Genomic DNA, 45943 nt, shown 5'->3' with positions numbered 1-45943 from the left:
TTCGCCAAGAAGCTCAACTCGGCGGTCTTCCCCGGCCAGCAGGGTGGCCCGCTCATGCATGTGATCGCGGCGAAGGCTGCCGCGTTCAAGATCGCCGCTACCGAGGAGTTCGCCGACCGTCAGGTCCGTACTCTGTCGGGTGCCCGGATCCTCGCCGAGCGGTTGACCGGTGCTGACGTCAAGGACAAGGGTGTTTCCGTCCTCACCGGCGGCACCGACGTGCATCTGGTCCTGGTCGATCTGCGTAATTCCGAGCTCGATGGTCAGCAGGCCGAGGATGTTCTCCACGAGGTCGGTATCACCGTGAACCGCAACGCGGTCCCCTTCGACCCGCGTCCCCCGATGGTGACTTCGGGCCTGCGTATCGGCACGGCGGCTTTGGCTACTCGTGGTTTCGGTGATACCGAGTTCACCGAGGTCGCCGACATCATCGCCGCCACCTTGGCCGGCACCTCCGACACAGAGACCCTGCGCACCCGAGTCGCCAAGCTGGCTCAGAGTGTCCCGCTCTACCAGGGCCTCGAGAACTGGACGTTGAGCTGACCCGGCTCGGGCCCAGGAGATCAAAGATGAGCGAAACCGGTTCAGCAAGAACGAAATGCGACGGGACTACCGATGCCACCCGGCACTCGGTGGCGCAGATCCTGCGCACCCATGCGGGCAGCGGCGTGCCGTTCTCCGTGGAATTCAACCCGCCGCGTGACGCGGTCGGCGAGGCTCGGCTCTGGCGGGCGGTTCGTGAATTCGAGCGTATGCATCCGGCATTCGTGTCGATGACCTACGGCGCGGGCGGCTCCACCAAGGAGCGGACCGTGCGCATCACCGGCGAGCTGGCGAAGGAGACCACCCTGCTGCCGGTAGCCCACCTGACCGCGGTCGGCCACAGCGTCGCCGAACTGCGCTCGCTGGTCGGCTCCTACGCCGACTCCGGGATCCGCAACCTGCTGGTCCTGCGCGGCGACCCGCCGGGCGATCCGCTGGGGGAGTGGACCAGACACCCCGAGGGGGTCGGGTACGCCTACGAATTGGTTCGCATAGTGCGCGACCTGGGCGATTTCCATGTCGGTGTGGCGTCGTTCCCGCAGGGCCATCACCGCTCGCCGGATCTCGATCACGACACCCGTCACCTCGCCGCGAAACTGCGTGCGGGCGCGGAGTACTCGATCACCCAGATGTTCTTCGACGTCGAGCACTACCTGCGGCTGCGCGACCGCGTGATCGCGCTGGACCCGATCGAGGGCAGCAAGCCGATCATCCCCGAGCTGATGCCGATCACCTCACTGCGCACGGTGAACCGGGCCGTGGAACTGTGTGGTCGACCACTGCCGGAGCGGGTCATGGCGAGGCTGCGCAAGGCCGCGGGCGACGGCCAGGAAGAGAACCGCGCGGCCGTGCGCGCCGAGGGAATCGAGATCGCCACCGAGATGGCCCAACGCCTGATCGATGAGGGCGCACCCTGCCTGCACTTCATCACGCTGAACTTCGCCAAGGCGACCAGCGAAGTGCTGACCAACCTCGGGTACGGCGTCACGGCGGCACCGAAGCCGCGCTGACGCACCACCGGACCGCCCACTCGGTGCCCTTCGCGAGCGTGCGGGCGGCTCCGGCGCTCCTGGCCGATCAGGGCGCGTGCCCGGTGCGATCCTGGTCGGCCGGGGTGTAGGGGATATTGGCCGCGCGGTTCTGGTCGACGCGGATCGCCCTGCCCAGTTGCGGGAACGCGCGCTGGGCGCAGGCGGGGCGTTCGCAGATCTTGCAGCCCGCGCCGATCGGCACCGCGGTGGTCTCGTCGTGGATCGGTAGCCCATGGGAGTAGACGAGCTTCTCGGCGTAGGCGAGGTCGCAACCGAGGCCGATGGCGAAATCCCTTTTCGGAGAGAGATATCCCGGTGTGCTCTCATCGGTCGTTCGGGCCAGCCACAGGTATTTGCGGCCGTCGGGCATCTCGGCGATCTGGGTGCGGATGCGGCCAGGGGTGGTGAAGGCCTCGTGCACCACCCACAGTGGGCAATTTCCGCCGACGCGGGAGAAATGGAAGGCGGTGGCGGACTGGCGTTTCGAGATATTTCCCGCGCGGTCGGTGCGCACGAAGAAGAACGGGACTCCGCGCTGATTCGGGCGCTGCAATGTCGAGAGCCGGTGGCAGACGGTTTCGAAGCCGACCTCGAACATCGACGACAACAGATCGATGTCGTAGTGCAGTTCTTCGGCGGCGTCGCGAAACCGCGTGTACGGCAGGATCAATGCGCCGGCGAAGTAGTTGGCCAGACCGACCCGGAGCAGGTCACGGGAGCCGGCCGGCATCGTCTCCACCGACGCTGTGAGTGTGTCGATGGTGTCGGCGTGGGTGAGGAACGCCAACTGGGTGGCGAGCTGGAAGGCACGCTGACCCGGTGAGAGTCTGCGAGCGAGAACGATCTGGCGGGCTTCGGGGTCGTAGATGCGTTTGGGCCCGGGATCGGTGGGGTTGTCGGACCGGATGGTGACGGTGATGTCGTGTCGGTGGTGCAGCAGCCGGGTCAGCTGCAGATCCAGCCCGCCGATGCTGAGCCGGTTCTGGGTGAACAGTGCTTCGGCGGCCTGGTCGAGTTCGGGGATGTGGTTGCGGCGGTCGTAGAAGAAGTCGCGGACGTCTTCATATGGCATCGCGGTCCCCGGTTCGACGGTCGAGCCCTCGATATCGGCGGAGAACTGTTCCATCTGCTGGGTGGCACCGCGCAGGCGACGATGCAGGCTCACCAGCAGCCGCGCCGCGCCGGGGACGCGCGTGAGCAGATCGTCGAGTTCGGCGTTGGTGACCGAAGCCGCGTCGGGGTCGTCGGCGAAGACGTCCTGCAGATCGGCCAGCAGCCGGGCGTCGGTATCGGCCGCGAAGAAACCCATGTCCAGGTCGAAGGTGGCGTTGAGCCGCAGCAGGACCGGGACGGTCAACGGCCGCTGGTCGTTCTCGAGCTGGTTGACGTAGCTCACCGATAACCCGAGCGCCTTCGCCATCCCCGATTGAGACAGGCCACGAAGCTCACGCAGCGTCCGCAGCCGTGCGCCCGCGTACATCTTCTGCATACCGGCAAATGTATCAGCAGCCCTTTTCACAACTTACGCAAATTTGCTGAATTTCATCCACAACATTTGGCATTTGCGGTGTATTTCGCGGTAAACGACCCGTGTGTAACGTGCGAAAGAAGCAGTCGAAATTCACCGCTCCTGGAGGCCGCACTCGTGAAGAACCATCTCGTCCGTACGCACCGTTCCGCTGAGGACTTCCCGCGAGAAGAACACCTCGCGTGGCGGATCGCCGAGGTAGCCACCGATGCGGTGCCGGTGGCCGCGGAGGCCGAGGAGATGATCGTCAACCGGATCATCGACAACGCGTCGGTGGCCGCGGCCTCGATCACCCGCCGCCCGGTGGCCAACGCACGCGCCCAGGCACTGGCACACCAGTACGGCCCCGGCGCCGCCGTGTTCGGTGTGCCCGGCCGGTTCTCCCCGGAATGGGCGGCGTGGGCCAACGGTGTCGCGGTGCGCGAACTGGACTTCCACGACACATTCCTCGCCGCCGAATACTCACACCCCGGTGACAACATCCCGTCGATCCTCGCGGTCGCTCAGCACACCGGCCGCAATGGCGCCGACCTGATCCGCGGCCTCGCGACCGGTTACGAGATCCAGGTGGACCTGGTGCGCGCGATCTGCCTGCACGAACACAAGATCGACCACGTCGCCCACCTCGGCCCCTCGGCCGCCGCGGGCATCGGCACCCTCTTGAGCCTGGACACCGAGACGATCTACCAGGCGATCGGACAGGCCCTGCACACCACGACCGCCACCCGTCAGTCGCGCAAGGGCGAGATCTCGAGCTGGAAGGCCTACGCACCTGCCTTCGCCGGGAAGATGGCCGTCGAAGCGGTCGACCGCGCTCTGCGCGGTGAAGGCGCCCCCTCGCCGATCTGGGAGGGCGAGGACGGGGTCGTCGCCTGGCTGCTCGGCGGACCGAAGGCGGAGTACACGGTGCCGCTGCCCGGCCCCGGCGAGCCCAAGCGCGGCATCCTCGACACCTACACCAAGGAACACTCGGCCGAGTACCAGAGCCAGGCCCCGATCGACCTGGCCCGCCGAATGCGTGACCGTGTCGGCGATCTCGACCAGATCGCGACGATTGTGCTGCACACCAGCCACCACACCCATTACGTCATCGGCACCGGATCCAACGATCCGCAGAAGTTCGACCCCACGGCCTCGCGGGAAACCCTCGACCACTCGGTGATGTACATCTTCGCCGTCGCCCTGCAGGACGGCACCTGGCACCACGAGCGTTCCTACGCCCCCGAGCGCGCCCAGCGCCCCGACACCGTCGAGCTGTGGCGCAAGATCTCCACCGCCGAGGACCCGGAGTGGACCCGCCGCTACCACTCCACCGACCCGAACGAGAAGGCTTTCGGCGCCCGCGCCGAGATCACCTTGAAGAGCGGCGAAGTGATCGTCGACGAGCTCGCCGTCGCCGACGCGCACCCCCTGGGCGCTCGCCCGTTCGCTCGCGAGCAGTACATCGCGAAGTTCCGCACCCTGGCCGAAGGCGTCGTCGACCCGGCCGAGCAGGATCGTTTCCTCGACGTCGCCCAGCGCACCCCCGAACTGACAGCCGAGGAACTCGGGCAGCTGAACTTCACCGTTTCCGATGCTGTGCTGGCCCGTACGCCGAAGCTCGCGAAGGGTCTGTTCTGATGACCGGTCTGCTGGCTTCGTCGACCTCGGCCGCCGACAAGCGCGTCGCGTTCAGGACCGGACTGGCCTCGGAGCGCATCCAGCGCTTTCCCGGCGCGTTCAATCCGCTGGTGGCCAAGCTGATCCAGGAGATCGGCTTCGAGGGTGTCTATGTCTCGGGTGCGGTGGTCTCGGCCGACCTCGCCCTGCCCGATATCGGTCTCACCACGCTGACCGAGGTGGCCGGGCGCGGTGAGCAGATCGCCAGGGTCACCGAGCTGCCGGTGCTCATCGACGCCGACACCGGTTTCGGTGAGCCGATGAGCGCGGCGCGCACGGTCACCTTCCTCGAGGACGCGGGCATCGCGGGCGCGCACTTCGAGGACCAGGTGAACCCGAAGCGGTGCGGGCATCTGGACGGCAAAGCAGTGGTCCCCGTCGGCGAGATGGTGCGCAGGTTGCGCGCGGCGGTCTCGGCACGACGCGACCCGAACTTCGTGATCTGCGCGCGCACCGACGCCGCGGGTATCGAGGGGATCGACGCGGCGATCGACCGAGCGAAAGCCTATGCAGAGGCAGGCGCGGACCTGATCTTCACCGAAGCGCTGTCCGAGGCAGCCGAATTCGAGAAGTTCCGGGCGGCGGTGGCGACTCCGCTGCTGGCGAACATGACCGAGTTCGGCAAGTCCGAACTGATTCCCGCCCGGACGCTGGAATCGATCGGCTACAACGCCGTCATCTATCCGGTCTCCACGCTGCGCTTGGCCATGTTCGCCGCCGAGGCCGGTCTGCGCGAGATCTACGAGCAGGGCACCCAGTCCGGTCTGCTCGACCGGATGCAGCACCGCAGTCGCCTCTACGAGCTGCTGCAGTACGAGCGCTACAACGAATTCGATTCCGACATCTTCAATTTCGCGCTGGGAAGTGATCAGTGATGACGGATATCGCCGTTCCGACCATCTACAAGGGCCTCGCCGGTGTCGTCGTCGATACGACCTCGATCTCGAAAGTGGTGCCGGAGACCAACTCGCTGACCTATCGCGGCTATGCCGTGCAGGACCTGGCCGCGCACTGCTCCTTCGAGGAGGTGGCCTACCTGCTCTGGCGTGGTGAGCTGCCCGATCACATCGAGCTGGAACGGTTCTGCCAGCAGGAGCGGGCCGCCCGCCGCGCGGATCGGTCGCTGCTGTCGCTGGTGTCGAAGATGCCCGACAACTGCCATCCGATGGATATCGTCCGCACCGCGATCAGCTACCTCGGCGCCGAGGACCCCGCCGAGGACGACAACTCCGCGAAAGCCAACCGGGCCAAGGCTCTTCGGATGCTCGCGGTGCTGCCGACGATCGTGGCCGCCGATCATCGTCGCCGTCAGGGTCTCGACCCGATTCCGCCGCACTCGCACCTGGGGTACGCGGAGAACTTCCTGAACATGTGTTTCGGCACCGTCCCGTCGCGGGAGCTGGTGAAGGCGTTCGAGGTTTCACTGATCCTCTACGCCGAGCACAGTTTCAACGCCTCCACCTTCGCGGCCAGGGTCGTCACCTCGACCCTGTCCGATATCTACAGCGCGGTCACCGCCGCTATCGGAGCGTTGAAGGGCCCGCTGCACGGCGGCGCCAACGAAGCGGTCATGCACGACATGCTCGAGATCGGCGATCCCGCCCTTGCCGAGGCATGGTTGCGCAACAAGCTGGACAACAAGGACAAGGTGATGGGCTTCGGCCACCGGGTCTACAAGAACGGTGATTCCCGGGTACCCACGATGAAGAAGGCGTTCGTCGACATCGCCGCCGCGACCGACGGCGGCAAGTGGGTCCAGATGTACGAGATCCTCGAACGCACCATGAACGAGGCCACCGGCATCAAGCCCAATCTCGACTTCCCGACCGGTCCCGCCTACTACCTGCTCGGATTCGATATCGAGGTGTTCACGCCGATCTTCGTGATGAGCCGGATCACCGGCTGGACCGCTCACATCATCGAACAGGGCGAGTCCAACGCGCTGATCCGGCCACTGAGCGAGTACGTCGGGGTGCCGCAACGGTCGGTCGTCGCCTGACCCACAGCTAGTCCCTCGTCGGCGGTCCGCACCACTGTGCGGGCCGCCGTCTCGTTCCGGCGCACCACCCCGCGCCCTGACTCGACAAGGTCGATCGAGCAGATGTTTTCCCAAGTCCTGGTAGCCAATCGCGGCGAGATCGCCATCCGCGCCTTCCGAGCCGCGTACGAACTCGGTGCAGGGACGGTCGCGGTGTTTCCGCACGAAGACCGCAATTCTCCGCACCGGCACAAGGCCGATCAGGCCTATCAGATCGGCGAGGTAGGTCATCCGGTTCGCGCGTATCTGTCGATCGAGGCGATCATCGAGGCGGCCAAGAGTGCGGGCGCCGACGCGATCTATCCGGGTTACGGGTTTCTGTCGGAGAACCCTGAACTGGCCGCGGCTTGTGCTGCCGAGGGCATCACGTTCATCGGTCCGACCGCCGAGATCTTGGAGATGGCGGGTAATAAGGCGACGGCGATCGAGGCGGCGCGCGGGGCTGGGCTGCCGGTGCTGAAGTCGAGTGCGCCCTCGGCCGATATCGATGAATTACTTTCTGCTTCAGCGGAGTTCGAATATCCGATCTTCGTCAAGGCTGTTGCCGGTGGTGGCGGTCGTGGCATGCGCCGGGTCGCTACGCCTGCGCAGTTGCGTGAGTCGATCGAGGCGGCGTCGCGTGAGGCGGAGTCGGCGTTCGGTGATCCGACGGTGTTCCTCGAGCAGGCGGTGGTGAATCCGCGCCACATCGAGGTGCAGATTTTGGCTGATCAGCACGGCAATGTGATGCATTTGTTCGAGCGGGATTGTTCGCTGCAGCGTCGTCATCAGAAGGTGATCGAGCTCGCGCCCGCCCCGAATCTGTCTCCTGAACTGCGCGAACGGATCTGCGCCGACGCGGTGGCGTTCGCGCGCCAGATCGGCTATATCAACGCGGGCACTGTGGAGTTCCTGCTCGACGAGCGCGGCAACCACGTGTTCATCGAGATGAACCCGCGTATCCAGGTGGAGCACACGGTCACCGAGGAGATCACCGATGTCGACTTGGTGCAGTCGCAGTTGCGGATCGCGGCGGGGGAGTCGCTGGCGGATCTGGGTTTGAGTCAGGAGACGGTGCAGATCCGTGGCGCCGCATTGCAGTGCCGTATCACTACCGAGGACCCGGCCAATGGGTTCCGTCCCGATACCGGCCGCATCACCGCCTACCGCTCGCCCGGCGGCGCTGGTGTCCGCCTGGATGGTGGCGCCAATGTCGGCGCGGAGGTCAGCGCCCACTTCGATTCCATGCTGGTCAAACTCACCTGTCGTGGCCGTGACTTCCCGGCGGCGATCGCTCGCGCCCGCCGCGCGGTGACCGAGTTCCGTATTCGCGGCCTGTCCACCAATATTCCGTTCCTGCAAGCGGTCCTGGACGATCCCGATTTCCAGGCGGGCCGGGCTACCACCTCGTTCATCGACGAGCGCCCCGAACTGCTGACCCGTCACACCTCGGCCGACCGCGCCTCCAAGATTCTCGAGTACCTCGCCGACGTCACCGTCAACCAGCCCTACGGACCCCGGCCCGCCACGGTCTACCCGCACGACAAACTGCCCGCCCTCGACCTGACCGTGGCGCCTGTGCCCGGTTCGCGGCAGCGCTTGCTCGAGCTGGGCCCGGAGGGTTTCGCCCGTGCTTTGCGCGAGCAGAAGGCTCTGGCGGTCACCGACACCACCTTCCGTGACGCGCACCAGTCGCTGCTGGCGACGCGGGTACGGACGAGTGGTCTGCTCGCAGTCGCCGGCCATGTCGCGCGACTGACCCCCGAGCTGCTCTCGATCGAGGCGTGGGGCGGGGCAACCTACGATGTGGCGCTGCGGTTCCTGTTCGAGGACCCGTGGGAGCGCCTCGCCGCGCTGCGGGAGGCCGTGCCGAACATCAACCTGCAGATGCTGCTGCGCGGCCGCAACACCGTCGGCTACACCCCGTACCCGGAAAAGGTCACGCGCGCTTTCGTTTCCGAGGCCGCCACGACCGGCATCGACATCTTCCGCGTTTTCGACGCGCTCAACAACGTCGACCAGATGCGCCCGGCCATCGACGCCGTACGCGAAACCGGTACTGCCCTGGCCGAAGTCGCCCTGTCCTACACCGGTGACCTGTCCGACCCGCGCGAGAATCTGTACACCCTCGACTACTACCTGAAGCTGGCCGAACAGATCGTCGACGCGGGCGCGCATGTCCTCGCGGTCAAGGACATGGCCGGTCTGCTGCGTGCCCCCGCAGCCGCGAAACTCGTTACCGCACTGCGCAGTAACTTCGATCTGCCGGTGCACGTGCACACCCACGACACCCCCGGCGGCCAGCTGGCCACCTACTTGGCCGCCTGGCAGGCCGGTGCCGACGCGGTCGACGGCGCGTCCGCGCCTATGGCGGGCAATACGTCGCAACCCGCGCTGTCGGCCATCGTGGCCGCGGCCGCACACACCGAACGCGACACCGGTCTGAACCTGCGCAACGTCTGCGATCTGGAGCCGTACTGGGAGGCGCTGCGCAAGGTCTACGCGCCGTTCGAGTCGGGCCTGCCCGCGCCGACCGGTCGTGTGTACACCCACGAGATCCCGGGTGGTCAGCTGTCGAACCTGCGTCAGCAGGCGATCGCGCTCGGCTTGGGCGACCGGTTCGAAGAGGTCGAGGCCTCCTACGCGGCCGCCGACCGCCTGCTCGGTCGTTTGATCAAAGTGACCCCGTCGTCCAAAGTGGTCGGTGATCTGGCCCTGGCGTTGGTGGGCACGGGGGTGTCGGTGAAGGACTTCGCCGCCGATCCTGGCCGCTACGACATCCCCGACTCGGTCATCGGCTTCCTGCGCGGCGAACTCGGCGAACCCGCCGGTGGCTGGCCCGAACCGTTCCGTGGCAAGGCACTGGCCGGACGGTCCGAGCCTAAGCCGGAAAAACCGCTGAGCCCGACCGACAGTGAGGCGCTCGACGGCACCTCCACGCAACGGCGCGCAGCGCTGAACCGGCTGCTGTTTCCCGGCCCGACCGCCGAATTCCTCGCCCACCGCGACCGATACGGCGATGTCTCCCGGCTGTCGGCCAACCAGTTCTTCTACGGTCTGCGCCCCGACGAAGAACACAACGTGGTCCTCGAGAAGGGCGTCACCTTGCTCATCCGGCTCGAGGCCATCTCCGAACCCGACGAACGAGGGATGCGGACAGTGCTGTGCCTGCTCAACGGCCAGCTCCGGCAAGTGGCAGTCCGCGATCGGTCGGTCGCCGATCAGGTCGCCGCCGCCGAGAAGGCCGACCCGGCGGATCCCGGACAGCTCGGCGCACCGTTCTCCGGTGTGGTCACACTCGCCGTCGGAGTGGGCGACCCGGTCGCGGCGGGCGACACCGTCGCCACGATCGAGGCGATGAAGATGGAGGCGACGATCACCGCTCCGCGCGCCGGGGTGATCGACTGGGTCGCGATCAAGCAGGTGCAACAGGTCGACGGCGGTGACCTGCTGCTGGTCGTCGCTGCGGGTTAGTCCGGCACCTGGTCACGGGAACGAAAAGTACGTGCACACCCGGCCTCTGGCTGGACTGAACCGATCTGGAAAACCTGACAAGAGCTGTCAGCGGGCGGTGACATCCTGTCTTCCATGGCGACATGGCAGCAGTTCGCGAACGAGGCACCCGAGTTGGCCGCCCAGGTGAGGTCCCGGTTCGAGGCGCACAAAACACACGTGCTGGCCACACTGCGCCGCGATGGCGCCCCGCGAGTGAGCGGATCGGAGGTGGAGTTCATCGGACCGGACCTGATGTTCGGTTCCATGCCCGACGCCATGAAGGCAGCCGACCTGCGCCGCGACGGGCGGTGCGCCATCCACGCCCATCCCGGCGACGGTGACGCCAAGGTTATGGGCCTCGCAGTCGAGATCACCGGACCGGCCAAGGCCGCCTTCGGATCGCCACCCGGTGTCCACGACTTCCGACTCGACCTCACCGGTGCGGTACTCACCTACGTCGACCCGGCAACAGAGCTGCTCGTAATTCACCACTGGCATCCCGGCACCGGTGTAAAAGTCACCCGGAGACGCTGATCGGCAGACTATGTCTTCGGTCGGTTTCACCTCGGAGAAGCCGTCAGCATGATGTGGACAGGCCAACTGGAGGCAACCTCGGCAATAGGTGTGCTGGTCGCGAGGGCAATCGACCTCCCGTGCTGGGTTGCGGCATCGATCGGCCGGAAACCGTGGACGTGCCCCTACCTGCGGTGGGAAGCTCGAAGGAGCCGGGGCCCTAACCAGAGGGAGCGTGCGACATGGTGGAACGGACGAACGGGGCGCAGCGACCGGAGAGCATCCGGAACGTGGCGTTGGTTGGCAGCAGCGGTGCGGGGAAGACGACGCTGGTGGAGGCGCTGGCGTTGGCGACCGGGACGGTGAACCGGGCTGGCCGGGTGGAGGACGGGACCTCGCTGTCGGACTACGACGAGGTCGAACGGCGACAGCACAGATCTGTGCAGCTGTCGGTGGTCCCGGTGATGTGGGGCGGGGTGAAGATCAATCTGATCGATACGCCGGGATGCCCGGATTTCGTCGGCGAACTGCGGGCCGGGTTGCGGGCGGCGGACGCGGCCCTTTTCCTTGTGTCGGCGGCCGACGGAGTGGAGGGTGTGGCGGGAGCGACGCGGGAGCTGTGGGCCGAATGCGCGCAGGTGGGGATGCCGCGGGCGATCGTGATGACACATCTGGACACGGCGCGGGCGGAGTACGAGGAACTCGTGCAGACCTGTCAGGCGCTGCTGACCGACGGAGCGAGCGATACCGTGCTGCCCCTGCACCTGCCGGTCTACGGGCAGAAGAGCCCCGACGGGCACCGGCCCGCGATCGGACTGCTGGAACTGCTCGAGCGACGGGTCGCCGACTATCGCAGCGGGAAACGGGTGCGCACCGAACCTTCCGCGGAACAGCTCGCGGAGATCGACCCGGCCCGCGATCGGTTGATCGAGGCGATCATCGCCGAGAGCGAAGACGAAACGCTGATGGACCGGTACCTCGACGGCGAACCCGTCGAACTCGACACCCTGGTCGACGACCTGGAACGAGCCGTGGCGCGCGGAAGCTTCCATCCGGTGCTGTTCGCGGCACCGGCGGCCGAGGAAGCGGAACAGGGCCTCGGCACGCTCGAACTGCTGGAGCTGGTCACGGCCGGGTTCCCGACACCGATCGAACACCCGCTGTCGGCCGTGCCGCGCGGCAACGGCGCCACGCCCACCGCACTGCGCTGCGATCCGGCGGGGGACCTCGCCGCGGAGGTCATCCGAACCTCGTCCGACCCGTATGTGGGGCGGGTATCGCTGGTGCGGGTGTTCTCCGGCACGCTGCACAGCGAGGACACCGTCCACGTCTGCGGACCCGAACACGATGCCGACGACCGGGTCGGCGGGGTCACCGCGCCGTTGGGGAAACAACAGCGGCCACTGACCGAGGCCGTCGCAGGCGATATCGCGTTCGTGAGCAAACTCGGCCACGCGGAAACCGGCGACACCCTCTCCGGCACCGGGCAACCCCTGCTGATCGAGCCGTGGCAGCTGCCGGAACCCCTGCTGCCCGTGGCTATCCGGGCGCAGGGGAAGGCCGATGAGGACAAGCTCTCGCAGAGCCTGACCCGGCTCGTCGCCGAGGATCCGACCCTGCGGCTGGAAAACAACGAACACACCCATCAGCTGGTGCTGTGGTGTCTGGGGGAAGCCCACCGGGATGTCGCGCTGGAACGGTTGCGCGGGCGGTTCGGGGTGCGGGTGGACGTGGAACCGTATCGGGTGGCGTTACGGGAGACGCTCGCCGCGGCGGCCGAGGGGCGCGGCAGGCTGGTGAAGCAGTCCGGCGGGCACGGGCAGTACGCGGTGTGCCAGATCGAGGTGGAACCGCTGCCGACGGGGACGGGATTCGAGTTCGTCGACCGGGTGGTCGGTGGGGTGGTGCCGCGGCAGTTCATCGGATCGGTGGAGAAAGGGGCAAGGGCGCAGGCCGCGCGCGGGGTCACTCCCGGATATCCGCTGGTGGATGTGCGGGTGACACTGGTGGAGGGGAAAGCGCACTCGGTGGACTCCTCCGACGCCGCCTTCCAGACCGCGGGTGCCCTCGCCCTCCGCGACGCGGCGGACGTGTCAGGGACCCTGCTGCTCGAACCGGTTGCCGCGGTGCGGGTCACAGTCCCCGACGACCATCTGGGCGCCGTCCTCAGTGACCTGTCCACCCGGCGCGGCCGCATTCTCGGCACCGAACCGGCCGAGACCGGCCGCACCCAGATCCGGGCCGAGGTACCCGAACTCGAACTGAGCAGGTATGTCATCGACCTGCGATCGCTCACCCACGGGGCGGGGTCGTTCGCCCGCGGGTATCTGCGGCACGAGCCGATGCCGACCGCCGTCGCCGAGCGGGCACGCAAGGAAAGCGCCGTGGCGTCGGCCTGAATCGCCGCGCCGAGCGTGGAAACGGGGTGGCTACGATCCGGATCTGACCGCCGAACAGGCACGTGTACCGGCGGACCCGGTCGGCAGGCGATCCGCTGCCGACCCTGGCAGGGTTTCGGCAGCTGGCCCGCTGTGGATACCTTCCATCACCGCGATCGTTCGCAGTGATGGCCGGAGCAGCGGTACGGTCCGGTGTGGTAGCGACTTGCATCGGGTGGGTTCGCAAGGGTCACAAGGTTTTGTAGGTGGTGATGGCGAGCAGGATCAGAGTGAGGGTGCTGCCGAATCCGATACCGGCGGCGCAGGCGGTGGCCGCGAGGGTGGCGCCGTCGGTGTGGGCGAGCAGGCCAGCGGTGAGGGCGACGAGGGTGGCCGCCAGCACGGCTGTGGTGAGTAGCAGGGCCTTGGTGATGGTGGGCATGAGTGTGTCGTTCTCCGTATTCGGCCGGGGGTTGTCGGTCGAGAACAGCAAGCCCGACCGAGCCCGACCTCGTCCAGTGAGCTCCATCGCAACACGCGTTGAAAGGCCATGTCAGCGGGGTTTTCTCGATTTTGCTGAGCATCGAGGGTCTGCTCTGAGTCGGCCGAGTCGGAAAGGGATCAGACCGTGACGGACAGCCAGCCCGCAGGCCGGAAGTACACGCGGACGAGTTACATCCAGGCGTTCTTCACACTCCAACTCGAGGCGAAATCTCCCCATCCCCAGGATGTCTCATCCTGGATTTCGAGCATGAGGAACCGGAGGATCTCGGCCAACACGATCGCGGAATGGCTCAAACCCGATCCGGTGATTCCGCGTGATTCCGAGAAGTTCCTGCTGGTGCTGGAATGCCTGCATGCGATGGCGGGCAAACCATGGCCGCTGCCGCCCGAGGCGCTCGAACGGTGGAAGCAACGTCGCGCCGACGCCTACGCCGAAGCTCGCACTACGTCGCCGAAATCCGAACATGTTCGGGCATTCGACACCGGCGCGACCCGTTCCGGAGACGAGGCCGCGCTCTCCTCGGTCAGCGTGTCACCTGGCGAAGAACCCCGGGACGTTGTGGTCGTGGGGAAGATCCCCGCTGAGCCTGTCCATTTCGTGGCGCGTGAGCAATTGCGCATGCTCGCACAGAGCGCGGCCACGTCACCGGTGTCGGTGGTGGTGACCGGGATGCGGGGCGTTGGCAAGACGCAACTGGCCGCCGCCTACGCGCGAGAGGCCATGGATTCGGGTGTTGGACTGGTGGGCTGGGTCGACGCGGAAACCGATGGCACCCTGCTGGAAGGGTTGGCGGCCATCGCATCCCGGTTGGGGGTGGCCGATCCCGAGGGCGACTCCCAGCGCTCCGCGCATCGACTGCGAGATCACCTCGTCACCCGCCGCGAGCCCGGAGTTCTGGTGTTCGACAACGCCACCAACCCCGACCGGATCGGTGAGTTCGTTCCGGTCCGTGGCGGCACCCGTGTCGTCATCACCAGTACCGACCACTCGTTCACCACTCTGGGCACGCTGGTCGATCTCGAGGTCTACACCCGCGCGGAGTCGATAGCCTTCCTGCGCAATGCCACCGGTCTCGCCGACGACTACGGCGCCGACCGCATCGCCCAGCAACTCGGGGACCTGCCGTTGGCTCTGACGCAAGCCGCCGCCACCATCGTCATCCGCCGACTGGACTACACCCGCTATGAGGCACTGCTCGACCAGCCACTGCCCGCGGCGCTGACCCGCCTGGCCGGCTCACCGCACCCGCACCGGGTCGACAAGGCGATCCTGCTGTCACTCGAGACCACCGAAGCCACCAGCGGCGATGCGGAACTCGACACCGCGGTCCGGGACCTCCTCGAACTGATTGCGATGCTGTCTCCGGCAGGCGTGTGGGTGGAGATCCTGCCCGACGGGACAGGCCGCCTGCACGAAGCGTTGGCCCGCTGCGAGTGGGGCTCACTTCTGACACGCTCGACCACCGGTGACGCCGTGCTGATGCACCGCCTCATCTCCCGGGTGCTGCGCGAACGTGCCTCCACCGAACAAGCACCCACGTACCAGCATCCGGCAGCGGTGGCCGAAACCGGGCTTGTGCGGTTGGCGAACAACGCCCTGACGGTTCTTGACAACCACTCCTTCGACACGAGTCAGTCCTGGAACTACCGTGACGTCGGCGCACACCTGATCGATCACCTCGACTCGATCTGGAACAGCCGTGCCCACGCAACAAGCACCACCCTTGCCCAGAAGTTGGCTCTTGCTCGAATCTGGGCCGGGCGCCACCTGATCGAAGCGGCCGACACCACTCGCGCGATCTCCTATACCTACCAATGCCTCGCCGACGCGGCCCTGACACTGGGCACCAGCCACCACTACACTGTCGCCTCCCGCTTCAACCTCGCCCTCGCCTATTTCGCGGCAGGCCGCGTCGAAGAAGCTGTCCCGGTATTCGAGCTGACGCTCACCGACGCCGAGCGGGTTCTCGGACTCGACCACCCGGACACTTTGCTGGCCCGCAAAGACCTCGCCGAGGGGTACGCCGGGATGGGCTGGATCGACAAAGCAATCCCGCTCTTCGAACAGACCCTCGCCGATACCGAGCGGGTTCTGGGGCTCGACCCCCTCACGCTCGCGGTGGGCAATCAACTCGCCAACACCTACCAAATTGCGGGCCGGATGACACAGGCGATAGCGCTGCACGAACAGACCCTCGCCGACCGCGCCCGGATCCTAGGCTCTGATCACCCCGATACGTTGACCTCCCGCAGCAACCTCGCTCTCGCCCACCTGGCGGCGGGACACCTGGCAGAGGCCATTACGGCATCCGGGCAAACTCTCACCGATCGCGCGCAGGTCCTGGGCCCTGACCACCCTCTCACTCTGATTTCCCGCGGCAACCTCGCTCTCGCCCACCAAAGCGCGGGGCGACTGAGCGAGGCAGTGATGTCGTTCGAGCGAAATCTTGCCGACTGCGAGCGGGCTCTCGGCCCCGATCACCCCGAGACGCTGCGTAGCAGGGGCAACCTCGCCGCCGCATACCTGAAAGCTGGTCGGGTAGACGAGGCGACCGTATTGCTCGACAAGCTCCTCGCCGACTCCGAAAGAGTTCTGAGCCACGACCATCCCGACACTCTGTGTGTACGTGGCAACCTCGCCCACGCCTATCAGGCGGCAGGCCGGGCAAGGGAGGCAGTCGCGCTATTCGAGCGAAATCTTGCCGACTGCGAGCGGGCTCTCGGCCCAGATCACCCCGCCACCCTGCACAGCGGCGGCTACCTTGCGGCCGCATACATGGCGACAGGCCGGTTGAGCGAGGCGACCGCCTTGGCCGAGCAAAACCGCATCGACCGTGAGCGAGTCCTGGGTGCCGATTCCGTCCTGCTGCTCGAGAATTCCCTTGCCGACGCCGGGCACATCCTGGGCCAAGACCATCCCGACACCCTGCGCCTCCGCAATAACCTGGCCGCCGCCTACCACGCCGCGGGTCGCACACCCGACGCGGTTACTTTGCTCGAGCAGTTGCGTACCGAGACCGAGCGAGTCCTCGGCTCCGACCACCCTTTCACCATGAGCATCGACGGCAACCTCGCCTACATGTACGTGACGGCGGGCCGCGTACCGGAGGCGATAGCGTTGTCCGAGCAGACGCTCACAATCCTTCAACGGCTGCAAGGCCCCGATACCCCCCAAACACTGGTCTGCCGCAGCAACCTCGCCTTCGCCTACCGGGTAGCAGGTCGGATTCACGAGGCAGTAGCCATGTCCGAACAAACCCGCACCGACGCGGAGCGGATTCTCGGTGGTGACCATCCGGACACCCTGACCGCCTGTCACCATCTTGCCGATGCCTACCACTCGGCGGGCCGGGTGGACGAAGCGATCCCCCTCTACGAACGGATCTGTATCACCCGCGAACGAGTCCTCGGCCCCATCCATCCCGACACGCTGGCTGTCCGCAACAATCTCGCTCACGCTTTCCACTCGGCTGGTCGCCTCACCGAGGCGATCACCCTCTTCGAGCGGACCCTCGCCGAGACCGAGCGGACCCTCGGCGAGCACCCCAGCACCCTGACCGTCTGCAAAAACCTTGCCGATGCCTATCACCTGGCCGGCCGGGTGGGTGAGGCGACTGCCATGTCCGAGCAGGCTCTCGCCAAACATGAACGGGTCCTGGGCCCCGACCATCCCGATACCCTGACCGTTCGCAACAACCTCGGCGACGTCTACCTGGTGGCGGGCCGGGTACACGAAGCTGTCGCAGTGTTCGAACAGACCCTTGCCGACGCCGAGCGGATCCTCGGCCTAGATCATCCCGATACCCTGACCATTCGCGACAACCTCGCCCGCTCTACGCGGCAGGCAGAGTGAACAAGACGATCCTCCTTCGGGCAGACGATCCACCAGCCCAGCGGTGACCTCGGCCCCGCGAATGCCTCATCGGGCTTGACGGTGGCGCGCTCGATCACCTGTTCGTCTCGACCGCACGGCTCGGGAGCGATAGCCATACGCCGGGTGCGCGTGGATGGTTCGAGGCATTCGAAACAGGGGGCGTCCCACGACTGCGAGTGTGTGAACCGGTTCCATCTGTTGTGGCTCGAGGCCGTCGGCGAAGGCCGGAACAGCGGTGGGGCCCCTCTGCCGCATCTACGTGCTCGAGTGGTGCGATAGGGGCTCTCCACCACGTTTTTGCGTCATATCTGACGCAAAACGTGCAAGAGAGTGCGCGAGAGGGGACTTGATCACGCAGTCCGGACAGATATGACCCAAAAATGTGCTGGAGTGGTATCTAATCTAGATCGCTGCGAGGTAACTGTCAACATATGCTCTCGCAATTCTTCACAGAAACATCTGTAGGGCAACAGGTTTCATTCTTCTGCTTGTTCGCCGGTCCTCCGATCCGGTCGGATGTTTCGCTCCATGTCGGCGGAAGTAGACCAGCCAGCGGGCCTTGATTCGGGCGTGATGCCTTGGTGGGGCGCCGTCGTGGACTTCGAACAACCCGTGCGCCACCGCTGCACCGGGTCTGGTGACGATCTGCTGTCGCGCTGATCGCCACCGAGGAATCAGGCGAGGCTCACTCGCGGCCGCCGCGATCCGATTCAAAGAGATCGCCATGGAATCACGGGCACGATGCCCTACGGCAAGCGCTGCCACGCCTGGAACCCCGAAGCGAATGCCTGGGCACTCCCGCGCACGCTGGAAGAGTGGCCGGCCATGCCCCACACCCTGTCGATGCGGCCGCGGGTATCAACAGCCCGCCCAGGCCACCTCGGCTGGGCTTGCGAATCCTGCGGGCGGGGGGCTCGACGACAGCTCCGTTCGGCTTCATCCTGCAAAGTCCTGCAGTTGGGTTCATTGCTCTATTCAGTGCCTACCCCTATACTGAATCATAAGTTGGAATATTGATTCAGGAGGTGTGGACATGACTGAAATGACCGTCGGTGAGCGAATCGCGCGGGCGCTTGGTGCTGCGAGAATCAGCCAGCGTGACCTTGCCGCCGAGACCGGGATTTCGCAGGCGACGCTGTCGCGCACTATCTCCGGCGACCGTGCCGCGAAGATGAACGAGCTGGTTGCTATCGCTGCTGCTACCGGTGTCGTGCTGGCCGAGCTCACCGGCACTTCCCGTGTGGTCGGGAGGGTGCAGTGCGCTGCGCGGTCGGCCAACGGTGCGTCGATGGATTCGATGTACGAGCAAATGTTGCGGTTCCTCGAGCTTGACGCGCATCTGGCCGACCAGGGCATCGTGGCGATTGGATGACTGCGGAGTCTGAAGGACGGGCAGCGGCGGAACGATTCCGGGAGGAGTATCACCTCGGTTACCAGCCTCTGGGGGATCTGGTCACCCTGATCGAGCAGACCGTCCGCGCCGACGTGGCTGTGCTCGAAACTGGACCCGATCAACACGGAATGACCATGCGGCACGGGGACCGGGGCACGGTGTATATCGCAGTTGCCCGGACCCCGCATCCGATGCGCCAACGCAGCACCCTCGCGCACGAGTTGGGCCATGTGGTGTTCGGGGACTGGGCCGAGGAACCGCAGGTCGATTCAGCCAGCCCGGCCGAGATTCGCGCCAACGCGTTCGCGCGGCATCTGTTACTCCCGCTCGAGGGCGTTCGTGAGTTGGTGGCCGCCGAGCGGGACCGCGACGAGCTGGCCCTGCTGTCGAAAGTGGTGCAGCGCTACTTGGTTTCACCACAGATCGCGGCCATCGCGCTGGAACAGGTGGGATACCTCGCTGGCCCGGCCAAGGCACAACTGAGAGTGGAAACCACCTCGCGTCTGGCGGCGCGTTTCGGGTGGTCGGACCAGTACCAGGCGATCCAGGCTGAATCGAATCGCCGGCGGGCTCCGCAACGGCTGCTGGCGCGGGCGATCGCGGGATATCTCCAGAACGCTGTGCCAGTTCAGACCATCGCGACCCTACGGGGGCTCGACGTCGTCACGGTGAGAAAGGAACTGACAAATGCTGGTCTCACGCCCACCGAACTGCAGCCGGTCTGGGGCGATCTGGCAGACCTGCCCGAGGTCGATCTCGATCTCGATGAGCTCGACGCCGACTTGGGCGGCAGCGACGCCGGATGAACGCCAAACCTGTCATCGATGCCGGACCGGCATTGAACTTCCTGGCCATTAACCAAGAACGGCTATTGCTGGCCGTTTTGGGCCCGATCAGCACACCCGAGACCGTTGAAAGTGAAGTGCTGCGAAAGTCGCGGACCGATCGCCGATTCGAACGGATCGGATTGGTGTGGTCCAAGCTGACACCAAAATGGGTCGAGGTTCTTTCTGATGAATGGACCGACACATTGGAAGCGGTCTGCGCTCGTCAACTCGATATGCCCTGGACCGAGCGGAAGAAGCAGGCGAGAGATCTCGGCGAACTGCTCGTGGTGGCGCATGCGGTCGCCGCAGCCGAGGAAGGTCATTCCGTCACCGTTGTAATCGACGACCAGTCCGGTGCCAGGATGGCGACTGCCGAAGCGCAGCGCCTTGACCGGCTGCGAGCGCAACAACGTACAGTCGGCCGGATCATTCTCGTCAACACCGCCATCATCCTCGAACGAGCGGCCGGTACAGCCCACATTCCGGACCGAGCGACGATGAAGGCGATCTACGCCAAGCTGCGGGCATGCGACGACGGGCTGTCTCCGATCAGCAATACCCGGCTACTGTCTGCGGACCTGTGGGACGGGCAGGGCTCCTTGTAGCCGCAGCAGGTCGAGGCCCTTCTCCGCTTTGTGACCGAGCGAGAGGCAAAACTGATCAGCCGTCTCCTCGACGGCCAAATGCTTTGGGAAGCAGCCGAAGCCGCGGGGCTGTCCGACATCGAGGCTGAGTTGACGCTGATGTGGACGACCTCCGCCTACTGCGGAGGCCACCCCATAGACCGCAACCACGACCTCAAAACCGACGAGCTGCACCGGATTCTGAGGCTGTTCAATCAAGCCGCTGATCGTGATTGCGCCGACGGGAAGCGACGTTGGTGTCAGTTTCACCTCGGCTGGACCGAGTCGCGCGGAAATCCATGCGGTGGGTGCCCTTGCGATCTGCAGATCGATCCGGCTGGAGGGTTGGGCAGGCCACGACGTTATTGCGACAACGCATGTCGGCAATGGGCCTACCGGCGCCGAACGGCAGACCGGCAGGTCACCTAGCGTCCGCCCGAGGGTGTCGATCTGTTCTCTGATCGGCGTGGCAGTCCGGGCGAGGTCGCCGATGACGTCGCCCGGACTGCCGCGAGGCGGGTCTCGATGCTCGTTCGTGCGTTTGAACACCCGACCTGGCAGTTGACGGTTTCGTGTGCAGACGGGTACGTCGCCAAGGTGGATCTCGAGTGCATAGTGGTCCAAGTCACCGGTCCGCTCGAAGGTGGGCCGGTCTTGCACCCCGATGACGCGATGGCGTGCAAGATGGATGCGTTACCCAAAGTGTCTCGCGAACGATCGTTTCCGATCCACGACGCCGCGCGCCTCACGGTAGGAGCGTGTCTTCGGCGTTCCGCCTGGCCAAAGAAACACGCGCGTCAGCGATGTCAGCGATGTCAGCCGGCGCTGTCCCGACATCGGATTTCACGATCCCAGCCAATGCTCCTGCCCGGTGTGAGTCTCGGGCAGGAGCTAGAAGTCGTCGAGACGTCGGCCTCAATGGGTGGGCCACAGGCTGCTCTTACCTCACGGGTCTGTGTGGTCGAGACTGCGCACGACACGCTGTTGTTGATCATTGTCGAGTATCCGGAGGCCTTCGGTGACTGCCGCGCTGACCTCGAGTTCGTCGGACCACCACGTAGCCGACCGCAGCGGTAGGCCACGCGGTCGGTACTTGCGCATGATCTCGACGTGGTCGGGCAGCTTGATGAAATCCTTCAGACCTCGGTCATCAGCCCAGATCGACATCGATCCGAGATGTCGACGGCCCGGGCGTAGGTATGTCATCACCCCGACGGCGCCGTCGATCTGGATCAGTTGATCGCCCAAACTTTCGGCTGCGAGCCAGATGTCGGGTAGATCGGTCAACCGCGTCGGGGTGTATTGAGTCACGCTGATCATGAACGGGCCTTCGGCGTGCGCGTGCGGCCCTTGCTTCCAGCCCAAGCCGAATGTGAAGTCGACAGCAGGCGAGCCTGAGGTGAGGTGTCGCCGCCAACTCTGCAGCAGCAGCCACGGAGCGTCGCGGACATCGGTCCATGGGAATTGTCTGGTTGTCATAGGTAGTGGAGGAAGGGACGTCCACGTGCGTAGGACGTCCCTTCCAACCTGTCGATGTATGGGCTCAGGACTTCCTTGACCGCTTGTCATCAACTGACGCTTGACGTTTCAGCGGCATCGTGATGATGTAAACGACCAGTGTCAATGCCGATCGAGGACGGCAACTCGTGGATCCGAAGACGACGGCGGAGTATCGGTATCGCGCCGTGTGCGAGGTGCTGGGTGGCTCCCCAATCGGGGAGGTCGCAGCCCGATATGGCACCACGCGGCAGTCGGTGGATACCTGGCGCAAGCGGTTCAAGCTAGAAGGAACAGCAGGGCTGGTCGATCGGTCGCGGCGCCCGCACCACAGTCCGACCAAGTTGTCGGCCGAGGTCGAGGCGTTGATTTGTCGGCTGCGGCGTGAGCATCCGCGGTGGGGAGCACGTCGGATCAGCTACGAACTCGCTCGCCGCGGCACCGATCCGGCGCCGTCGCGGCCGACTGTGCATCGCGTCCTGGTCCGCAACGGGCTGGTGAACACGCAGGTCCAACAACACAAACGCAAATACCTGCGGTGGCAGCGCGAGGCACCGATGCATCTGTGGCAGCTCGACATCGTCGGCGGAGTGCAGCTGGCCGATGGCCGCGAGTGCAAGCTATTGACCGGCATCGACGATCACTCACGGTTCATCGTCGTGTCGACGCTGCTGGCAACACCATCGGCCCGCGAGGTGAGCGAAGGATTCCTGGCAGCGATGCGTCGCTACGGGGTGCCCTCCGAAGTGTTGACTGACAACGGCGGCCAGTTCACCGGCCGATACCTCAAACCTCAACCGGTCGAGGTGTTGTTCGAGCGAATCTGCCGGGAAAACGGGATCAAGCAGCGGTTGACGAAACCGCGGTCACCGACCACGACAGGTAAGATTGAGCGGTTCCATAAGACGCTGCGAAGCGAATTCCTCGACGACGCAGCACCTTTCGAATCGATCGACGCGGCTCAACATGCGATCAACGGGTGGGTCGAGGGATACAACCATCGCCGCCCGCACCAAGGCATCGACATGGCCACGCCATCGCAGTTGTTCCGCCCGAACGGCCCGACTCGCCTCGACACCCTCGTGTCGACTGAGCCGGCCGACATGGCCGCCGAATCGTTGATCGTCGGAGTGATCGAGCCGCCGCGGCCCACTGGCACTGAAACGGCGATGGAGTTCGAAGCACGTGTCCCGGCAAGTGGCAGCATCCAGATTCGTTCTGGTCGGCAGACCGTCGCGTTGCATCGCAGCATGGCCGGACGAACGGTCACGGTGTGGGTCGACCTACGCAGCATCCACATCAGCGTCGACGGCGAAGTCATCCGGACCCTCGGATCACGGCTGCTGGCACAGGATTTGCAACATCTCGCCATGCGAGGAGCGCGACCTGCCGGCCCCGAACCTGGACATCCCGCCCAGCGGCGAACCGCAGGTAAGGGCGTCGCCTCGATCCGGGCCGGCGAGACTATCGAAATCGATCGCACCGTCGACCGCGACGGACTCGTATCCATCTCTAACACAAAGCATCTCGTCGGTGCTGCCCATTCCGGGCAGCGGATCACGTTAAGGCTTGACGGTCACCTGATGCATGCCATCGCCGACAATGTCCTGATCGGGACATGGCCCTGCCCTATCGCCGCAGACCAACTCGGGAGGCTGCCTGGATCGTGCATGCCGACGAACCCGTTGCCGCTGCCTCCCATAGCGTCGGGCGGCTTACGCGCGATCCGAAAAGTCCATGCCAGCGGCAACATCATGGTTGCCAAACAGAACATCAAGCTCGGGGTGCGCTACCGGGGCCAGACCGTCACCGTCGTCATCGAAGACACCCACTTTCGCATCCTGCTCGGCGAGGAAGAGATCGCCGTCCGACCGCGGCGAAACCTCAAACCCATCACTCGCTTCTACGTCACCGGCGCAGGCGTCAAATCACCAGACACGTCAAGCATCACTTGATAACAGTTGGTCAAGGATGTCCTGATTCCTCACACTGACACAACCCCCTTCCACTCTGTGCCTCACTCCGGTTGCGTTCGCGCCTGCCAACGCGCGTGGCCTTGTGTGAAGGCGTTGTGTCAGTTGCCGAATCAGCGAGTCGCTGTGGGTGATGGTCAGCGCAGATGATCGACGAGCCTGCCTTTTTCGCCGAACAGTTCTGCGGTCCAGTAGTTCAGCAGTGCCGTGTTGTCGGTGTCGTCGGGGTGGAAGCCGTGCTTGTTGTAGGCCGCGACCCGGTGTTGGACGGCGCGGCTCAGGAACGGCGAGTGCCGCAGCGCGGCGAGACTGCGTACCAGCCGGATCGGGTTGTAGGTGGCGCGGTCGCCGAGCAACGACAACGTGGAGTTGACGACGATTCCAGTGGCGAAGGAGACCGAGATGCCTCGCATCGCCCAGATGCGGCGGCGTTCGGTGCCGCCGGCGGCGCGGTAGACGTCGATGGCGACGGACCGGTGTTCGGATTCCTCGATCGCGTGCCACAGCAGCATCGACCGAACCTCGGTGGATCCGAGCAGGGCCTGGGCTCGCTCGTCGCCGAGCAGTGTCTCGGCGAACACCGCGGTGAAGTGCTCGAGTGAGGCCGTGATCGCCAGGCAGGTCAAAGGGGAGAGGAAGCGCTCGTACCTTCTCAGGATGCGACGTACGGTGCGTTCTCCTCGCCGGGTGGGATAGCCCATTTCGTACAGGCGCTCGTTCAGTGCACGATGCTCGCGACCGTGGGTGACTTCCTGGCCGATGAATCCCTGAACCTGTGACTCGAGTTCGGGATCGGTGATCTCACCGGCGAAGCGGCGAACCGAACGGACGAAGAAATCCTCGCCCTCGGGGAACGTGCTCGAGAGAAACGCGATGGCGTGACTCGTCACCAGGTCGCCGTCGACGTAGTGACGAGCGAGCGTTCCTGCGGGATAAACGAATTGGATACGGCGAGCACGCACGACTCGCTTGGTCGGATCGGTGGTGTTCATGAAGGTTCCCCCCTCGATTGTTGCCGATATTCGAAAACTGCTGCGACGAATGGCCATTCATCGGCCGCCGCTTGGTGGTTGGGTGGTCGTGCCGAGGTAGGCACGGATCATCGCCTTGAAGGTGTCGAGGACCTCGCCGGTGCGAAAGGGCTCGTAGCCGGGGATCGATTGCGATGTCGCCAGGCCGGTGAGTAGCGCGTAGACCAGGTGCAGCCCGACCGTCATGTCGAGCTTGCCGTGGGCATTCTCGGTGGTGGGGAACAGTTCGGCGTAGACCCGTTCGCTGGCCATCATGAACTGCCTGTCGATCTCGATCATGGGGGCGGCCAGGTCCGGATCGGTCCTGGCGGCAACCCACAACTCGTGCCATGCAGTGAATGTGGGGCGTGCATACATCGACCACAGCAGATCGATCGCCGCGTCGAGCTTGTCCGCCGAGGGATCCAGATCGGCCATCAACTGCCCGTAGTCCTCGATCCGGCGACCGAAGGAATGCGCCACCGCGCCGGTCAAAAGATCGGCCTTCGTAGGGAAATGGTGCAGCAAGGCACCCAGCGACACCCCCGCGCGGTGGGCCACCTCAGTCGTGGTGGTGGCCTTGAACCCGACCTGCACCAAGGCGTCGAAGGTCGCGTCGAGCAGTGCGCGTCGGGTGTCTGCTGTCCGCTCGGCCTGAGTTCGCCGGATACGAGGTGATGGCACATCCCGAGCGTGACACACAAACAATAAACCGTCAATGTTTATTGTCGGTTGTGCTGGAGCATGCGGATCTGCAGAGTTACACCAGATCTGGGCCATCGTCAACCCGCCGCGGCCGATCCGATCAGCGCGGTGTGCGGCTGGTTGCAGGGGTGTTCAGAACGCCTGTGGCTCCAGGCCTCAGGGTTGCCTCGGCCCAATTGGCGCCACCTGAAGGTGCGGGAACACCGCCATATATCGCTGCGAGTCACACCTTTCCGATTCTGTGGGGGCGGCCGGACCTGTCGGTAGCCGCTGGGCGAGTTATCACCCGCGCCCCGACGAGTCCTCGGAGCTTTCCTCTGTGGTCGACGCATGGCATACTCCACTTGCTATCTGACAGATAAATATGTCAGATGCATCAGATGGAGGGGATCTTGTGACCACCCAATCCGGTACCCACGAAACCACGCTGTTAACGGCCGAGGATCCGGTGCTGGTCCATCGCAGTTCGAGCCGGATGACACGCATCACGTGCGCGCTGCCACCAGTGATCGCGAAGTCGCTCTATCGAATGTGGCCGCTCACCGATCGTGGTACTCGCGCACTGACGATGTTCGACACCACGCTGAGCTGGTTTCCGTCGGCTCGGGACGTCGAGCGAACGTCGATGACACTGGGACAGATACCGGTCCAGCGGTATCTGCCTGTCGGACACCGTGACCACAGGCTCGACGGGGTCAGTATTCTGTACCTGCACGGCGGCGGATTCACCTTTTGCGGGGACGGCACTCACCGCCGGGTCACCAGACGCATCGCGAAGTCGCTATCGGTACCGGTGTACTCGGTGCTGTGTCGCCAACTGCCCGACTACGGTGTCGGCACCGCGATACACGACGCTTACGTGGCGTATCGCGCGCTGTTGGGAGCGTGCGCCGAAGGCGACCGAGTGGTGCTCGCCGGGGACTCGTCCGGCGCGTTCCTCGCTGCCAAGGTGTGCGAACTCGCCGCTGCCGACGGGCTGGCGATGCCTGCCGCGCTCGTGGCGTACTCCCCGCATATCGACCTCGATGTGGATCTGCGTGACCGCCACGAGATCTGTCGTGATGCGCTCATGCCTGTCTCTGCGTATCGGCGTGCGAAACGGAAGTGGGAGAAGGGCCCCGTGGCGGCGCGGGGTGCGCGTTCGATGTTGCAAGTGGATCCCACCGCTTTTCCGCCGACGTTCATCACCGCGGCGGCCAAGGAAATGTTCGAGGCAGACATCGTTGCCTTTGCCCGTGGTCTCGCCGCAGGTGGATGCGCGGTTGTGGAGCAATTAGGTACACGCGTTTCCTGTGCTGGACACGCTGTTGCCGGAAAGCCGGGCGGCAATGGAATTGACGGTCGAGTTCCTGTCACGGACGCTGGCAGGAGCGGGATCCCGCGTTGCGTGAGCGCATGACGAGCGCGACGAAAAGCTTCGGAGTAGGGGCTTCGCACACCGGCCCAGAACCCGCGGCGGCGCCCCGGACAAGCACGGGGGTGACCTCCGAGGACCTGTCTGTATCGCTCGGTCCTGATCGGGTGATCACGGGCCTCGTGCCGGAGGCGGCAGATCGGTCGGTTGCGGTGGCCGATACCGACCGATATCCGATCAGCGATGTGGCAGCGCTGTTGGCGCGAACCGAGTCCGAGGTCCGAGGCGCCAGCCTTGCCGAAGTCAGGGCAGTGGTCGCACCAGTGGCCGAAGCAGCAGGCTACGAACAACTGCCGCTGACACCGCTGATCCACAGCCTATTCGCTTCCGTACGGGCGTTTTGGAAGGAAGCGACCCGGCCGACAGTCGGCAGCGGCAACGTCATCGTCTTGTCGAATCTGATGCTGAACTTTCTCGAGGACGCCACATCCACAGCAGTGACCGCGCACCTGTCGTCGGCAAGGCCTGCTCAGAGGAGGTTGCTCGAGGCTCGGCGTGAACTTGCGTACGCCTTGGTCTTCGGTCACCCGGTCGATGAGTTGTCCAGCCGCGCTGAGCTGGTTGTTCACGACAGATACGATCTTGTGGCCATCGCCACCGTAGGTCGGGACCGGTGGTGCTCGCCGACCGACCAACTGGCACAACAGCGAATGACACGACTGGTGCGGTACGTGGTCGAGGACCATCTCGGGGCGGGCGTACTACCGGTGTTCGATGCCAAAGGAGGTTCCTTTCTGCTGCCGGCCCCGGTCGGGAAATCGAGCCGTGCCCGATACGTCGATGTCGTTGATGGGCTCAGAGATAGTCTCGGTCACCCGGTTGTGCTCGTAGAGCTCCATGATGTGGCGCGTGGCGCTCTTCGTAGTGCGAAGGAGATGATCAGCGAGCTCTGTGACCTCGCCGCGTTTCTGTCCAAGCCGCCGGGTGCATACACGCTCGACGACCTGGCGCTCGACTATCAGCTCACCCGCCCCAGCCCGGCGCGGACTCGGCTTGCCGCCATCTTGGCACCGCTTCGCGACCACCCACATCTCATGCAGGCCTTGCAGGTACATCTGCGATTCGGGACCGACCGCAAGCGCGTTGCCGAAGTCCTCGAGCTACATCCCAACACCGTCAGCTACCGATTGCGGCGTATCGCCGAAATCACCGGGCTGAATCCTGCAGACCCAGCAGCGTCGCGCATACTCGCTGCGGCTTGGCTGGCGTCGGAATGGCAAGCCGGACAACAGACCCTGTCGGAATGATCTCGGTCCATGAGTCGACAACAGTCGAAGGGATACGTGGACGATGGCATCGGCGCCAGGAAATACGGCCGGTCGCCGTTACTCGGGAATGGATGCAGACGAACGCGCCCGTGCCCGGCGTGAGGTCCTTTCAGGACCGGCACGGGGCGCTTACCGCTGTCTACTGCTCACTGGTCGCACATGCGAGCCGTGACCGAAGCTGCGATTGCCGGGGGCGGACCCGAGGTCGCCGTTGGCCGTTCGCGAAGGATTGACCGCGTTTGTCGAATTCCTCACCGAGGATCCACGCCGGGCCCGCATCGTGCTGATCGAGGTGGTCGGAGTCAATCCCGAGATCGAAGAACTGAGACACGGTGTGCTGCGGGCTTTCGCCGACCTGATCGTCTCGGTCTGGGCGAGGCAACCCGGATTCGACGCATCCGGCGAGCAGGTACACCTGACCGCTGTCGCTTTGTCCGGCGCGGCGAACAATCTGCTCGTCGATTGGATGATGACAAGTCAGCGCCGGCAGCCGCGGGTTCTCGTCGAGGTGTGTTCGAAGCTGTATCTCTCTGCTTTGACGGGTCTCCGCTCGGCCTGACCACACCACTCCGGTTACGTCCCGGGTCCGGCGATGCAATGCTGAGCCCAACCCACTTTCGGCGGGCATATCATCGAGACCGGCACCGATTCCTACCGGCTTGCCCGCACCACCCAAGCTCGAACCGCTGCTGGGTGATGTTGAAATTCACCGATAGTGCCCTGGTCAAAGCTAGGAAATCGGTGAACCGTCAGCCGATGACCGGGGCTGGTGTCGATGATCGGCCTGGTTGCGCTGAACTGGCACACAGGTCGTGAGATTGATCGGCGGAATCCGAGCACTCACCGCAGTGGAGGAACATCGGTGCGACGAAGAGCGGCGGGCAGCGACGAGGCGGCGGCCGACCCGATCATGCTTTGGCCCTGCGTCAATACTGCAGTGTCGCCGGTCATCGGGGTTGGATTCACGGGCCCCTTCCATCCACACCAACCGCCGCACGCGGCGACGGTCTGGCTTTCGACTCCGCCGTCGTCGAACCGGGCGGTGATATGCCAAGCACGGGCCGGATGGTTGCAGATCGGGCATTTGCCGAAGTAGTTGAGAACGTCCTGGACTTCTGAGGCAGTGACGGTCCTCTTGCGGTTGGCCATGATCGAGTCCTCCCTAGCTGGGAGCTTAGAGCGGCGCAGCGCTGATTCTGAGCGAACCCGCGGTGCGGTCGGTCACAGGCTGTCTTCGAATCGTCCCAAGATCCGCGTGGTGAGGTCCGATGCCGAACGACGGCCGGATGTTCGTTGTCAGTAAAGGTGGGCCGTTGCCACCGAAACTGAGCCATCCGGCGGTTCTGCCACTTCAGTTAAGCCGTCCTGAAACTCAGCTGAGCCGAGTCGTTACGATCGCCATGCGAGCACCGTGGGTGAGCAGCCCTTCCTCGGTCAGGTTCGCAGCCTGGTCAAGGAATTCGTCACGGAGGCGCTTGAGTTGGCGTGCGTCGACGAGGGTGGCGTCGTAGTAGGAGTCGACCGCGGACTGCCAAGTCTGCTCTGGCGTCGCGTGTGGACCGTGGCTGATCTCGGTCCAGTCGATGGGCAGGAATCCGGCCGCTATCGCCAACTCGTGCAGCCCCTCTCGCGTGCGGGTACGGCGGTCTCCGAGTGAGGGCATCGAACCCGATTGCTGAGCCGCGGCGAAGATCGGTCGCGCCACCTTCAGAAACAGCGCGCGTCCGCTTCTGTCCGCAGGTTTGAGACCGACCGAGATCGCCAGCCTGCCAGCCGGTTTCAGCACTCGCGCCGCTTCCGCGAAGACCTGTTCGATCTTTGCCATCAGCATCAACGCCATATGGGACATCACGGTGTCGAACGAGTTGTCAGCAAACGGGAGATCCTGGGCTCGTCCTTGCCGCAAATCCGCGCCGCACAGCTCTGGTCTCTGTATGGCGGCCGAGAGTTCGACGTCGGACAGATCGATGCCTGCGAGTCTGGTCGCGCCGTTTCGGGCTAGAACCGCGAGCAGGGAACCGTCGCCGCAGCCGAGATCAAGGACTTCCTGAGCGTTCGGAACCTGGTCGGCAAGATACTGATAGCTGGATCGACCATCGGGTAGCGGGTTCGCGACAACGTATCGGCTCATCGCACCCGGCAGCTGGTTGTGCGTCCGCCGGTAAAAGTCTTCGCCTGCACGGATCTCGTTAGCTGCGCTCATGATTCGAATCTAGTTCATCACGATGGCCCGAGAGCACACGCTGCAAATGTAAGCACCGAGGACGACCGCCGTGCTGCAATTCCCGGGCAAACTGCACAGCTGCGCGAGCTTGCCACCTACCCGTAGGCGGCGAGCGTGCCGCCGGACTCGACCAACACCCCGCCCAGATCTCCCGCGACTCGATCCGGCCCTGCCTGGCCGACATCCGAGGTATCAGCTCACGAAACAGAACCTCCAACGCGACTTGCCCTCAGTGACAATGCTCCTCCCGAGACCTTGCCACTGAATCTGAGCCACCCACGTCACAGCCCAACGATTGGCTCAGATTCATCGGCACAGGACATCGTTGTTCGGGAAACCCGGCACCCGCCGACTGGGTTGACGGGCCCTTGGTGTCGTCTCGGTTGGCGTACGCGGTGATGCTCGCCGTGGCAGACGCGAACAGGGCACCTGGTGCCGGAATACCGAACGCATCGGGCGTGAACTCCCTGGTCAGGGCTCACACGCGGGGCCGTGAAGAGCGATACCACGATTGCCTGGCGGAGTGGTCGTACAACTGCGGGCCAGCCTTATTGAAAATGAAAACCATTAGTGGTTCACTGTCATCTCGTGCTGCACGCGCGTTCTGCCGTATCCCAGCTCGGCGTGGCGGCAGCACGACAGCCCTATATGAGATGAGGAACCATCCTGATGAAGATCAAGAAACTTGCTCTGTGTAGCGCGGCCGTCATCGCCTCGGTCGGCTTCGGGTCGAGTGTGGCGAGCGCCGCTCCAGCCGCTGGCGAGCCGGTCGGTTTCAGTGCGCACGCGACCGACACTCAGTCGATCATCAGCGTCGATGCCGGATCGATCGTGGCCGAAGACGGAGCGTTGAAGGTCAAAGCCGCCAACGGCGATGTCGTTGCGGGTACGCCGCTGACGTTTACCATCGATGACTTCGAGTTCCCGATCGCCGCCGAGATCAGTGGCCGCACGGCGACGCTGACCCCGCAGATCGATCGCGAGCACGCGACATACAAGCCGGTTGCCCTGCCGTTCGAGGACAAGGCGCCGTGGAAGAGCGAATACGATCGTGAGCAGGCGGCCTGGTCTCGGTTCACAAGTACGGTGAGCCTCGGTGCCGGAATCGGCACGTTGGTGGGCGGCCTCGGCGGTGCTGCGGTGGGCTGTGTCCTCGGTGGTGTCGTCGGCGCTACCGTTGCGTCGGCAACCATCGTCGGCCTCTTCGGCGCGTTCCTTCCGGCGGCGGCTGTCGGCTGCATCGGCGGCATCTTGGCGGTCGGCGCTCTGGGGACGCTCGCTGGTCAAATCCTGGTGACAGCGCCGGTGGCGATAGGGGCTGCGTTGCAGTACTTCAGCACCATCAACCAGCCGTTCCCAGCGAAGTAGCACAAAAAGGCCAGTTGATCGTCATGGACCGGTGGGAATCTGCTTTTCGAAGTCGCTCTGGTCGGCGCCGATCGGCTGGTTGCGTTGTAGCGCAGTGCCACACTATCGGCCGGACGCGTGACCTCGCGTGGGTGTGACAGCGCGATGTGGTGGTGGTTGACACTGCAGGGGTGTCAACCACCACCACGATGTCGGCGATATGCGAAAGGTTGGCTGCATTTCGTCGCGTGGCGCTGATCATCGGCGGGCAAGGGCTTCGTCACAATTCGAAAGCGCTACCACCGCTGATCCCCGACAATTCAGAGGTGAGACCGGCTGTGGCGCGGTCGAGCCGCCGGTGTGGGGCACCTGGCGCGGTGCGGTCGAAACCCATTGAGCTGTTGGTGGATCGGGGGTGATGCAGGGTGAGTGACCTGCGGCCCTGATGTCTCGGGCGATGTGGTCTGGACGAGCCGCTGCGACGAACGGAGATCGTGGGGCCGCGCAGCAGACGCTGGACTGCGTTGTCGTAGCTGCGTATCCGGCCGAGATGGGGGGGTCGGCGGGTGGTGGGGTTGCGCAAGGTTGGTGGACGGGCCATGATGTCATTACTGAAAATCATTGTCATTAACTGCTGCTAGGGCGCTCTCGAACGTTGAAGCGGCCACAACAACTCCGTGTACCTGGATAGAAAGGTGGAGGCCGCCCCCTCCTCGGCCAGGGGTGGGCATCGGTCCACGGGCACATCGTTAGAAGTAGTTACGTTTTGCCCCAATCGATTTCATGGACCTGTCGGGCTATGGACGGTTGGCGTTCGATCGAGGTTGCGTTGCATACAGAGTTACGTTTGAAACCCCAGGTAAGCGGCCTGCTGCAGAATGTTCTCGCTGACCCCCGTGCGCTGTCCGGCATGGTCGAGGCACTGGGTTCTCCGCTGAATATCGTTGTGCCACATCAGATCGTGGAGAACGCGTCGACCTACCGATCGGTGTACAGCACGCATCATCTGACTGGGCAGGTCTACTTCGCGCACAAGGCCAACAGGTCGACTGCGTTGATCCGCGAGCTGGCGGCCGGTGACATCGGCGTAGACGTCGCCTCGCTCGGTGAGCTACAACATGTACTGGCAGCTGGATTCGCGGGAAACCGAATCATGGCAACCGGTCCCAAGGACGCAGATTTCCTGTGGCTCGCGGCCAAGGTCGGCGCCGTTGTGAACGCAGACTCCGCACAAGAGCTGACAGAGCTCGCCGACATCATTGCCCGACATCGGATGCCGACCGTGCGAGTCATGATTCGGCTGTCCGCGTTCGACTCGCCGGGTGTCAGGGTTCTCAGCCGGCCCAGTCGGTTCGGTGTGCATCAGCGGGAACTCGGGTCGGTGTTCGAGATCCTCGACCGGCACCGTGGCTCCCTCGACCTGCTGGGCGTGTCCTATCACCTCGACACCAACGGATTGGACGAGAAGGCGCTCGCGCTCGATGGATGCCTGCTCGCCATGCGCGACGCGGTGACGCACGGGTTCGCGCCGCGGGCGATCGACATCGGCGGCGGATTCGGTGCGAACTATCTTGCCGACAGGGACGAGTGGGAAAGCTACACAACGGAACTGAGCAAGGCAGTGCTCGGTGCCCGGCCGACGATGACGTGGCAGAACCACGGGTACGGATTGCGAGCCGAGGCCGGCACGCTACGCGGGGTGCTCGGCATCTACCCGAGCTATCGGCCGGTGGCCGGTGAACGGTACCTCGATGAACTGCTGAACCGCACCGCGCCATCGCTGGGGCGCCCCTTTGCCACACTCCTGATGGAGAGCATGTACGACCTCTACATCGAACCGGGCCGGGCCCTGGTCGATCAGTGCGGGCTGACGCTGGCACGAATTTCCGAGGTTCGCTCGACCGCCGCGGGTGACACCATGGTTCGGCTCGAGGCGAACTCCCGGGACATCAGCTTCGAGGACCACGCGGTCTTCATGGATCCCGTTCTGCTCTCGGACGGGCCGATCGACGACGATCCCGTCGGCGTCTACCTGTCCGGAAATCTGTGTCTCGAAGACGACCTGATCACACGTCGCAAAGTTACGCTGCCACGCGCACCGGTTCGCGGTGATCTGCTCGCATTCGTGAATACGGCGGGCTATTTCATGGATTTCGCCGCTGACCACGCCCTGATGCAACCCATCGCCCGAAAGGTCGCCGTCTATCCGACCGGCGACACCTGGCGGTGGTGTCTCGATGATCAATACTGGCCCGTGAAAGGGAACCGCGAATGAAGTTCGACAGCATTCTCGACGTTATCGGTGACACGCCGCTCGTGCGCATCGATCCGAGTGTCCACGGCCTGCGCAATATCGATCTCTATGCCAAGATGGAAATGCTCAACCCGTTCGGATCAGTGAAGGATCGTCCGGCCTGGAATATGGCAAGGGCAGGTCTGGCGAAGGCGGTCGAGCGTGGTGACGCGATCGTGGAACTCTCCAGCGGTAATACCGCCAAAGCGTTGGCCGTTGTTGCTGCCATGCACGGGTTGCCTTTCAAGAGCGTAACCAACCGCATGAAAGTCCCCGAGATCAAGGACCTGCTTCTCCTGCTCGGCGCGCAGATCGAAGAACTACCTGGTCAGACCGAGTGTCTCGACCCGACTGACTCCGAGGATCCGCTGACGCGGATGTATCGGATGCTGTCGGAGGGAGGCAATGGACATCTGCATACCGACCAATACTTCAATCCGCGCAATCCTGAAGCACACCGGGTCGGCACGGCCCCGGAGATCATCAAAGATCTCGACGGAGAGGGCCCGGATATATTTATCGCCTGCGTAGGCACCGCAGGTTCGTCTACGGGTGTGGCCACAGTTCTGCGGGAGAACAATCCCGATGTCGACGTGGTCGGACTGGTATCGACGAAATCGGACTTCATCCCGGGAATCCGCAACATCGATGAGGTCAACGAGGTAGGCCTGTTCGACCCGAGGAATTATGATGTCATCGAGCCCGTCTCGGCTCAGGAAGCCATCGACGGAATGCTCGTTCTCAATCGCCGCTGTGGAATTCTGGGCGGGCCGACGGCAGGTGCGGCCTATTTCGGTGCCGTGCGCCACCTCGCGTCGGTCGACGCCACACTGGAGACGCGGAAATCCGCAGTCTTCATCGTGTGCGACAGGGTCGAGAGCTACATGAGCTATGTGCGCCGGCTGCGTCCGGAACTGCTGAAGCTGCCCGTGCGGGCGAATTCCATCGATACGGTGACCGAGGACGAATTGGCTTCGGTCCAGTCGATGGATATCGCGCAAGCGCAAGCATGGATTTCCGTCGAGCGGCCTGTCGTGGTCGATCTGCGCGGATCCTTCGCCTACTCGGCTCTGCACATCGAGAACTCCATCAACATCGTGGACGAACTGTTCGACGAATTGGTGCGCGGGGGACTGCCGTTCGGCGCAGGCAAGCCTGCGCTGCTGGTATGCCCGGTGGGCGAGAAGTCGGTTCGCTACGCGGCGTTGCTGACCCGGATGGGTCATCGCGACGTGCGGAGTCTGCGCGGCGGCGTGATCGCCTGGCGCGACGCGGGCGCCCCGCTGGTGCGGGATTGATGTGATGACCACGATCACCGATCCCGCGGTCTTGGACCGACTCGCCGACTGGCAGGCAAAACTGCGCCGGGAATTCCCCATCATCGCGGGCAATCCGGGGATGGCCTACCTCGACAGCGCGGCCACCGCCCAGAAGCCCGCGGCGGTACTCGACGCTGTCAACGATTTTCTGACCAGCGACAACGCCAATGTCGGACGAGGTTCCTACCCTTGGGCGACCAGCACCACCACCCGCATCGAGCAGGCGCGCGACCGCGTGCGAAAAGCCTTGGGAGATGACGGCGCCGACTCCTCGGTGGAGTTCGTCAGCGGCACAAGTGCGGGGCTGCGCGCGGTCGCCCAGGACTGGTTGGCCGAGGTGCTCACCAACGGTGACGAGATCATCGTGCCGTTCGGTGATCACCAGTCGAACTTGGCGCCGTGGCTCGATCTTCGGGCCGATTTGGCCCGCCGCGGCGTCCGCATAGCAGTCAAGTCGATGCCGGTGGACGCGGCCTCGGGTGACTACGATCATCGGGCACTGCCGGCGTTGATGAATACCCGGACGAAGTTCGTCGCGGCGACCCATGTCCACCACGTGTTCGGCGCGGATATGAACGTGCACCGGATCCGCGAAGTGGTCGGGCCGGAGGTGCCGATCTGTCTGGACGCCGCCCAGAGCGTTGGGCACGGGCCGGTCTCGGTGGCCGACCTGGATGTGGATTTCGTCGTCTTCTCCGGACACAAGATGATGGCCTTGCCGGGGATCGGCGCCGTCTGGGCGCGTAACCGGCGCGGCCCGCGGTTCGTCCAGCAAGGCTGGTCGGGAACACCGAACACCGCGGGCATCGTCAGCATGGCGGCGGCGTTCGACTGGCTCGACATGGTCGGGCCTGCCGACGTCAGGGCCTGGAATTCCGCACTGTGCGCGCGTCTGACCGACGGGTTGAGCAGGCTCGACGGCGTCCAGGTGCTGGGTTGTCAGAACAGTCTGTCCGCCGATTCGCCCGTGCAACGTCGGGAGAGCATCGTCACCTTCCGGCACCGGCGGGTGCGCTCCGACGATCTGGGATTCGTCTTGGCGGACGAGGGCATCATGGTGCGCGCCGACAGCCACTGCCAAGCAGGGCGCGACACCGAGGACCACGCCGTGCGCGTCAGCGTCCATGTCTACAACACCCCGGCCGAGATCGATCGGCTGCTCGCCGTCGTCGGCCGTTGCGAGAGGATGCAGAGTTGAGCACCACCGTTGCCATTGTGGATGTCTATGCTCCGACACTGCCGCTGGCACAGGCATTCATGGATGAGGGTGTGCGCGTGGTGCGGGTGCAGAGCACCGTCGATGTCCCGCCTGCCTACCGTGCCCGACCGGACCTGAGCGGCTTCGTCGCCGATATCGTCCACAGCGGAGACTTCACCGCGACACGCGACGCCGTCGCCGCCCATCGGCCGGACTTCGTCATCACCGGCGGGGAGACCGGCGTCGAGTTGGCCGACCGGCTCAGCGAGACGCTCGGACTGCCCACCAACGGCAGTGCGCTCAGCGCCGCGCGGCGTGACAAGTTCGTACAGAACGAGACGTTGCGTACTGCGGGGATTCGTGCGACGAGGCAGTTGCTGGTCTCCGATGAGCAGAAGTTGCGGGCATGGCATGGCGAGATCGGCGGCCGGGTCGTGGTGAAGCCGGTGCGCAGCGCGGGAAACGACGGAGTCCGATTCTGCGCCACGCCGGAAGACTCTGTCGCCGCTTACCGGGAGATCCAAGGCAGTACGAATGTGTTCGGGCAATCGAACGAGGCGGTTGTCGCCCAGGAGTACCTGGTCGGTAGTGAATACGCGGTGAATACGGTCAGCTCCCACGGTCGCCACCGGGTGACCGACATCTGGCAGTACGCCAAGATGACAGTCAACGGTGTCGTCGACCGGCACGCCGGGGTGTTCTCCACCCCGGCCGCGCAGGTACCGGAGCTGATCGACTACGCCTGCGCCGTTCTCGACGCACTCGCCGTGCGGCACGGTCCGGCGCATCTCGAGATCATGGCGACTTCCGACGGCCCCTGCCTGGTGGAAGCCGGCATCCGGCTCTGCGGTGGTGGTGCCGCGTACTACGCGCGCCTGGCGGGGGGCGAGTCGCAGCTGGAATGGACGGTCGACGCCTACCTGCACCCGCGACGATTCGAGCAGGAGTACTCGCGCCCGCACAGCATCGAACAGCATGTCGTGATGGCGTATCTGACTTCGCCGGTCGAGGGTGTGCTCGAGGACTACCCGTTGCTCGATCGGGTGCGGGCGTTGCCGAGTTTCCACCAGGAGCACCTGTCGGTGCGGCCCGGCGAGCATCTTCCTCGCACGGTGGATGATTGCACCGAACCGTTGATGGTCGGTCTGGCTCATACTGTCGCGCAGGTCGTGGCCGACGACTTCCGCGCGGTCAACTATCTCGATGGGCCGGGCTTTTACCGGGTGCGGACGTGAGGTCGGGGTCTCACGTCGTCGTCCTGCACCGCTGGCGTGACCGATACGCCGACTACGCGCGCTACCTCGATCACACCGAACACACCGTGACCTACATCAGCACCGAGGTCGGGACCGAATCGGTGCCGAGCACCGCGCGCGAGGTCGTCGTGGTTCCCGCCATCGACGATCTCCCGGTGGTGGCGGCCGAGGTGCGGACGCTGGCACGACGCTTCGGGCCGCCCGATCACATCGTCGCCCTCAAGGAGGACGATCTGATCGTGGCGGCCCAGCTGCGGGCGCAATGGGGTTGCCCGGGACCGACCGTCGCCGAGACGATGCCGTTCCGGGACAAGGTCACCATGAGCACCCTCGTCGCGGCGTCGGGGATCGACGTTCCCGCCTTTGCCGAAATCGGTGACGGGAGCGATGTCGAGCGGTTCGCCGTCGCCCACGGTTGGCCGGTCGTGGTGAAGCCGCGCGCCGGGAGTTCGAGCGCGGGTGTGGTCGTGGCGACGCGCCGCGACGAGATTCCAGCGCACGTATCAGGTGCCATGGTGCAGGCGTTCAGTTCCGGCGAGATCCACCACATCGACGGAGTCTTCGACGGCTCCGAGGTTGTGGTGCACACGATCTCGCGCTATCTGCGAACCTGCCTGGAATTCCGGGCCGGTGTGCCGATCGGCTCGGTGGAGGTCGACGACGCGGCCACACACCGGCGGGCAGGCCTTTTCGCGCAGCGCGCATTGCGGGCGCTCACGACTCGGCCTACGGTGTTCCACCTCGAGGCATTCCTGGATAACAATGTGTTCCGGTTTCTCGAGGTCGGCGCCCGAGCGGGAGGCGCCGAGATCCCGTTCGTGTGGCGGGATCTGCACAACTACGATCTCAACGGCGCTGCGTTTCGGATCGCGCTCGGCGCGCAGCCTCCCGCAGTGGGTGCGGTGGACACAGGTGGGCCTGTCGGTGGCTTTCTGCTCGTGGCGGCCCCTGCCGAACGTCCATGCCGCATAGACCGATCCACGCCGATGCTGGGCGCCGTGCCCGAGCTGTACGCGGAGGTGGTGCTGCAACCCGGACAGATCCTGCCCGCCGCGGACGCCTACTACGAGCATGTTGGCGGACGATTCCGATTCCGCGGCAGCAGTACCGCCGCCGTGGCCGCGGCGGTGACCCGCGTCGGCGCCGAGTATCAGATCACCGGGACGGCGCTGGATCAACCGAACCGGACCCCGGCGCCGACGCGGGCGTGAGGACCGCGTGGTGACAGGTGATGCGCCGCGCACCGATCGATTGTGGTGACGGCGCCACCTGCTCACACCGGTGACGTTCGGGGATGGGCAGTTCGGCGTAGAGCGGACACCGTGGCCGGAACGCGCACCCTGAGGACTTCTCGCCCGGCCCGCGACACTCACCGGTGAGCACCGCCGCTCGTCGCGCGCGCGCAGTAGGCACATGAAGTGTCGGGGCGGCGGCGACCAGTGCCCGCGTGTAGGGATGCGCGGGATGGTCGAGCACATCGCCGACCGGACCCGACTCCACCACCTTCCCCAGATACATGACCGCCACGTGTTCGACGGCCTGCCTGGTGAGCGAGATATCGTGGGAGACCATCAGGAACGACAGATCGAACTGCTCGCGCAGATCGGTGAGCAGGTCGATGATTCCCGCCCGCAACGACATATCCAGCGCCGATACCGGCTCGTCCAACAGCACCAGGCGGGGCATCGGCGCGAGGGCCCGGGCGATCGCCACCCGTTGGCGCTGCCCGCCGGACAGGCGGCTGGGCCGTCGCTCGATGTAGCCGTCGTCCAGGCCCACCAGACCCAGCAGTTCGCGGGCTCGTGCGCGGCTGCGCGAGCGTGACCACCCGTGGATGCGCAGGGGTTCGGCGATGAGATCGGCGACGGTCATCGTCGGATTCAACGAGGCGGTCGGATCCTGCATGACCATCTGCACGTGTTGACGCAGTTCCGCACGATCGCGCCGCCGCACATCGGCGAGATCGTGCCCGAGAACCTCGATCGTTCCCGCCTCCGGCGGGCTGAGACCGACGATCTCGCGCAGCAGTGTCGTCTTCCCGCAGCCCGATTCGCCGATCAGCGCCAGCGCCTGCCCGGCCGCGAGCTCGAGGTCGACCCCGTCGACCGCCGTGACCTCCTGGCCACGGCGTGCGGTGAAGTGTTTGCGCAGGCCGGTGACCCGCAGCACCGTTTTTCCAGGGGGTCGTCCGTGGCCGGCCGAGGACGTTGTCGCGGTCAGCAGCGACCCCAGCTCGCGGCTGCTCGGCGAAGTGAACAGCGTCTCCACCTCGCCCTGCTCGACGAGCACTCCACGGTTCATGACCGCGACTCGTTGGCAGGAGCGTGCGACCACACCCAGGTCATGGGTGATCAGCATCAGGGCCGCGCCGGTTTCGGTTTGTACGTCGTCGAGCAAGTCGAGAATCTGTGCCGCGACGGTGACATCGAGCGCGCTGGTCGGTTCGTCGGCGATGATCAGTTCAGGGCTGTTGGCCATGGCCATCGCGATGCCGACGCGTTGGCGCATGCCGCCGGAGAACTCGTGGGGCAGCGCCGACATCCTGGTTCGCGCGGTGGGGATACCCACCGCGTCCAACAGTTCGACAGCGCGGCGAGTGGCGTCGTGTCGGCTGATGTCGCGATCGTGGATGGTGATCGCTTCGATCACCTGGGCGCCCACCGAGCGCACCGGGGTGAGTGAACCCAACGGATCCTGATGCACCATCGACACGCGGCGCCCGCGCAGACGCGAGAGCTCCTGATCGGGCAGGTCGAGCAGTTCCCGGCCCGTCAGCCGCACCGATCCCTCGACGCGGGCCGAGGCGGGCAACAACCCCATCACCGCGAACGCGGTGGCCGACTTGCCAGATCCCGATTCACCGACCAGGGCGAGGGATTCATGCGCGGCCACGGTGAGCGTGAGTCCGTCAACCGCTGTTGTCCGACCGCTGCGGTGGGCGAAGGTGACAGTCAAGTCGTCGATTTCGAGCAGTGGGCTCATCCGGTCCTCTCATCATCGCGCAAGCCTTCACCCAGGACTGCGGTAGCCAGCACGGTGGCCGCGAGAAAACCGACCGGCGCCACGAATACCCAGGGAAAGGTCAGGGCCGAGCCGGTTCCGGTGGCAACCAGAGTGCCCAGCGAGACATCGGGTGGTTGGACGCCGAAACCGAAGTAGCTCAGTCCGGCTTCGGTGAGTACGGCAGTGGCGACATTCATGGTGCAGTCGATGATCAACAACGGCGCCATCAGCGGCAACATGTGGTGGGTGATGATCCGGGCGGTCGAGGCGCCCATGTTCTCCGCGGCGACGACGAATCCCGAGGTGCGCAGACTCCGTGCCCGCGCGCGCACCACGCGCGAGGTCAGCATCCACTGGAATCCCGAGATCAGCACTACCAGCACCAGCCAGGACTGCCCGCGCAAAGCGGGGGAGAGCACGGCGACCACCAGGATCGGCGGCAACACCAGCAAGATGTCGACCACCGCCATGAGCGCTCGGTCGGTCTTTCCGCCGAGATAGCCCGCGATGGTGCCGACCACCGCGGCCAGCACGGTAGTGAGCACAGCGGCGAGTAATCCGATCACCAGCGACTTCTGCAACCCTCGAAGACACAGCGCGAGAACGTCTTCACCCAGGCGGGCTGTTCCGAGTGGGTGGGCTGCCGAAGGCGGGGTCAAGATGGCGGTGAGGTCCTGCTGGGTGTGGCTGTAGGGCAGCAGATGCGGCCCCACGAACGCGGCGAGGGCCAGCAAGCCCAGGACGGTGGCGCCGACGACGACACCAGGCCGTCGGCGCAGGGACTCGCGCAGGGACGCCGCGTCTTCGGTCATGTTCGTGTCCTCGGGTCGAGGAAGGCGAGTGCCAGCTCGGCGATCCAGCCGACCGCGACTACCAGGACCGCCATCAGCAGAGTCGCTGTCGCCACCACCATGGCGTCCTGGTTCTCGACCGCGGTCATGAGCCAATCGCCGAGTCCGTGCCAGCCGAAGATTCGTTCGGTGAACACGCCGCCGGCCAGATGCAGTCCGAAGCTGAACGCGATCAGCGCGGTCATGGGGATCAGCGCCATCTGTAAGCCGTGGGTGCGGATGGCACCGAAATAGGTCAACCCGCGAGCGCGCGCCGCGCGCAGGAACTCGCTGTCGAGCACCTCCAGCATCGCGGCGCGCTGGAATCGGCTGTAGAACGCGATCTGGGGGAGCGCGATTGTCACCGTGGGCAGGACCAAATGCCGCAGGCGGTCGGTCACGGCGGCCCACCCTTGGAGATCCGAGCCCGGTGTTCGCTCGCCGCTGAACGGGAGCAGATCGGTGCCGGCGGCCTCGTTGACCGGGAGCCAGAGGATCTTCAGCACGGTGCCGAGGACGAAGACCGGGATCGCCAGCAGCACAAGGGCTATCGTCATCGACGCGGTATCGGAGAATCGGCCTGCCCGGAGTGCGCCCCACATCCCGAACGCGATGCCGAGGACTACCGCGGCCGCGCTGCCGGGCAGGAACAGTCGAAAACTCGCGCCGGCACGCTGACCCACCTCCGCGGAGATGTCGTGTCCATCCACCGTCACCCCGAAATCACCGGCGGGCACCCCGGCGACCCAGGTGAGAAACCGGGTGGGGAGCGGCTGGTCCAGTCCGAGTTCGGCGGCGCGTGCGTCGATCACCGCTTGCGGTGTCGGGGGCTGTGTGGTGCGCAATTCGGCGAGCGGATCGAAAGTCAGCGACGCGAGCGTGTAGGTCAACAGTACTGCGGCGAAACATAATCCGGCCCAGCCTGCCAACCGAAGACCCAGGCGTCGCGCGATCCGCAGCGCCGGGGAGGCGGGCGCCCGCAGGCGCCCGCCACCGCGTCGTGTCACTTCATGAACCCGGCCTGGGCGAACCCGTAGGCACCGAGGCCACGGGCGCCGTAGTTGGCCAGATCGCTGCGCACCGCGTAGGCGCCGGACTCTGGGTAGAGGGGCAGGTGGTGTGCGTACTTCCACGCCAGCACGTCGATCTCGTTGGCGAGCTCGTCGCGCTTGGCGGTGTCGAACTCGGCGATCGCGCGATCGTAGAGTTCCTGGATACCGGGGACCGATACGCGACCGAAGTTGTTGCCTGCCTTCGCTCCGACCGGTTCCTGGAACACCGGGCGATCGTGCGAGATCGGGTAGGGCGACTTGGTCCATTCGAAGGCGATGATGTCGAAGTTGCCCGGCTGGAGGTAGGTGTCCTGGAAACGCTCCACTGGCACAGTCTCGACCGCGGCTTCGATGCCGACCTGCGCCAGTTGCTCAGCGACCACACCGGAGACCGCGCGTCCGGTCGGGGTGGCCTGGACGATGAACCGAAGGTTCAGCCGCTGACCATCTTTCGATCGGGTTTTGCCGTCCATCGTCCAGCCGAGCCCGTCGAGTGCCTTCTTCGCGGCATCCGGGTCGAAGGGCAGAGTTCCGGAGTTGTCGCGGTAGCCGGCGTAACCGGGCGGAACGATGTGGCTGCCGACCGCCTTGGTGCCCGGTGCGATCCGGCCGACGACCACATCGGTCACCTTCTGCGGGTCGATCGCCTGTGCGACAGCGACGCGCAGCCGTTCATCGGACAGGCGCGCTCCGGCGGCCCCGTTGAAGGTGAGCTGACCGGCGCGGCGTTCGGTCGCCTGCCGGATCTCGACGCCGGGCATGGACTGAGCTCGGGTGAACAGATCGATGTCGCCACCGATCGGGTACAGGTCGATTCCGCCGTTGGCCAGTTCGTCGGCACGGGCGGCGGGGGCGAGAACCCGGAAGATGATGCGATCCAACTTCGCAGGCGTATCCCACCACTTGGTGCTGCGGCGCAGCGTGATCACCTTGGCGGTGGTGTCGATCGAGTCGATCTCGAACCGCCCCGAAGTCACCGTGGGACCGTTGAGCCAGGACTTGTTGAACGCCTCGGCGCTGTCGGTGACCTCGACCGGCACCAGCGGGCGGAACAAGCCCTGCCAGTCGGCGAATGGCTTGTTGAAGGTGAGCGTCGCTTCCTTGTCTGTGGCACCGCGCTCGACCCGCGCCACGTCCTTGTAGCCGACGTGGTTGTTGACCTCGAACGCGGTATCGGACCCGTTGAGCGCGGCCCAATGCCCGCGCAGGTCCAGCCAACTGAGCGGGCGTCCGTTACTCCAGACCGCGTCCTCGGCGATCACGTAGCGCACGACCTGCGGGTTGGTGGACACCAACTCGATCGAGTCGAAGTAGCTGCGGTTCACCGCCGGTACGCCGTCGGCGGTGTCGAGGAACGCGCTCGGCAGGATCGCCTCGGCGAGCTGGTAGGTCACGACCCGTGCGCCGTTGACCTGCTTGGGGTTGAAGTTCGACGGCAATGCGTCGATGGGTACTCGCAGGTCCCCGCCGTCGCGCAGTGCGGTGGCGTCCTGTTTGTTGATATCGGGTTGCGCGAGGTTGTGCTCGGGACGAACAGACTCTGGGTTACCTGCGCAACCGGTGATGCTCATCGCGGCGACTAGTGCCAGCCCGCACAGCGATGATGCCTTGCCTCTGAACCGCATGTGTGTCCTCTATCTGCCCCTGTGTCGGGGTCGCGTGATCGTCGATCACGGGCAACGTATCGTAAGTGGCAATCATTTTCAATAAGGATGGCTACGGTTCAGGCGGAGATCGTTAATGGTAATCGTTTTCATTGGCGTGTTAGGATTTCGCGTCGAGTTCACGAGGGGCGAGCATGAGTGACGGCGAGAAGAGATGGTGGCGGCGAAACCAGGACTTCAGCCGCTTCTGGTTCGGGGAGACGGTCTCGCTGTTCGGATCGCAGGTCACCAACCTCGCGCTGCCGCTGACCGCGGTGATCATCTTGCAGGCATCACCGGAGGAACTCGGTGTGCTTCGCTCGCTGGCGTTTCTGCCGTTCCTGTTCTTGGCCTTGCCGTTCGGTGTGCTCGCGGACCGACGAGCCAAACGCCCGCTGATGATCATCTCGAATCTGTTGCGGGCCGGGCTTGTCGGTCTGGTGCCTCTCCTGGCGGCGCTGGACTCGCTCACGATGGTGGGGCTTGCCATCATTGTGGCGGCCATCGGCGTCTGCACGGTGCTGTTCGAAGTGTGCTGGCTGTCCTACGTGCCGGTGATCGTCGGCAAGGACGATCTCATCGCGGCCAATGGGCGGGTGAGCGCCAGTGCTTCCGCGGCGGAGTTCGCCGGGCCCGGACTGGGCGGGGTGCTCGTGCAACTGCTCACCGCGCCGTTCGCCTTGGCGGTCAATGCGGGGTCGTATCTGGCTTCGGTGCTGTCGTTGTGGACGATCAAGGCGCGTGAGGAGATTCGTCCTGCCACCGAGCGGCACCTCGGCAAGGAGATCACCGAGGGAGTTCTGTTCATCGTTCGACAGCCCTACCTACGGATTCTCGCCGTGGCGGGAGCGAGCTTCAACTTCTGCTACATGTTCGTCGAAGCGCTGTTCGTGGTCTACGCGGTGCGCGAACTACGTTTCGACCCAGGGCTGATCGGCCTCGTCGTCGCACTCAGTGCCATCGGTGGTGTGCTGGGCGCGGCCTATGCCGCGCGCATCGTGAGCCGCTATCACTTCGGGAAGGTCTATGCCACAGCTGTCGTGGTCGGCTACACCGGGCCGCTGCTGATACCGCTCGCCACCGGCCCTACGGTGCTCGCCGCGATCGGGGTGACGACCGGCTTCTTCCTGATGCGCGCGGGCTTGGCCCTGTCCAATGTGGCCGGGACCAGCTTGCGCCAAGCGGTGACCCCACCGGAGCTGATGGGCCGGATGACGGCCGGTATGCGGACGCTGATGTGGGGAATCGGAACGACCGGGGCGATCGTTGGCGGTGTGGTCGGCGGCTGGCTCGGTTTGCGTACCGGGCTGTGGATCGCGGCGATCGGTTTTCTTGTCGCGGCACTGCCGATTCTGTTGTCCCGTATCCCTCGGCTGCGCGAGATCCCGTCGCTCGACGCGGTGCCCACGGCCTAGCGCACGTCGGCGCAGGGCGGAACGGCCCCGTTCGACGACAGTCGAACCCGGGCGTTCCGGTTTTTCGGTTGGGGGGTCACGGTGGTGTGCGGTGTGGTTTACACATCAGAC

Annotated in this window: 34 protein-coding genes and 1 pseudogene; 24 read left to right on the top strand and 11 right to left on the bottom strand. The window is 65.0% G+C overall.

The window, feature by feature from the left end:
• Window positions 1-543: pseudogene (locus ACFWPK_RS32770) on the top strand (serine hydroxymethyltransferase); the annotation flags it as partial.
• Window positions 544-569: 26 nt separating this feature from the next.
• Window positions 570-1553, top strand: a complete 984-nt coding sequence (locus ACFWPK_RS32765) for a methylenetetrahydrofolate reductase (protein WP_378922446.1) — start codon at window positions 570-572, stop codon at window positions 1551-1553.
• 67 nt (window positions 1554-1620) lie between these two features.
• Here the strand turns inward: ACFWPK_RS32765 and ACFWPK_RS32760 are convergent, their stop codons facing one another.
• The gene (locus ACFWPK_RS32760; protein WP_378922444.1) at window positions 1621-3063 is read right to left on the bottom strand and encodes a short-chain fatty acyl-CoA regulator family protein; all 1443 of its coding nucleotides are present in this window, start codon (window positions 3061-3063) and stop codon (window positions 1621-1623) included.
• A gap of 156 nt (window positions 3064-3219) precedes the next feature.
• On the opposite strand from ACFWPK_RS32760, the gene prpD reads away from it, so the two are divergent.
• The 6 genes from prpD to ACFWPK_RS32730 all read left to right on the top strand — a co-directional run bounded on the left by prpD (window position 3220) and on the right by ACFWPK_RS32730 (window position 13185).
• Entirely contained in the window at window positions 3220-4722 is a 1503-nt protein-coding gene (prpD, locus tag ACFWPK_RS32755; protein ID WP_378922442.1) for a 2-methylcitrate dehydratase PrpD, read from the top strand.
• Window positions 4722-5636, top strand: coding sequence for a methylisocitrate lyase (prpB, locus tag ACFWPK_RS32750; protein ID WP_378922440.1), 915 nt, complete (start codon window positions 4722-4724; stop codon window positions 5634-5636). The genes prpD and prpB overlap by 1 nt, the downstream gene beginning before the upstream one ends.
• Window positions 5636-6760 carry a bifunctional 2-methylcitrate synthase/citrate synthase gene (locus ACFWPK_RS32745; protein WP_378922438.1) on the top strand — a complete coding sequence of 375 codons (1125 nt, stop codon included), beginning with the start codon at window positions 5636-5638 and terminating at the stop codon, window positions 6758-6760. The genes prpB and ACFWPK_RS32745 overlap by 1 nt, the downstream gene beginning before the upstream one ends.
• Window positions 6761-6862: 102 nt before the next feature.
• A complete protein-coding gene (locus tag ACFWPK_RS32740; RefSeq protein ID WP_378922436.1) occupies window positions 6863-10252 on the top strand; it encodes a pyruvate carboxylase in 3390 nt (1129 codons plus the stop codon).
• Between the two features lie 114 nt (window positions 10253-10366).
• Window positions 10367-10807 (top strand): pyridoxamine 5'-phosphate oxidase family protein, encoded by a 441-nt coding sequence (locus ACFWPK_RS32735; RefSeq protein ID WP_378922434.1) that lies wholly within the window; start codon window positions 10367-10369, stop codon window positions 10805-10807.
• A gap of 221 nt (window positions 10808-11028) precedes the next feature.
• Window positions 11029-13185, top strand: coding sequence for an elongation factor G-like protein EF-G2 (locus ACFWPK_RS32730; protein WP_378922432.1), 2157 nt, complete (start codon window positions 11029-11031; stop codon window positions 13183-13185).
• Window positions 13186-13414: 229 nt separating this feature from the next.
• Here ACFWPK_RS32730 and ACFWPK_RS32725 read toward each other — a convergent pair whose 3' ends face one another.
• A complete protein-coding gene (locus ACFWPK_RS32725) occupies window positions 13415-13606 on the bottom strand; it encodes a hypothetical protein (protein ID WP_378922430.1) in 192 nt (63 codons plus the stop codon).
• A 309-nt stretch (window positions 13607-13915) separates the two neighbouring features.
• Here ACFWPK_RS32725 and ACFWPK_RS32720 point away from each other — a divergent pair, with 309 nt between their 5' ends.
• The 5 genes from ACFWPK_RS32720 to ACFWPK_RS32700 all read left to right on the top strand — a co-directional run bounded on the left by ACFWPK_RS32720 (window position 13916) and on the right by ACFWPK_RS32700 (window position 20814).
• Window positions 13916-17521 carry a tetratricopeptide repeat protein gene (locus tag ACFWPK_RS32720; RefSeq protein ID WP_378922428.1) on the top strand — a complete coding sequence of 1202 codons (3606 nt, stop codon included), beginning with the start codon at window positions 13916-13918 and terminating at the stop codon, window positions 17519-17521.
• Between the two features lie 1054 nt (window positions 17522-18575).
• Window positions 18576-18914: a helix-turn-helix domain-containing protein gene (locus tag ACFWPK_RS32715; RefSeq protein WP_378922426.1), complete on the top strand. Its 339-nt coding sequence runs from the start codon at window positions 18576-18578 to the stop codon at window positions 18912-18914.
• Window positions 18911-19741, top strand: a complete 831-nt coding sequence (locus ACFWPK_RS32710) for an ImmA/IrrE family metallo-endopeptidase (protein WP_378922424.1) — start codon at window positions 18911-18913, stop codon at window positions 19739-19741. Before ACFWPK_RS32715 ends, ACFWPK_RS32710 begins: the two co-directional genes overlap by 4 nt.
• Window positions 19738-20367, top strand: coding sequence for a hypothetical protein (locus tag ACFWPK_RS32705; protein ID WP_378922422.1), 630 nt, complete (start codon window positions 19738-19740; stop codon window positions 20365-20367). The genes ACFWPK_RS32710 and ACFWPK_RS32705 overlap by 4 nt, the downstream gene beginning before the upstream one ends.
• Before the next feature lie 30 nt (window positions 20368-20397).
• On the top strand, window positions 20398-20814 hold the full coding sequence (locus ACFWPK_RS32700) for a hypothetical protein (RefSeq protein WP_378922420.1): 417 nt from the start codon (window positions 20398-20400) through the stop codon (window positions 20812-20814).
• Between the two features lie 516 nt (window positions 20815-21330).
• Here the strand turns inward: ACFWPK_RS32700 and ACFWPK_RS32695 are convergent.
• Window positions 21331-21864 (bottom strand): hypothetical protein, encoded by a 534-nt coding sequence (locus ACFWPK_RS32695; protein ID WP_378922418.1) that lies wholly within the window; start codon window positions 21862-21864, stop codon window positions 21331-21333.
• A gap of 167 nt (window positions 21865-22031) precedes the next feature.
• Here ACFWPK_RS32695 and ACFWPK_RS32690 point away from each other — a divergent pair, with 167 nt between their 5' ends.
• Entirely contained in the window at window positions 22032-23837 is a 1806-nt protein-coding gene (locus ACFWPK_RS32690) for an IS481 family transposase (protein ID WP_378922417.1), read from the top strand.
• Between the two features lie 155 nt (window positions 23838-23992).
• On the opposite strand, the gene ACFWPK_RS32685 is transcribed toward ACFWPK_RS32690, so the two are convergent.
• Window positions 23993-24847 (bottom strand): metal-dependent hydrolase, encoded by an 855-nt coding sequence (locus ACFWPK_RS32685; RefSeq protein WP_378922416.1) that lies wholly within the window; start codon window positions 24845-24847, stop codon window positions 23993-23995.
• Window positions 24848-24904: 57 nt separating this feature from the next.
• Window positions 24905-25549, bottom strand: coding sequence for a TetR/AcrR family transcriptional regulator (locus ACFWPK_RS32680; protein ID WP_378922415.1), 645 nt, complete (start codon window positions 25547-25549; stop codon window positions 24905-24907).
• Window positions 25550-25964: 415 nt separating this feature from the next.
• Here ACFWPK_RS32680 and ACFWPK_RS32675 point away from each other — a divergent pair, with 415 nt between their 5' ends.
• The 3 genes from ACFWPK_RS32675 (at window position 25965) to ACFWPK_RS32665 (ending at window position 28811) form a co-directional block, all read left to right on the top strand.
• A complete protein-coding gene (locus ACFWPK_RS32675; protein WP_378922413.1) occupies window positions 25965-26969 on the top strand; it encodes an alpha/beta hydrolase fold domain-containing protein in 1005 nt (334 codons plus the stop codon).
• An 80-nt stretch (window positions 26970-27049) separates the two neighbouring features.
• The gene (locus ACFWPK_RS32670; protein ID WP_378922412.1) at window positions 27050-28231 is read left to right on the top strand and encodes a PucR family transcriptional regulator; all 1182 of its coding nucleotides are present in this window, start codon (window positions 27050-27052) and stop codon (window positions 28229-28231) included.
• Between the two features lie 232 nt (window positions 28232-28463).
• A complete protein-coding gene (locus tag ACFWPK_RS32665; RefSeq protein ID WP_378922410.1) occupies window positions 28464-28811 on the top strand; it encodes a hypothetical protein in 348 nt (115 codons plus the stop codon).
• Window positions 28812-29092: 281 nt separating this feature from the next.
• On the opposite strand, the gene ACFWPK_RS32660 is transcribed toward ACFWPK_RS32665, so the two are convergent.
• Window positions 29093-29401 carry a hypothetical protein gene (locus ACFWPK_RS32660; RefSeq protein WP_378922408.1) on the bottom strand — a complete coding sequence of 103 codons (309 nt, stop codon included), beginning with the start codon at window positions 29399-29401 and terminating at the stop codon, window positions 29093-29095.
• Between the two features lie 223 nt (window positions 29402-29624).
• Window positions 29625-30455 (bottom strand): class I SAM-dependent methyltransferase, encoded by an 831-nt coding sequence (locus ACFWPK_RS32655; RefSeq protein ID WP_378922407.1) that lies wholly within the window; start codon window positions 30453-30455, stop codon window positions 29625-29627.
• Window positions 30456-31145: 690 nt separating this feature from the next.
• Between ACFWPK_RS32655 and ACFWPK_RS32650 the strand changes: the two genes are divergently transcribed.
• From ACFWPK_RS32650 to ACFWPK_RS32625, 6 genes are all read left to right on the top strand, one after another.
• Window positions 31146-31844: a hypothetical protein gene (locus tag ACFWPK_RS32650; protein WP_378922405.1), complete on the top strand. Its 699-nt coding sequence runs from the start codon at window positions 31146-31148 to the stop codon at window positions 31842-31844.
• An 826-nt stretch (window positions 31845-32670) separates the two neighbouring features.
• Complete coding sequence (locus ACFWPK_RS32645; protein ID WP_378922404.1) at window positions 32671-34098, top strand: Y4yA family PLP-dependent enzyme; 1428 nt, start codon at window positions 32671-32673, stop codon at window positions 34096-34098.
• Window positions 34095-35414, top strand: coding sequence for a pyridoxal-phosphate dependent enzyme (locus ACFWPK_RS32640; RefSeq protein ID WP_378922402.1), 1320 nt, complete (start codon window positions 34095-34097; stop codon window positions 35412-35414). The genes ACFWPK_RS32645 and ACFWPK_RS32640 overlap by 4 nt, the downstream gene beginning before the upstream one ends.
• 4 nt (window positions 35415-35418) lie before the next feature.
• Complete coding sequence (locus tag ACFWPK_RS32635; protein WP_378922400.1) at window positions 35419-36633, top strand: aminotransferase class V-fold PLP-dependent enzyme; 1215 nt, start codon at window positions 35419-35421, stop codon at window positions 36631-36633.
• Window positions 36630-37868, top strand: a complete 1239-nt coding sequence (locus ACFWPK_RS32630) for an ATP-grasp domain-containing protein (RefSeq protein WP_378922398.1) — start codon at window positions 36630-36632, stop codon at window positions 37866-37868. Before ACFWPK_RS32635 ends, ACFWPK_RS32630 begins: the two co-directional genes overlap by 4 nt.
• Window positions 37865-39100: an acetyl-CoA carboxylase biotin carboxylase subunit family protein gene (locus ACFWPK_RS32625; protein WP_378922396.1), complete on the top strand. Its 1236-nt coding sequence runs from the start codon at window positions 37865-37867 to the stop codon at window positions 39098-39100. Before ACFWPK_RS32630 ends, ACFWPK_RS32625 begins: the two co-directional genes overlap by 4 nt.
• Here the strand turns inward: ACFWPK_RS32625 and ACFWPK_RS32620 are convergent.
• The 4 genes from ACFWPK_RS32620 to ACFWPK_RS32605 all read right to left on the bottom strand — a co-directional run bounded on the left by ACFWPK_RS32620 (window position 39045) and on the right by ACFWPK_RS32605 (window position 44345).
• Complete coding sequence (locus ACFWPK_RS32620) at window positions 39045-40871, bottom strand: dipeptide ABC transporter ATP-binding protein (protein WP_378922394.1); 1827 nt, start codon at window positions 40869-40871, stop codon at window positions 39045-39047. The two genes, ACFWPK_RS32625 and ACFWPK_RS32620, sit on opposite strands and share 56 nt — an antisense overlap.
• Entirely contained in the window at window positions 40868-41704 is an 837-nt protein-coding gene (locus ACFWPK_RS32615; protein ID WP_378922392.1) for an ABC transporter permease, read from the bottom strand. Before ACFWPK_RS32615 ends, ACFWPK_RS32620 begins: the two co-directional genes overlap by 4 nt.
• Window positions 41701-42612 (bottom strand): ABC transporter permease, encoded by a 912-nt coding sequence (locus tag ACFWPK_RS32610; RefSeq protein ID WP_378922390.1) that lies wholly within the window; start codon window positions 42610-42612, stop codon window positions 41701-41703. The genes ACFWPK_RS32615 and ACFWPK_RS32610 overlap by 4 nt, the downstream gene beginning before the upstream one ends.
• Before the next feature lie 113 nt (window positions 42613-42725).
• A complete protein-coding gene (locus ACFWPK_RS32605; RefSeq protein ID WP_378922388.1) occupies window positions 42726-44345 on the bottom strand; it encodes an ABC transporter family substrate-binding protein in 1620 nt (539 codons plus the stop codon).
• Window positions 44346-44572: 227 nt separating this feature from the next.
• Here ACFWPK_RS32605 and ACFWPK_RS32600 point away from each other — a divergent pair, with 227 nt between their 5' ends.
• Window positions 44573-45832, top strand: coding sequence for an MFS transporter (locus ACFWPK_RS32600; RefSeq protein WP_378922386.1), 1260 nt, complete (start codon window positions 44573-44575; stop codon window positions 45830-45832).
• Window positions 45833-45943: the final 111 nt, after the last annotated feature.

Origin of the sequence: Nocardia sp. NPDC058519 (assembly GCF_042719755.1) — a bacterium.
Taxonomy (GTDB): domain Bacteria; phylum Actinomycetota; class Actinomycetes; order Mycobacteriales; family Mycobacteriaceae; genus Nocardia.
The sequence above is the reverse complement of the archived record's forward strand: the minus strand, read 5'-3'. Positions and strand labels throughout refer to the sequence as shown.

Bases quoted from the DNA above. Each gene is read 5' to 3' on its own strand.
- ACFWPK_RS32765 (WP_378922446.1), top strand. From the start codon at position 570: ATGAGCGAAACCGGTTCAGCAAGAACGAAATGCGACGGGACTACCGAT.
- ACFWPK_RS32760 (WP_378922444.1), bottom strand. From the start codon at position 3,063: ATGCAGAAGATGTACGCGGGCGCACGGCTGCGGACGCTGCGTGAGCTT.
- prpB (WP_378922440.1), top strand. From the start codon at position 4,722: ATGACCGGTCTGCTGGCTTCGTCGACCTCGGCCGCCGACAAGCGCGTC.
- ACFWPK_RS32745 (WP_378922438.1), top strand. From the start codon at position 5,636: ATGACGGATATCGCCGTTCCGACCATCTACAAGGGCCTCGCCGGTGTC.
- ACFWPK_RS32740 (WP_378922436.1), top strand. From the start codon at position 6,863: ATGTTTTCCCAAGTCCTGGTAGCCAATCGCGGCGAGATCGCCATCCGC.
- ACFWPK_RS32735 (WP_378922434.1), top strand. From the start codon at position 10,367: ATGGCGACATGGCAGCAGTTCGCGAACGAGGCACCCGAGTTGGCCGCC.
- ACFWPK_RS32730 (WP_378922432.1), top strand. From the start codon at position 11,029: ATGGTGGAACGGACGAACGGGGCGCAGCGACCGGAGAGCATCCGGAAC.
- ACFWPK_RS32725 (WP_378922430.1), bottom strand. From the start codon at position 13,606: ATGCCCACCATCACCAAGGCCCTGCTACTCACCACAGCCGTGCTGGCG.
- ACFWPK_RS32720 (WP_378922428.1), top strand. From the start codon at position 13,916: ATGAGGAACCGGAGGATCTCGGCCAACACGATCGCGGAATGGCTCAAA.
- ACFWPK_RS32715 (WP_378922426.1), top strand. From the start codon at position 18,576: ATGACTGAAATGACCGTCGGTGAGCGAATCGCGCGGGCGCTTGGTGCT.
- ACFWPK_RS32710 (WP_378922424.1), top strand. From the start codon at position 18,911: ATGACTGCGGAGTCTGAAGGACGGGCAGCGGCGGAACGATTCCGGGAG.
- ACFWPK_RS32705 (WP_378922422.1), top strand. From the start codon at position 19,738: ATGAACGCCAAACCTGTCATCGATGCCGGACCGGCATTGAACTTCCTG.
- ACFWPK_RS32695 (WP_378922418.1), bottom strand. From the start codon at position 21,864: ATGACAACCAGACAATTCCCATGGACCGATGTCCGCGACGCTCCGTGG.
- ACFWPK_RS32685 (WP_378922416.1), bottom strand. From the start codon at position 24,847: ATGAACACCACCGATCCGACCAAGCGAGTCGTGCGTGCTCGCCGTATC.
- ACFWPK_RS32660 (WP_378922408.1), bottom strand. From the start codon at position 29,401: ATGGCCAACCGCAAGAGGACCGTCACTGCCTCAGAAGTCCAGGACGTT.
- ACFWPK_RS32655 (WP_378922407.1), bottom strand. From the start codon at position 30,455: ATGAGCGCAGCTAACGAGATCCGTGCAGGCGAAGACTTTTACCGGCGG.
- ACFWPK_RS32650 (WP_378922405.1), top strand. From the start codon at position 31,146: ATGAAGATCAAGAAACTTGCTCTGTGTAGCGCGGCCGTCATCGCCTCG.
- ACFWPK_RS32640 (WP_378922402.1), top strand. From the start codon at position 34,095: ATGAAGTTCGACAGCATTCTCGACGTTATCGGTGACACGCCGCTCGTG.
- ACFWPK_RS32635 (WP_378922400.1), top strand. From the start codon at position 35,419: ATGACCACGATCACCGATCCCGCGGTCTTGGACCGACTCGCCGACTGG.
- ACFWPK_RS32620 (WP_378922394.1), bottom strand. From the start codon at position 40,871: ATGAGCCCACTGCTCGAAATCGACGACTTGACTGTCACCTTCGCCCAC.
- ACFWPK_RS32615 (WP_378922392.1), bottom strand. From the start codon at position 41,704: ATGACCGAAGACGCGGCGTCCCTGCGCGAGTCCCTGCGCCGACGGCCT.
- ACFWPK_RS32605 (WP_378922388.1), bottom strand. From the start codon at position 44,345: ATGAGCATCACCGGTTGCGCAGGTAACCCAGAGTCTGTTCGTCCCGAG.
- ACFWPK_RS32600 (WP_378922386.1), top strand. From the start codon at position 44,573: ATGAGTGACGGCGAGAAGAGATGGTGGCGGCGAAACCAGGACTTCAGC.